Origin of the sequence: Streptomyces sp. NPDC001985 (assembly GCF_040296845.1) — a bacterium.
Lineage (GTDB): Bacteria > Actinomycetota > Actinomycetes > Streptomycetales > Streptomycetaceae > Streptomyces.
In genome coordinates, this window is record NZ_JBEOYB010000005.1 from 114060 (window position 1) to 160514 (window position 46455).

At 73.0% G+C, this 46455-nt stretch carries 35 protein-coding genes and 1 tRNA gene (1 of these 36 cut by a window edge); 19 read left to right on the forward strand and 17 right to left on the reverse strand.

Annotation, left to right across the window (positions count from 1 at the left end):
• Together ABT122_RS03655 and ABT122_RS03660 are read right to left on the reverse strand one after the other, a co-directional pair.
• Positions 1-791: the 5' portion of an ADP-ribosylglycohydrolase family protein gene (locus ABT122_RS03655; protein ID WP_351544721.1), read on the reverse strand. It extends 646 nt beyond the left edge of the window; 791 of the gene's 1437 nt are visible here — the first part of the coding sequence; the start codon lies at positions 789-791; its stop codon lies beyond the left edge, outside the window.
• Complete coding sequence (locus tag ABT122_RS03660) at positions 788-1846, reverse strand: ADP-ribosylglycohydrolase family protein (RefSeq protein ID WP_351544723.1); 1059 nt, start codon at positions 1844-1846, stop codon at positions 788-790. Before ABT122_RS03660 ends, ABT122_RS03655 begins: the two co-directional genes overlap by 4 nt.
• Positions 1847-2056: 210 nt before the next feature.
• On the opposite strand from ABT122_RS03660, the gene ABT122_RS03665 reads away from it, so the two are divergent.
• The 3 genes from ABT122_RS03665 to ABT122_RS03675 all read left to right on the forward strand — a co-directional run bounded on the left by ABT122_RS03665 (position 2057) and on the right by ABT122_RS03675 (position 9336).
• Positions 2057-2785: a VIT1/CCC1 transporter family protein gene (locus tag ABT122_RS03665; RefSeq protein WP_351544726.1), complete on the forward strand. Its 729-nt coding sequence runs from the start codon at positions 2057-2059 to the stop codon at positions 2783-2785.
• Between the two features lie 538 nt (positions 2786-3323).
• Positions 3324-7883: a glutamate synthase large subunit gene (gene gltB / locus ABT122_RS03670; protein WP_351544729.1), complete on the forward strand. Its 4560-nt coding sequence runs from the start codon at positions 3324-3326 to the stop codon at positions 7881-7883.
• Positions 7876-9336 carry a glutamate synthase subunit beta gene (locus tag ABT122_RS03675; RefSeq protein WP_351544732.1) on the forward strand — a complete coding sequence of 487 codons (1461 nt, stop codon included), beginning with the start codon at positions 7876-7878 and terminating at the stop codon, positions 9334-9336. Before gltB ends, ABT122_RS03675 begins: the two co-directional genes overlap by 8 nt.
• Positions 9337-9480: 144 nt before the next feature.
• Here ABT122_RS03675 and ABT122_RS03680 read toward each other — a convergent pair whose 3' ends face one another.
• The gene (locus ABT122_RS03680) at positions 9481-10971 is read right to left on the reverse strand and encodes an MFS transporter (protein ID WP_351544734.1); all 1491 of its coding nucleotides are present in this window, start codon (positions 10969-10971) and stop codon (positions 9481-9483) included.
• A gap of 110 nt (positions 10972-11081) precedes the next feature.
• Between ABT122_RS03680 and ABT122_RS03685 the strand changes: the two genes are divergently transcribed.
• Positions 11082-11603 carry a pyridoxamine 5'-phosphate oxidase family protein gene (locus ABT122_RS03685; RefSeq protein WP_351544736.1) on the forward strand — a complete coding sequence of 174 codons (522 nt, stop codon included), beginning with the start codon at positions 11082-11084 and terminating at the stop codon, positions 11601-11603.
• A gap of 280 nt (positions 11604-11883) precedes the next feature.
• On the opposite strand, the gene ABT122_RS03690 is transcribed toward ABT122_RS03685, so the two are convergent.
• Entirely contained in the window at positions 11884-12831 is a 948-nt protein-coding gene (locus tag ABT122_RS03690; protein ID WP_351544739.1) for an acyl-CoA dehydrogenase family protein, read from the reverse strand.
• Positions 12831-13970: an acyl-CoA dehydrogenase family protein gene (locus tag ABT122_RS03695; RefSeq protein ID WP_351544741.1), complete on the reverse strand. Its 1140-nt coding sequence runs from the start codon at positions 13968-13970 to the stop codon at positions 12831-12833. The genes ABT122_RS03690 and ABT122_RS03695 overlap by 1 nt, the downstream gene beginning before the upstream one ends.
• Before the next feature lie 50 nt (positions 13971-14020).
• On the opposite strand from ABT122_RS03695, the gene ABT122_RS03700 reads away from it, so the two are divergent.
• From ABT122_RS03700 to ABT122_RS03710, 3 genes are all read left to right on the forward strand, one after another.
• Positions 14021-14821 carry an SDR family oxidoreductase gene (locus ABT122_RS03700; protein WP_351544744.1) on the forward strand — a complete coding sequence of 267 codons (801 nt, stop codon included), beginning with the start codon at positions 14021-14023 and terminating at the stop codon, positions 14819-14821.
• Between the two features lie 129 nt (positions 14822-14950).
• Entirely contained in the window at positions 14951-15541 is a 591-nt protein-coding gene (locus ABT122_RS03705; RefSeq protein WP_351544839.1) for a TetR/AcrR family transcriptional regulator, read from the forward strand.
• A 2-nt stretch (positions 15542-15543) separates the two neighbouring features.
• A complete protein-coding gene (locus ABT122_RS03710) occupies positions 15544-16701 on the forward strand; it encodes an acetyl-CoA C-acetyltransferase (protein ID WP_351544747.1) in 1158 nt (385 codons plus the stop codon).
• A 47-nt stretch (positions 16702-16748) separates the two neighbouring features.
• On the opposite strand, the gene ABT122_RS03715 is transcribed toward ABT122_RS03710, so the two are convergent.
• The 5 genes from ABT122_RS03715 to ABT122_RS03735 form a co-directional block, all read right to left on the reverse strand.
• Complete coding sequence (locus tag ABT122_RS03715; RefSeq protein ID WP_351544750.1) at positions 16749-17612, reverse strand: SCO6745 family protein; 864 nt, start codon at positions 17610-17612, stop codon at positions 16749-16751.
• 916 nt (positions 17613-18528) lie between these two features.
• Entirely contained in the window at positions 18529-19575 is a 1047-nt protein-coding gene (locus ABT122_RS03720) for an NAD(P)H-dependent flavin oxidoreductase (protein WP_351544753.1), read from the reverse strand.
• Positions 19576-20322: a CoA-transferase subunit beta gene (locus tag ABT122_RS03725; RefSeq protein WP_351544756.1), complete on the reverse strand. Its 747-nt coding sequence runs from the start codon at positions 20320-20322 to the stop codon at positions 19576-19578.
• Positions 20319-21161 (reverse strand): CoA transferase subunit A, encoded by an 843-nt coding sequence (locus ABT122_RS03730; protein WP_351544759.1) that lies wholly within the window; start codon positions 21159-21161, stop codon positions 20319-20321. The genes ABT122_RS03725 and ABT122_RS03730 overlap by 4 nt, the downstream gene beginning before the upstream one ends.
• Positions 21158-21925, reverse strand: coding sequence for an enoyl-CoA hydratase family protein (locus ABT122_RS03735; RefSeq protein ID WP_351544762.1), 768 nt, complete (start codon positions 21923-21925; stop codon positions 21158-21160). The genes ABT122_RS03730 and ABT122_RS03735 overlap by 4 nt, the downstream gene beginning before the upstream one ends.
• Positions 21926-21981: 56 nt before the next feature.
• On the opposite strand from ABT122_RS03735, the gene ABT122_RS03740 reads away from it, so the two are divergent.
• Together ABT122_RS03740 and ABT122_RS03745 are read left to right on the forward strand one after the other, a co-directional pair.
• A complete protein-coding gene (locus ABT122_RS03740) occupies positions 21982-22734 on the forward strand; it encodes an SDR family oxidoreductase (RefSeq protein WP_351544765.1) in 753 nt (250 codons plus the stop codon).
• Position 22735: 1 nt separating this feature from the next.
• The gene (locus ABT122_RS03745) at positions 22736-23626 is read left to right on the forward strand and encodes an SDR family oxidoreductase (RefSeq protein ID WP_351544768.1); all 891 of its coding nucleotides are present in this window, start codon (positions 22736-22738) and stop codon (positions 23624-23626) included.
• A gap of 235 nt (positions 23627-23861) precedes the next feature.
• On the opposite strand, the gene ABT122_RS03750 is transcribed toward ABT122_RS03745, so the two are convergent.
• Positions 23862-24725 (reverse strand): hypothetical protein, encoded by an 864-nt coding sequence (locus ABT122_RS03750; protein WP_351544771.1) that lies wholly within the window; start codon positions 24723-24725, stop codon positions 23862-23864.
• Positions 24726-24986: 261 nt separating this feature from the next.
• Here ABT122_RS03750 and ABT122_RS03755 point away from each other — a divergent pair, with 261 nt between their 5' ends.
• Positions 24987-25742: a serine protease gene (locus ABT122_RS03755; RefSeq protein WP_451068224.1), complete on the forward strand. Its 756-nt coding sequence runs from the start codon at positions 24987-24989 to the stop codon at positions 25740-25742.
• Positions 25743-25894: 152 nt separating this feature from the next.
• Positions 25895-28957, forward strand: a complete 3063-nt coding sequence (locus tag ABT122_RS03760; protein WP_351544777.1) for an endo-alpha-N-acetylgalactosaminidase family protein — start codon at positions 25895-25897, stop codon at positions 28955-28957.
• 255 nt (positions 28958-29212) lie between these two features.
• On the opposite strand, the gene ABT122_RS03765 is transcribed toward ABT122_RS03760, so the two are convergent.
• A complete protein-coding gene (locus tag ABT122_RS03765; RefSeq protein ID WP_351544780.1) occupies positions 29213-31084 on the reverse strand; it encodes a glycoside hydrolase family 35 protein in 1872 nt (623 codons plus the stop codon).
• Between the two features lie 101 nt (positions 31085-31185).
• On the opposite strand from ABT122_RS03765, the gene ABT122_RS03770 reads away from it, so the two are divergent.
• From ABT122_RS03770 to pyk, 7 genes are all read left to right on the forward strand, one after another.
• Positions 31186-32070 (forward strand): helix-turn-helix domain-containing protein, encoded by an 885-nt coding sequence (locus ABT122_RS03770; protein WP_351544783.1) that lies wholly within the window; start codon positions 31186-31188, stop codon positions 32068-32070.
• Positions 32071-32081: 11 nt separating this feature from the next.
• Positions 32082-32417 carry a chorismate mutase gene (locus ABT122_RS03775; protein ID WP_351544786.1) on the forward strand — a complete coding sequence of 112 codons (336 nt, stop codon included), beginning with the start codon at positions 32082-32084 and terminating at the stop codon, positions 32415-32417.
• An 81-nt stretch (positions 32418-32498) separates the two neighbouring features.
• Positions 32499-35030 carry an aminopeptidase N gene (gene pepN, locus ABT122_RS03780; protein ID WP_351544788.1) on the forward strand — a complete coding sequence of 844 codons (2532 nt, stop codon included), beginning with the start codon at positions 32499-32501 and terminating at the stop codon, positions 35028-35030.
• A gap of 750 nt (positions 35031-35780) precedes the next feature.
• On the forward strand, positions 35781-37187 hold the full coding sequence (locus ABT122_RS03785; protein ID WP_351544791.1) for a pyridoxal phosphate-dependent decarboxylase family protein: 1407 nt from the start codon (positions 35781-35783) through the stop codon (positions 37185-37187).
• On the forward strand, positions 37147-38559 hold the full coding sequence (locus ABT122_RS03790; protein ID WP_351544794.1) for a lysine N(6)-hydroxylase/L-ornithine N(5)-oxygenase family protein: 1413 nt from the start codon (positions 37147-37149) through the stop codon (positions 38557-38559). Before ABT122_RS03785 ends, ABT122_RS03790 begins: the two co-directional genes overlap by 41 nt.
• A gap of 81 nt (positions 38560-38640) precedes the next feature.
• Positions 38641-39351 carry an SIMPL domain-containing protein gene (locus ABT122_RS03795; protein ID WP_351544797.1) on the forward strand — a complete coding sequence of 237 codons (711 nt, stop codon included), beginning with the start codon at positions 38641-38643 and terminating at the stop codon, positions 39349-39351.
• Positions 39352-39487: 136 nt separating this feature from the next.
• Positions 39488-40921 carry a pyruvate kinase gene (gene pyk / locus ABT122_RS03800; RefSeq protein ID WP_351544800.1) on the forward strand — a complete coding sequence of 478 codons (1434 nt, stop codon included), beginning with the start codon at positions 39488-39490 and terminating at the stop codon, positions 40919-40921.
• Between the two features lie 96 nt (positions 40922-41017).
• On the opposite strand, the gene ABT122_RS03805 is transcribed toward pyk, so the two are convergent.
• A tRNA-Leu gene (locus ABT122_RS03805) sits at positions 41018-41090 on the reverse strand.
• 99 nt (positions 41091-41189) lie between these two features.
• On the opposite strand from ABT122_RS03805, the gene ABT122_RS03810 reads away from it, so the two are divergent.
• Positions 41190-41864 (forward strand): ANTAR domain-containing response regulator, encoded by a 675-nt coding sequence (locus tag ABT122_RS03810; protein ID WP_351544842.1) that lies wholly within the window; start codon positions 41190-41192, stop codon positions 41862-41864.
• Between the two features lie 81 nt (positions 41865-41945).
• Here the strand turns inward: ABT122_RS03810 and ABT122_RS03815 are convergent, their stop codons facing one another.
• Genes ABT122_RS03815 through ABT122_RS03830 form a run of 4 tightly spaced genes read right to left on the reverse strand, consistent with a single transcriptional unit; the run spans position 41946 to position 46318 of the window.
• A complete protein-coding gene (locus ABT122_RS03815; protein WP_351544803.1) occupies positions 41946-42662 on the reverse strand; it encodes an ABC transporter ATP-binding protein in 717 nt (238 codons plus the stop codon).
• Positions 42659-43609, reverse strand: coding sequence for an ABC transporter ATP-binding protein (locus tag ABT122_RS03820; RefSeq protein ID WP_351544806.1), 951 nt, complete (start codon positions 43607-43609; stop codon positions 42659-42661). Before ABT122_RS03820 ends, ABT122_RS03815 begins: the two co-directional genes overlap by 4 nt.
• A 4-nt stretch (positions 43610-43613) precedes the next feature.
• Positions 43614-45380: a branched-chain amino acid ABC transporter permease gene (locus tag ABT122_RS03825; RefSeq protein ID WP_351544809.1), complete on the reverse strand. Its 1767-nt coding sequence runs from the start codon at positions 45378-45380 to the stop codon at positions 43614-43616.
• 5 nt (positions 45381-45385) lie between these two features.
• A complete protein-coding gene (locus ABT122_RS03830) occupies positions 45386-46318 on the reverse strand; it encodes a branched-chain amino acid ABC transporter permease (RefSeq protein ID WP_351544812.1) in 933 nt (310 codons plus the stop codon).
• Between the last annotated feature and the right edge of the window lie 137 nt (positions 46319-46455).

Consider the following 46455-nt stretch of genomic DNA (forward strand, 5'->3'; position numbering starts at 1 on the left):
GCCCGTACACAGGCGGCGTCGTCGAAGTAGTGCGGATTGTCGTGGCCGGTGGCGGGCGGGCGCAGCCCGGTGGCCAGATTGCCGAGGCCCGCGCGCACGGAGATCCGCGCCCGGAGCGGCAGGACGGCCGACTCCACCTCGGGCGCCCGGGCCGCCGCCGCCGCGACCTCGCCGGCCAGCGCGTTCCAGGCGAGATCGACGGCGGCGCGCAGCCGGTGGGCGGGGGCGAGAGCGGTGAAGAGCCGGCCGGAGGCGGCGAGGACGGTCTCGGCGGTGAAGGCGGCCCACTCCGCGTCGTCGGACGGTCCGAGCCGCAGCGGCTCGGGCGGCTGGTTCAGGGCGATGGGGACGGGGAGGGTGGTGGTGGCGTTCTGCTCGGCGAAGGTGTCCAGCTCCCGGGTGAGCCGGCGGGTCCACTCGGGCATCCGGGCCGCGCGGTGGCGGGCGGCGGGCCAGCCTGCGGCGTCCCCGGCGGCCAGCCCGAGGAGCAGCCCCTCGACGGGGCGGGTGACCGCGCCGGCGGGGCGCCCCGGGGCGGTCCGCGCCGCCCGCCGTCCGCTCTCCCGGCCTGCGTCGCCCGGTCCGGTCCGGGTGAGGTGCGAGCGGGAGTCGGTGTCGGGGCCGGACGGGGGCAGGTGTGGGCAGGAGGCGGTGTCGGGGCCGGCCGGGGGCGGGTGTGGGCAGGAGGCGGTGTCGGGGCCGGTCGGGGGCGGGCGGGTGGTGTCCGCGGGCCCGGGGTGCAGCGGCTCCCGTGGTTCCGGCGCGGGCCAGGCCTGCGTCGCGCTCGTCATGACGCCGCCTCCGGGCCGTCCTCCGGACAGAGCAGATCCGCGATGTCCAGGACATGCTGGCCGCGCATCGACGGCAGACAGCTCCCCCGCACCGGGCCGATCGCCGCCGCCCACGCGGCGGGAATCGCCGAGACACCGGAGACCGCCCCGGCCAGCGCGCCCGCCACCGCCGCCGTGGTGTCGGCGTCGCGGCCCATGTTGACGGCGGTGAGCACCGAGGTGCGGAAGTCGCCGCGCGCCGCCGTGAAGGCGCCGAACGCCAGGCCCACGGCCTCCGGCGCGAGATCCGTCCAGGGGTACCCGCCGATCACCACCGAGGAGCGGACCGCCCGCTCCATCGTCAGGGTGTCCGGGTAGTCGCGCTGGGCGGTGACCACGCCCCGGCGCAGCGACCGCGCCGTCCAGGAGTCCATCGGGATCACCGAGAGCGCGGCGCCGATCACCCCGGCGGGGCCCGCGCCCGCCATCGCCGCCGCGACGCCCGCGGCCACCGCCCGGCCGCCGTAGATGCCCTCGCCGTCGTGGCTGACCGTGCCGTCGATCGCCACCAGCCGGGCCGCCTCCAGCGGCCGTCCGGCCGCGAAGACCCCGAAGGGGGCGGCCCGCATCGCCAGACCGTCGCTCCAGGCGTGCCGGTGCTGGGCCGAGATGGGGGCGGCGAGCCCGCGCCGGAGGTTCTCCAGGGTGCCGCGCTCGCTGAATCCCGCGCCCCGGAAGGGGCCCTCGTCGAGATCGGCGATCCAGTGGTGCCAGGCCCGCTCCACATGGGCGACGGTCAGAGCGGAGCCGTGCCGGGCGAGGAGCAGGCCGGAGAAGATGGCGTACTCCGTGTCGTCGGTGCCGGCCGGGTCGTCGGTGACGAAGCCCTCGATCCTGCCCCACCGGCGGCGGATCTCCGAGGGCCGCAGATTCTCGGCGGGCGCCCCCAGCGCGTCGCCGACCGCCAGTCCGAGGAGGGCGCCCCGGGCCCGTTCGGAGAGCGCGCGGGGGAGGGGGGCCGGGGGCGCGGGGCGGAGGGGGGCGGGGTGGCGGGCGGTCACAGCGGTCAGATCCATGGGGTGGGGCCTCTCGCGCGCGATCCGGGTTGCTGGATCTGTGCCCCGGGTGCCCCCGTGCGAGTCGGAGAATCGTTTCTGTCACCCCCTCGACGTCGGGTAAGTACGGCCTGCCTTGCTGGCGCGCCCCTTACTTCGTGCGTATTTTCGACACTGTTCGAAAGGTGTGGGACGGAACGGTCCGTTCTGTGCCGGGGAAGGGGATTGACCGTGTCCATCATCGAGAGCGCGGCGCCGACGCACGAGGCGCACCGCGACAACCACACGCACCGCGATGTGAACGGCGGCTGGCTGCGGCCCGCCGTCTTCGGCGCGATGGACGGTCTCGTCTCCAATCTGGCGCTGATGACGGGGGTCGCGGGCGGGGCGGTCTCCACCCGGGTCGTGGTGGTGACGGGGCTGGCCGGGCTGGCGGCGGGGGCGTTCTCGATGGCCGCGGGGGAGTACACCTCGGTCGCCTCCCAGCGGGAGCTGGTCCAGGCGGAACTGGAGGTGGAGCGGCGCGAATTGCGCAAGCACCCGGTGGACGAGATGGAGGAGCTGGCGGCGCTGTACGTGGCGCGCGGGGTGGAGCCGGCGCTCGCGCGGGAGGTGGCGATGCAGCTCTCCCGGGACCCGGAGCAGGCGCTGGAGATCCATGCCCGGGAGGAGCTGGGGATCGACCCGGACGATCTTCCGTCGCCGGTGGTGGCGGCGGTGTCGTCCTTCGCGGCGTTCGCGCTGGGGGCGCTGCTGCCGCTGCTGCCGTATCTGCTGGGGGTGGGGGAGCTGTGGGCCGCGGTGGGGGTGGGGCTGGCGGGGTTGTTCGGGTGCGGGGCGCTGGTGGCGAGGGTGACGGCGAGGAGCTGGTGGTTCAGTGGGGTGAGGCAGCTGGGGTTGGGGGGGTTGGCGGCGGCGATCACCTTTGGGTTGGGGGCGTTGCTGGGGGCCGCGCTTTAGGGCCCGGGCGGCCTGAGCCCGTCTGGGGCTTGAGGGCGGCCCCCGCGCCGGGGCCGGTCCGGTGCCCCCGGCCCGTCCGGGAGCCCCAGAGGGGCTGGGGTGGTGCTGCTCAAACCCCGGCGGGGCCGAGGTGGCGCTCCTCGGAAATGCCGATGGAGCGGGAATTCGTGCCTGGGGTCCGCGCTGGGGCGGGGGTCTCAGGGGGATGGGGGTGCCCCGGGGCGGGGTGGGAGGGGCTTGAGGGTGAGACACTATGCGGGGGGATGCAAAAGTAGCCGTAACTCGCCGGTTTCGATTCCTTCATCTCCGGGCATGAGCCGGGGGCGCCGCGGGCAACGAAGCCCGCTCTTCGAAGGCCCTGCGGATACCGATCTGTCCGACGGTGACCCCTTCACCCGCTTAGTGCGGTGTCCGCATGCTGGAATGAGCTATCCGCTTTCCGAGAACCTCTCCATCATGTAACCTGCACGAAATTTCACGGAGGGCCAACGTCGTCCCTCGGTATCTGATACATGCCACGACGACGACGGGAGAGCCGATGCGTTCCGACGCCTGGTCGCCCATGGACGGTCGCCCCGCCCCTCAGGGGATGTACGACCCCCGTAACGAACACGATGCCTGCGGCGTCGGGTTCGTGGCCACCCTGACCGGTGTTGCCAGCCATGAGCTGGTGGAACAGGCGCTGACCGTACTGCGGAACCTTGAGCACCGCGGTGCCACCGGCTCCGAGCCCGACTCGGGAGACGGCGCCGGAATCCTGTTCCAGGTGCCCGACGCGTTTCTGCGCGAGGTCAGCCCGTTCGAGCTGCCCGATGCCGGGGCGTACGCCGTCGGCATCGCCTTCCTCCCCGAGGACGGCACCGACGAGGCCGTCTCGCGGATCGAGACCCTCGCCGCCGAGGAGGACCTCACCGTCCTCGGCTGGCGCGAGGTCCCCGTCACCCCGGGCCTCCTCGGCAACGGCGCCCGCGCCACGATGCCTGTTTTCCGCCAGCTCTTCGTGGCCGACGGCAGCAGCACCGGGATAGCCCTCGACCGCAAGGCCTTCGTGCTGCGCAAGCGCGCCGAGCGCGAGGCCGGCGTCTACTTCCCGTCCCTGTCGGCGCGCACCGTCGTCTACAAGGGCATGCTCACCACCGGCCAGCTGGAGCCGTTCTTCCCGGACCTCTCCGACCGCCGGCTCGCCTCCGCCGTCGCCCTGGTCCACTCCCGGTTCTCCACCAACACCTTCCCGAGCTGGCCGCTGGCCCACCCGTACCGCTTCGTCGCCCACAACGGCGAGATCAACACGGTCAAGGGCAACCGCAACTGGATGCGCGCCCGCGAGTCCCAGCTGGCCTCCGGCCTCTTCGGGACCGCCGCGCTGGAGCGGATCTTCCCGGTCTGCACCCCTGACGCCTCCGACTCCGCCTCCTTCGACGAGGTCCTGGAGCTGCTCCACCTCGGCGGCCGGTCCCTGCCCCACGCGGTGCTGATGATGGTCCCCGAGGCGTGGGAGAACCACGACTCCATGGACCCGGCCCGCCGCGCCTTCTACCAGTACCACTCCACGATGATGGAGCCCTGGGACGGCCCGGCCTGTGTCACCTTCACCGACGGCACCCAGGTCGGCGCGGTCCTGGACCGCAACGGTCTGCGCCCGGGCCGCTACTGGGTCACCGACGACGGCCTGGTCGTGCTCTCCTCCGAGGTCGGCGTCCTCGACATCGACCCCGCCAAGGTCGTCCGCAAGGGCCGTCTCCAGCCCGGCCGGATGTTCCTCGTCGACACTGCCGAGCACCGCATCATCGAGGACGACGAGATCAAGGCCGGTCTCGCCGCCGAGCACCCCTACGAGGAGTGGCTCGACGCGGGCACCATCGAGCTGGAGGACCTGCCCGAGCGGGAGCACATCGTGCACACCCACGCCTCGGTCACCCGCCGCCAGCAGACCTTCGGCTACACGGAGGAGGAGCTCCGCATCATCCTCGCGCCGATGGCGAGGACCGGTGGCGAGCCCCTCGGTTCCATGGGCACCGACTCCCCGATCGCGGCCATCTCCCAGCGGCCCCGGCTGCTCTTCGACTACTTCACCCAGCTCTTCGCCCAGGTCACCAACCCTCCGCTGGACGCCATCCGCGAGGAACTGGTCACCTCCCTGCTCTCCACGCTCGGCCCGGCCGGCAATCTGCTGGAGCCCAACGCGGCCTCCTGCCGCAGCGTCACCCTCCCCTTCCCGGTGATCGACAACGACGAGCTGGCCAAGCTCGTCCACATCAACGCCGACGGCGACATGCCCGGGATGAAGGCCGCCACCCTCTCCGGCCTCTACCGCGTCAGCGGCGGCGGCGACGCGCTCGCCGCCCGTATCGACGCCATCTGCGCCGAGACCGACGCGGCCATCGCCGACGGCGTCCGGCTGATCGTGCTCTCCGACCGCCACTCGGACGCCGAGCACGCGCCGATCCCGTCGCTGCTGCTCACCTCCGCCGTCCACCACCACCTCATCCGCACCAAGCAGCGCACCCAGGTGGGCCTGCTGGTCGAGGCCGGCGATGTGCGCGAGGTCCACCATGTGGCGCTGCTGATCGGCTACGGCGCCGCCGCGGTCAACCCGTATCTGGCGATGGAGACCGTCGAGGACCTCGTCCGCGCGGGCACCTTCATCGAGGGCATCGAGTCCGAGCAGGCCATCCGCAACCTGATCTACGCGCTCGGCAAGGGCGTGCTGAAGGTCATGTCCAAGATGGGCATCTCGACCGTCGCCTCCTACCGGGGCGCCCAGGTCTTCGAGGCCATCGGCCTGGACGAGGCCTTTGTCGAGCAGTACTTCAACGGCACCGCCAGCAAGATCGGCGGCGCGGGTCTCGCCGTCGTCGCCGACGAGGTCGCCGCCCGCCACGCCAAGGCGTACCCGGTCTCCGGCATCTCCTCCGCGCACCGCGCGCTGGACATCGGCGGCGAGTACCAGTGGCGCCGCGAGGGCGAGCCGCACCTGTTCGACCCGGAGACGGTCTTCCGCCTCCAGCACTCCACCCGCAACCGCCGCTACGACATCTTCAAGCAGTACACGGACCGGGTGAACGAGCAGTCCGAGCGGCTGATGACGCTCCGCGGGCTCTTCGGCTTCCGCTCCGGCCGCGAGGCCGTCCCGATCGACGAGGTCGAGCCGGTCTCCGAGATCGTCAAGCGGTTCTCGACCGGCGCCATGTCGTACGGATCGATCTCCCGCGAGGCCCACGAGACCCTCGCCATCGCCATGAACCAGCTCGGCGGCAAGTCCAACACCGGCGAGGGCGGCGAGGACCCTGAGCGGCTCTACGACCCCGCCCGCCGCTCCAGCATCAAGCAGGTCGCCTCCGGCCGCTTCGGTGTGACCAGCGAGTACCTCGTCAACGCCGACGACATCCAGATCAAAATGGCCCAGGGCGCCAAGCCCGGCGAGGGCGGCCAGCTCCCCGGCCACAAGGTCTACCCCTGGGTGGCGAAGACCCGCCACTCCACCCCCGGCGTCGGACTGATCTCCCCGCCGCCGCACCACGACATCTACTCCATCGAGGATCTCGCCCAGCTGATCCACGACCTCAAGAACGCCAACCCGAGGGCCCGTATCCACGTCAAGCTGGTCTCCGAGGTCGGTGTCGGCACGGTCGCCGCCGGTGTCTCCAAGGCCCACGCCGATGTGGTGCTGATCTCCGGACACGACGGCGGTACGGGAGCCTCCCCGCTCACCAGCCTCAAGCACGCGGGCGGCCCCTGGGAGCTGGGACTCGCCGAGACCCAGCAGACCCTGCTGCTCAACGGCCTGCGCGACCGGATCGTCGTCCAGACCGACGGCCAGCTCAAGACCGGCCGCGATGTGGTGATCGCCGCTCTGCTGGGCGCCGAGGAGTTCGGTTTCGCCACCGCCCCGCTGGTGGTCTCCGGCTGCGTCATGATGCGCGTCTGCCATCTGGACACCTGCCCGGTCGGCATCGCCACCCAGAACCCGGTGCTGCGCGACCGCTTCTCCGGCAAGGCCGAGTACGTCGTCAACTACTTCCAGTTCATCGCCGAGGAGGTCCGGGAGATCCTCGCCGAGCTGGGCTTCCGCACCGTCGAGGAGGCCGTGGGCCACGCGGAGCTGCTCGACACCGAGCGGGCCGTGGACCACTTCAAGGCCCAGGGCCTGGACCTCGCCCCGCTCTTCCACGTCCCCGAGCTGCCCGAGGGCGCGGTCCGCCACGCCCTGATCGAGCAGGACCACGGGCTGGCCAAGGCGCTCGACAACCAGCTGATCAAGCTGGCCGCCGACGCGCTGGGCGCGGAGAGCGCCGAGGCCGCCCAGCCGGTGCGCGCCCAGGTCCCCATCCGCAACATCAACCGGACCGTGGGCACCATGCTCGGCCACGAGGTGACCCGGAAGTTCGGCGGCGCCGGGCTCGCCGACGACACCATCGACATCACCTTCACCGGTTCGGCCGGCCAGTCCTTCGGCGCCTTCCTCCCGAGCGGCGTCACCCTGCGCCTGGAGGGCGACGCCAACGACTACGTCGGCAAGGGCCTCTCCGGCGGCCGGGTGATCGTCCGCCCCGACCGGGCCGCCGACCACCTCGCCGAGTACTCCACCATCGCGGGCAACACCATCGCCTACGGGGCCACCGGCGGCGAACTCTTCCTGCGCGGGCGCACCGGTGAGCGGTTCTGTGTCCGCAACTCGGGCGCCACCGTGGTCTCGGAGGGCGTGGGCGACCACGGCTGCGAGTACATGACCGGCGGTCACGCGGTGGTGCTCGGCGAGACCGGGCGCAACTTCGCCGCTGGTATGTCCGGTGGTGTCGCCTATGTCATCGACCTCGACCGGGACAACGTCAACTCCGGCAACCTCCAGGCGGTCGAGACCCCGACCGAGGCCGACAGGCAGTGGCTGCACGATGTCGTGCGCCGCCACCAGGAGGAGACGGGCTCCACCGTCGCGGAGAAGCTGCTCGCCGACTGGCCCGCCGCCGCCGAGCGCTTCAGCAAGATCATTCCGACCACGTACAAGGCAGTGCTCGCCGCCAAGGACGCCGCTGAGCTCGCCGGTCTCTCCGAGCAGGAGACCACCGAGAAGATGATGGAGGCGGCGATCAATGGCTGACCCCAAGGGCTTCCTGACCACCGGGCGCGAGACCGCGTGCACCCGCCCGGTGGGCGAGCGACTCAAGGACTGGAACGAGGTCTACGTACCCGGCTCCCTGCTGCCGATCATCAGCAAGCAGGCCGGCCGCTGCATGGACTGCGGCATCCCGTTCTGCCACAACGGCTGTCCGCTCGGGAATCTGATCCCCGAGTGGAACGACTACGCCTACCGGGAGGACTGGGCGGCGGCCTCCGAGCGGCTGCACGCCACCAACAACTTCCCGGAGTTCACCGGGCGGCTCTGCCCCGCGCCCTGTGAGTCGGCCTGTGTGCTGGGGATCAACCAGCCCGCCGTCACCATCAAGAACGTCGAGGTCTCCATCATCGACAAGGCGTGGGACTCGGGCGATGTCACCCCGCAGCCCCCGGAGCGCCTCTCCGGCAAGACCGTCGCCGTCATCGGCTCGGGACCGGCCGGTCTCGCCGCCGCCCAGCAGCTGACCCGGGCCGGCCACACCGTCGCCGTCTACGAGCGCGCGGACCGGATCGGCGGACTGCTCCGCTACGGCATCCCCGAGTTCAAGATGGAGAAGGTGCACATCAACCGCCGTATCGAGCAGATGCGCGCGGAGGGCACCAAGTTCCGCACCGAGGTGGAGATCGGCCGTGACATCGACGCGGCCAAGCTGCGCCGCCGCTACGACGCGGTCGTCATCGCCGCCGGGGCCACCGTCTCCCGCGATCTGCCCGTGCCGGGCCGTGAGCTGAGCGGTATCCACTTCGCGATGGAGTACCTGCCGCTCGCCAACAAGGTGCAGGAGGGCGACTTCATCGCCCCGCCGATCACCGCCGAGGGCAAGCATGTCGTCGTCATCGGCGGCGGCGACACGGGCGCGGACTGCGTGGGCACCGCCCACCGCCAGGGCGCGGCCTCCGTCACCCAGCTGGAGATCATGCCCCGGCCGGGCGACGAGCGCGCCGCCGGGCAGCCCTGGCCGACCTTCCCCATGCTCTACAAGGTCACCTCGGCCCACGAGGAGGGCGGCGAGCGGGTCTACTCCGTCTCCACCACCCACTTCGAAGGCGACGAGGAGGGCCGGGTGCAGGCCCTGCACCTGGTGGAGGTCGAGTTCATCGACGGCAGGCTCACCCAGAAGCCGGGGACCGAGCGCAGCATCCCGGCCCAGCTGGTCACCCTCGCGATGGGCTTCACCGGCACGGACCGGGCCAACGGGCTCGTCGAGCAGTTCGGCCTGGAGCTGGACGAGCGCGGCAACATCGCGCGGGACGCGGAGTACGCCACCGACGTCGACGGCGTGTACGTCGCGGGGGACGCGGGCCGCGGCCAGTCGCTGATCGTCTGGGCCATCGCCGAGGGCCGTTCGGCCGCCCGCGGCGTGGACCGCTATCTGACCGGTGCGAGCGATCTGCCCGCCCCGATCCGCCCCACGGACCGGGCGCTCACCGTCTGAGCCCCGGCCCGCCAGACGTCCCGTACAACGGCGTGCGGAACTGACAACGGCGCCTGCCCCGTCCCCGACCGGACCAGGGTGGGCGCTGTTGCGCGTTCACCGGCCGGCCCCCTCCGGTCACCCGCCCCCGGTCACCTGCCCCGGTCATCTGTCGGCGGGCACCCGCTCGGCGGGCCGGGGCCCGGGGGGCAGGGGGGCCTCCCGGGCGGTACGGGGGCGCAGCAGCCGGTGCGCCAGTACGGCGGCGATCAGCAGGGCCGCCCCGATGGCGCCCAGCAGGGTCTGCCAGGCGCCGGTGAACTCCCCGGCGACCTCCGCGCCCCGGCCCGTCACCACCAGATCCGCCGCGCCCCGGTCGCCCAGCTCCGTCTCCACCAGCGTCATCAGCGCCGCGCCGAAGCCCGCGAGGACCAGGGTGCCCGCGACGCTGCGGCCCGTGCTGAGCAGCCCGGACGCCATCCCCATCCGCTCGGCGGGCACCGTGCTCAGCGCCTGGGCGTCGATCTGGCCGAGCCCCAGGCCATTGGCCGCCCCGATCAGCAGCAGCGGGACGGCCAGCCGCGCGGCCCCCGCGTCCGGGGCCAGGGCCAGCGCCAGCGAGAGATTGCCCACGGCCGACAGCAGCAGCGCCGTCACCGCCAGCCGGCGCGCCGGGACCCCCCGGGCGACCAGCAGACCGCTCACCGACGGCAGGGCGAAGACCGGGACCGTCATCAGCAGCATCAGCGTCCCGGCGCCGGAGGCCGAGAGCCCGCCCGTGCCCTGGAGATACGTCGGCAGGAAGACCAGCACCCCGATCGAGCCCAGACTGATCGACATCGCCGCGAAGAGCCACCCCGAGAACAGCCGATCGCGGATCAGCGACAGATCCAGCACCGGGTGGCCGCTGCGCCGCTCCACGGCCACGAACACCACGAGCAGCGCGACACCCGCCCCCAGCGGGCCGAGCACCGCGAGGCTGCCCCAGCCGGACTGCGCGCCCTGGGTGACGGCGAACATCAGCAGGGCGAGCCCGGCGATGAAGGTGAGCACCCCCGGACGGTCCACCTTCGGCCGGTCGGCGGCCCGGGACTCCGGGATCAGCGCGGTGAGCGCGAGGACCAGCAGCGCGGCCACCCCGAAGAGCAGGAACGAGGCCCTCCAGCCGAAGGCGCCCACCAGCGCGCCCGACAGGGTCGGGCCGATCGCGATGCCGATCCCGGCGGTGGTGCCCACGGCGGCGAAGACCCGGGCGCGCGCCGGGCCCTCGTGGAGCGTCGCGAGGATCGCGACCCCGCCGGCCATCACCGCGGCGGCGCCGACACCCGCGACGGTCCGGGCGATGTCGAGCACCAGGATGCTCTGTCCGGCGGCGGCGGCGAGGGTGCCGGCGGCGTAGAGCGCGACTCCGGCGGCGAAGACCCTGCGCCGGCCGAAGAGATCGCCCAGCGAGCCGGCGACCAGCATCACCGAGGAGGCGGCGAGGACATAGCCGGTGACCACCCACTGGAGAGCCGCACCGGAGGCGCCCAGGTCCCGGCCTATCTCGGGGAGCGCGACGGAGGTGCCCGTCATGGCCATGGGGAAGGTGAAGTAGGCGAAGAGGATGGCGAGGAGGGCGAGGGTGGGGCGGGAGGGGCGGCGTGGTGAGGTCATGGCCACAGCCTTGGGGCTCAACTTTGGTTGAGGTCAAGGGGTGTGGTCTTTCCTCGCGGGGCGCGGAAATCCCGACAGGGGGTGGCGGGATTGGGTGGTTGGGTGGGTGCATGACTTCGGATACGACTTCGGATACGGGCTCGGGCTCGGGTTCGGCCCCGGCCCCGGCCTCGTGGTCCGGTTTCCGGGCGGCGGAGCCCGCCTTCGCGGACGCCGTTCAGGACCGCTTCGGGAAGCACCGCCACCATGTGCTGGCGACCCTCCGCAAGGACGGGTCGCCCCGGGTCTCCGGGATCGAGGTGATCTTCCGCGACGGAGAGCTGTGGCTCGGCATGATGCCCGGCTCGGCCAAGGCGCGGGACCTCCGCAGGGACCCCCGGCTGGCGCTGCACGCCAATCCGGGGGAGGGGGATTCGATGGACGGGGGAGATGTGAAGGTGGCGGGGTGGGGGGTGGAGGTGGTGGACGAGGGGGAGGTGGGGAGGTTCGCGGAGGCGATGGGGCAGCCGTTGCCGTTTCATCTGTTCCGGGTGGGGGTGGGGTCGGTGGTGCGCACGGGTGTGGAGGGTGCCCGCCTGGTCGTCCACACCTGGCACCCGGGCCGTGCCCTGACCCGCGCCTCCCGTGCCTGACCTCCGGCCGTTCTCTGTCCCGTGCTAGCCGCGCTTGACCTTCGGCGGTGCCCTGACCCGTGCTAGCCGCGCTTGACCTTCGGCGGTGCCCTGACCCGTGCCTCCCGCGCCTGACCTCCGGGCCCGCCCGGAGCGAATCCGCCCCCGCTGGTGTTCGAGGCGAACACTCCAGCCCCTTCGGCGGGCATCTCAGCCCCTCCGGCGAGCTGAGGCACGAAATCCAGCCTCGCTGGGGGGTGCCCCCGGACGGGCCGGGGGTGCCGGGTCCGGCGGGAAGTGGTCAGGTGCGGGGCGGGGCGGGGAGGAGCTGGGTGCGGCAGGCGGCGGGGGTGCCCCAGGCGGTGAGGAGCGGGCGGGCCTTGCGGAGCCACAGGGAGAGGTCCAGCTCATCGGTGTAGCCGATCGCCCCATGGAGCTGAAGCGCCGCCCGCGCGGCGGCATACCCCGCCTCCCCGGCCACCACCTTCGCCGCCGCCACATCCCCCGCGTCCCGCGTCACCCCCGCCCCCCACACCACCGCCCTCGCGAACTCCACCCCCACCGCCACATCCGCCAACCGGTGTTTCACCGCCTGAAACCCCCCGACCGCCGACCCGAACTGCACCCGTCCCCGCACATACCCCACCGTCCGCTCCAGCAGCGCCACCCCCACCCCCAGGCACTGCGCCGCCGTCAGCAGCCGCGCCGTCTCCCCGGCGAGCACGGCCGCGGCCCCCACCTCCGCCGACTCCACCACCACCTCCCCGCCCGCGAGCGGCACCGCCAGCCGCCGCACCGGGTCGGAGGAGACCCGCAGCGGCCCGTGCCCCGGCGCGGCCCGCACCCGCCCGGCCTCCGCGACCAGCACCGCCCCCGCCGCGTCCGGGTCCAGCGCGTACCGCCCCCCGCCCGGCAGCACCACCGCCGTCGGCACCCCCTCCGCCACCTCCCGCCACAGCCTCCCCTCCGGGGCGCCCGCGCGCCCCAGCAGCACCCCGGCGGCGACCGTCTCCGCCAGCGGCCCCGGGACCGCGTGCCGTCCCAGCTCCACGAAGGCCACCACCCGCTCCACCGCCGGCAGCTCCGGGTCGAAGACCCCCGCCCCCGCCAGTCGCCGGAACAGCTCCCGGCCGGGAGCGTGGTCCCCCGCCGCCCAGGCCCGGGCCGCCGACGGGACATCGGCGGCCGTCAGCATCGCGTCCAGCGACCGCCCGAACGCCTCCTGCTCCCCCGTCGGCAGAAACCGCATCAGCGCCGCCCCTTCGGCAGGCCGAGCAGCCGCTCGGCGATGATGTCGCGCTGGATCTCGTTGGTCCCGGCGTAGATGGGCCCCGCCAGGGCGAAGAGATGCCCCTCCGCCCACGCGGTGTCCGCGAACCCGCTCTCCTCGCCGAGGAGATCGAGCGCCGTCTCGTGGAGCGCGATGTCGTACTCCGACCAGAACACCTTGTTGAGGCTGGACTCCGCCCCGATCGTCCCGCCCCGGGCGACCCGCGCCGCGCCCGCCCAGGTGAACAGCTGGTAGGCCCGTGCCCCGATCACCGCGTCCGCCACCCGGTCCCGCAGCGCGGGGTCCCCGCCCCCCGCCTCCCACTCCCGTACCAGCCGGCGCGCCGCCGCCAGAAAGCGCCCGGGGGAGCGGAGCATCAGCCCCCGCTCGTTTCCGGTCGCCGACATCGCGATCCGCCACCCCTGTCCCGGGTCGCCGATCACATCCTCGTCGGGGACGAACACCTCATCGAGGAGGAGTTCGGCGAAGGCGGGCTTCCCGTCGAGCCGGCCGATGGGCCGGACGGTGACCCCGGGCTCGGAGAGGCCGAACATCAGATACGTCAGCCCCTGATGGGGGCGGGCGGCCCCCGGGTCCGTACGGAAGATCCCGAACGCCCGGTCCGCGAAGGCGGCCCGCGACGACCAGGTCTTGTGCCCGCTCAGCAGCCACCCCCCGGCGGTGCGCACCGCCCGCGACCGCAGCGCCGCGAGATCCGAACCGGCCCCGGGCTCCGACCACGCCTGCGCCCAGATCACCTCACCGCCGGCCATCGGCGGCAGTATCCGCGCCCGCTGCTCCTCCGTGCCGTGGTCGAAGAGGGTGGGGGCGAGCAGCTGGACGCCGTTCTGCGAGACCCTTCCGGGCGCGCCCGCCGCCCAGTACTCCTCCTCGAAGAGCAGCCAGCGGACGAGACCGGCCCCCCGGCCCCCGTACCGCTCGGGCCAGGAGACGGCGGACCAGCGGTCCGCGTACAGCTCCGCCTCCCAGGCGCGGTGGGCCGCGAACCCCTCCCGGGTCTCCAGGGACGGCAGGGCCGTCCGGGGCACATGGGCGGCCAGCCAGTCCCGGGCCCCGGCCCGGAACGCCTCGTCCTCGGGGGAGTGGTGCAGATCCATGCGCACGCCCATCCTTCCCTAACAAGTGTTTGGTAGGTTAACGTGCCCCTGTGAAGGACAACAGGGCCGGCGGCCCACCGGAGTACGTTCCCGGGCACGGCCTCCTCGCGGGCCGCACCGCCGTCGTCACCGCCGCCGCCGGCACCGGGATCGGCGGCGCGACCGCCCGCAGATTCCTGGAGGAGGGCGCCCGGGTCGTCATCGGCGACGCCCACTCCCGCCGCCTCGGTGAGACCCGGGCCGCCCTCGCCGAGGAGTTCGGCGCGCCCGCCGTCGCCGCCCAGCCCTGTGACGTCACCGACGAGACACAGGTCCTGGCCCTCTTCGAGCGGGCCGCCGAGGAGCACGGCGGGCTGGACATCGTCGTCAACAACGCGGGCCTCGGCGGTACGGCGGCCCTCGCCGACATGACCGACGAGCAGTGGGACCGGGTCCTCGACGTGACCCTGAACGGCACCTTCCGCTGCACCCGCGCCGCCCTGCGCGCCTTCCGCGCCACCGGCCGGCCCGGGGTGATCGTCAACAACTCCTCCGTGCTCGGCTGGCGGGCCCAGGCCGGCCAGGCCCACTACGCCGCCGCCAAGGCCGGGGTCATGGCCCTCACCCGGTGCGCGGCGATCGAGGCCGCCGGGTACGGCGTACGGATCAACGCCGTCGCGCCCAGCCTCGCCCTCCACCCCCATCTGGCGAAGGTGACCTCGGCCCGGCTCCTCGACGAGCTGACCGCGCGCGAGGCGTTCGGCCGGTGGGCCGAGCCCTGGGAGGTCGCCAACACCATCGTCTTCCTCGCGAGCGACTACTCCTCGTACCTCACCGGAGAGGTCCTCTCGGTCAGCGGCCAGCACCCATGAGCCCACAATGAGCGGGTGCCAGCAGACACCACCCCCGAGAACACCAGCCCCGCGAACACCGGCCCGGCGAACACCGGCCCGGCGAACACCGGCCCGGCGAACACCGGCCCCGCCGAGAAGAAGAGCCCGGTGACCTCCGCACCCGCGCGCCGCCGCGAACTCCTGGACCTCGCCGCCGAGGTCTTCGCCGCCCACGGCTACAACGCCACCACCGTCCGCCGGATCGCGGACGAGGCCGGCATGCTCGCCGGCAGCCTCTACTACCACTTCGATTCCAAGGAATCGATGCTGGACGAGATCCTCTCCACCTTCCTCGACGAGCTGTGGCAGGGGTACGACGAGGTACTGGGCGCCGGTCTCGGCCCCCGGCGGACCATCGAGGCCCTGGTCACCGAGTCGTTCCGGGAGATCGACCGGCACCGCGCCGCCGTCGCGATCTACCAGAAGGAGTCCCGGCAGCTCGCCGCCCAGCCCCGCTTCCACTACCTCGCCGAGTCCCAGCGGAAGTTCGAGAAGGCCTGGCTCGGCACCCTGGAGCGCGGTGTCGCCGACCGGGCCTTCCGCGAGGATCTCGACATCCGGCTCACCTACCGCTTCGTCCGCGACACGGTCTGGGTCGCCGCGTCCTGGTACCGGCCGGGCGGACAGCACAGCGCCGAGGAGATCGCCCGCCAGTACCTGTCGATGGTGCTGGACGGAATCGCCGTACGTGAGGAGTAGTCATGGGCGAGGCCTACATCGTCGAAGCGGTACGCACCCCTGTCGGCAGGCGCCGGGGCGGTCTCGCCGCCGCGCACCCCGCCGATCTCGGGGCGCATGTGCTCAAGGAGCTGGTCCGGCGCGCGGGGGTCGACCCGGGCGCCGTCGACGATGTCGTACTCGGATGTCTGGACGCGGTGGGCCCGCAGGCCGGTGACATCGCCCGGACCGCGTGGCTGGCCGCCGGGCTCCCGGAGGAGGTGCCCGGGGTGACCGTGGACCGGCAGTGCGGATCGTCCCAGCAGGCGGTGCACTTCGCCGCGCAGGCCGTGCTCTCCGGCACCCAGGACCTGGTGGTCGCGGGCGGCACCCAGAACATGTCCATGATCCCCATCGCCTTCGCCTCCCGGCGGGCCGCCGAGCCGCTCGGACTGGTCCAGGGACCGTTCGCGGGCAGCGAGGGCTGGCGCGCCCGCTACGGCGACCAGCCCGTGAACCAGTTCCACGGCGCCGAACTCATCGCCGCCGCGTGGGGCATCACCCGCCGCGACCAGGAGGAGTTCGCCCTGCGCTCCCACCGGCGGGCGGTCCGCGCGCTCGACGAGGGCCGGTTCGCGCGCGAGACGGTCCCGTACGGAGCGGTGACGGCCGACGAGGGGCCGCGCCGGGACACCACCCCGGAGAAGATGGCCGCCCTGCCGCCGGTCGCCGATGGCGGCACCATCACCGCCGCCTGCTCCTCGCAGGTGTCGGACGGCGCCGCCGCGCTGCTGCTCGCGAGCGAACGGGCCGTACGGGACCACGGGCTCACCCCCCGGGCCCGCGTCCACCATCTCTCGGTGCGCGGCGGCGACCCCATCCAGATGCTCTCGGCCCCGATCCCGGCGACGGCCCATGCCCTCAGGAGGACCGGGATGTCCATCGGCGACCTGGATCTGATCGAGATCAACGAGGCGTTCGCGCCGGTGGTGCTGGCCTGGCTGAAGGAGACGGGCGCCGACCCCGCGCGGGTGAATGTCAATGGCGGCGCCATCGCGCTGGGGCATCCCCTGGGCGCGACCGGGGCGCGGCTGATGACGACCCTCCTCCACGAACTGGAGCGCACCGGGGGAAGGTTCGGGCTCCAGACGATGTGCGAGGGCGGCGGCCAGGCGAATGTGACCGTCATCGAACGGCTCTGACCCGTGGGCGGGGTGGCGGAGGCGCCCCGCCACCCCGCCCCGCCGGTTCAGGCCCCGCGGATACGGTCCGGGAGGCCGATCGGGTTCGGGAAGCGCAGGGTCTTCGCGACCGTCTCCGCGAGGGGCGAGAGCACCGCGCCCAGCTCCCCGGTGTCCACCGGGGCCCAGGGGCGGGCCGCCGCCCGGTCCGTCGCCTCCTCGATCCCCGCGAGGACCCGGCGCCCCTCGTCCGTCGCCTGCCCGTCCGGGACCAGCAGCCCCCGCTCCACCAGCCGCCGCACCGAGGCGTCCCACTCGTCGTCCGTCCACCCCCGGTACGGCTGGAGCTCACTGCGCGGCAGATCGATCCCGACCCGCAGCGCGAGGATCTCGCAGCCGTCGAGGTCCTCCGCGAGCTGCGCGGCGACATGGCCGTCGCCCCGGTGCTCCCGCAGGATCGTCGCGGCGTGCCACAGCCGGTCCAAGGGGTCCCTCGGCCAGGGCAGGGCGACATTGGCGGCGGTCAGCGGGCGGCCCGTGGAGTCCGGGGCCACGGCGGCGGCCGCGAGCAGCTCGCCCGCCCGCACCACCTCGTCCTCCTGGCCCGCGAGCAGCCGCGCCAGCGCCGCGCGGGCGCCCGCCCGGCGCACCTCCAGGGCCTGCTCCGGGTGGACGGTCTCCCAGACGGACGGGAGGGACTCCGCCACCATCGACGGGGCGAACGAGCAGAAGACGGCGGCTGCCGGCTCCGGGCGCACGGCCCCCAGGGGAGCGGCCCGCCCGGCGAAGTAGCCGCGCCAGAAGCCGCGCAGACCGGCGTCCTCGAAGGCGGCGACGGCCTCGGGGGAGAAGTAGGTGACGGCGTGGATCGGCTCGAACAGGCCCCACAGATGGCGGGGGGTGACGACCGGGGTGTCGGTGATGGCTTCCATGGGCGGCATTTTGTCGGGAGGGGAGGGGGGTGGGGGCGTGCGGAGGGGGGTGGGGTGGGGGGTGGCCGTGGCCGAGACAAGCAGATAAGAACGCCGGGGGTGTTCCCCGGCTGGCCCCGGGGGTGTCCGGCTCTCGCGGGGCTCCGGGTGCCGCAGCTGTGTTCGTGGTGGTCAACCCTCCCCCGTGTACACCTGTCCGGGCTACCTCCCGGTCCCCCGCGCCTCAATCGCCACCGAGCCCGAGCCGGCCCACCCCGCCCGCCACCCGGGCACGCCCCCGCGCCACGGGTGCCCCGAGCAATCCCAGCCCGTCCGGGGGCACCTCCCAGAGGCAGCTCTGGGGGAGTTTGAGGACGGACCCTGTGCCACAGGTGCCCGCATGCTGCGGGTCCGGGTCGGGGGCCGGCCCCCGAGCCCCCGCTCCTCAATCGCCGGAGGGGCTGGGGGTGGCGGCCTAATCGCTGGCGAGGCTGGGTGGGCGTGCCCGCGCGTCACAGGTGCCCCGAGCAATCCCAGCCCGTCCGGCGTTTGAGGACGGACCCCGCGCCACGGGTGCCCCGAGCAATCCCAGCCCGTCCGGGGGCACCTCCCAGAGGCAGCTCTGGGGGAGTTTGAGGACGGACCCTGTGCCACAGGTGCCCGCGTGCTGCGGGTCCGGGTCGGGGGCCGGCCCCCGAGCCCCGCTCCTCAATCGCCGGAGGGGCTGGGGGTGGCGGCCCAATTACCGGAGGGGCTGAGGGGTGCGGCCCAATCGTCGGAGGGGCTGGCTGGGCGCGCCCCCGCGTCATGGGTGGGTCGGGCCATTTCAGCCCGTCCGGGGGCACCTCCCAGAGGCAGGCAGCTCCGGGAGGGGCGAGGACGGACCCCGCGCCGCACAGGACCGGGTCGCGCGGGTGCGCGGGGAGAGCGGGGGCGGTCAGCAGGCGGGGAGGCTTCTGATGACCGCCTCCGCGTCCGCCACCATCCCCTCCACCAGCTCCGCGCAGCTCGGCAGATCCCCGATCACCCCCGCCACCTGGCCGGAGGCCATCACCCCCAGATCCGCCCGCCCCTCCACCATCGCCGCGCGCAACAGCATCGGCGCGTTCGCTGCCATCAGCACCTGCCCCCAGCTCAGCCCCCTCCCGCGCCTCATCGCCACCCCGTCCCGCACCATCCCCGCCCAGGTCAGCCCCGAGAGCCGCCGGAACGACGCCGCGTGCCGCACCGCCCGCAACAGGGTCCTCGCGCGGCCGTGTCCCTCCAGCGAGCGCACCAGGTCGGTACGGAGCATCCGGTGCGGCAGCCCGTCCACGGCCCGGGTCACCGTCACATCCCGTACCGTCGCCGCCAGATACCGCGCCTTCACCGCGTCCGGCACCGTCGAGTCGGAGGTGAGCAGGAAACGGGTGCCCATCGCCACCCCCGCCGCGCCCAGCGCCAGTGCCGCCACCAGACCACGGCCGTCCCGGAAACCGCCGGCCGCGATCACCGGGATGGAGACCGCGTCCACCACCTGCGGCAGCAGCACCGTCGTCGCCACCTCCCCGGTGTGGCCGCCGCCCTCCCCGCCCTGCACGATCACCGCGTCCGCGCCCCACGCGGCCACCTTCTCCGCGTGCCGCCGCGCCCCGACCGACGGGATCACCACCACGCCCGCGTCCCTCAGTTCGGCGATCAGCTCCCGCGAGGGCGCCAGCGCGAACGACGCCACCCGTACGCCCTCCTCGACGACGATCCGTACCCGCTCCCGCGCGTCCGCCGCGTCCGCGCGCAGATTCACCCCGAAGGGCGCGGGAGTGCGGGACCTCACCTCGCGCACCGCGCTCCGCAGCTCCCCGGTGGTCATCGTCGCCGAGGCGAGGATGCCGAGCGCGCCCGCGTTCGCCGCGGCGGAGACCAGCCGGGGCCCGGCCACCCACCCCATTCCGGTCTGCACCACCGGATGCCGTACCCCGGTCAGCGCGGTGAGCGCCGTCTCCATCTACCGCACCGCCCCGACCTCGCGCTCGCGCACCCCGTCCGGATCGAGGACCTCACGGATCAGCCGCAGCTCACCGGCCGTGGGGTCGCGGGTGTACGGGACGTCCGCCGGCACCGTCAGCGGGAACCCGGTCGACTCCCTCACCCGCTCCGCCGTCACCCCGGGGTGGAGCGAGGCGAGGCGCATCGAGCGGTCGGGGGTGGCGAAGTCGAAGACGCCGAGGTCGGAGACGACGCGGGCGATGCGGTGGTAGCGGGTGGCGCTGGGCCCGGCCGCCGCGGCCCGGTCGTACCCCACCCCGCACACCACGTCGACCTCCGCCACGAACACCCGGGTCGAGTGCCGGGGTACCCAGTAGCTGACCGGGTTGTTGAGGGTGTTGACGGGGGCCCCGCGCACCCCGAGCAGCTGGCGGGCGGGCCGTTCCCAGTCGCCGACGCAGGAGATGTTCTGGTTGCCGTGGCGGTCGATCTGGCTCGCGCCCATCATCACGTGCCGCCGCCCGCCGCTGACCATGGTCAGATGACGGCGGTACGGAAGCCACCCCTCCACCTCCCCGTCGGCGCCGAGCAGCATCGCCTCGCCGTCGGTGAGCAGCAGATCGGGGGAGAAGGTGGCACGGGCGAGCCGTGCGGCGATCGACGGAATCGCGCCCATGGGGCTCGCCAGCACCTCACCGGCGCCGCGCCAGGCCTCGGCGCAGGCGATGACACAGTGCTCGGCCCGGGTGACGGCTTCCGCGCTCATCGGCTGTTCTCCTCGTGCCAGGTACGGACGGCCGACTGGTAGGCGTGCTCGTCCCCGGTGAGGAACCGTCCGGCGAACTCCTCCCAGGGGGTGGCCGCGTACATCCGCTGGAAGGACTCGTCCCGGCCGTGGTCGGGCGCGCCGGAGGTGAAGTGGGCGCCGTTCGGGGCCCGGACGACCCCGGTCACCGAGTGCCGGCTGACCAGCAGGGTCTGCGGCACGGCGCCCGCGAAGGAGTCCACCAGCTCCTCGCAGGAGAGATAGGCGCTCTCCGCCGCCTCGCAGAAGAGATCGTCGAAGTAGGGGTCGGGGCCCAGGTACTGGCCGTTGCCGAGCCGGTCGGCCCGGTTGAGGTGGACCAGGGCGGCGTCCATCCGCAGCGCGGGCGCCGCGACGAACTCCTCGCCGTCCTCGTACGGCGAGACCACCGTCCGCAGCTCCGGGTTGACCCGCATCACGTCCGACCCGAGCCCGGCCCGCACCGGCAGGAACGGCAGCCGGCCGGCGGCGGCCCGCAGCCCTGACAGGAACATGGCCTCGTCAATCTCCGTCAGCGCGAGGCCGCCGCGCTCGCGGGCGGCCCGGTAGTGCGGCTCCAGGGGGATGGAGTCCAGGGTGACGAAGGGGGTGACCAGCCGGCGGACGCGGCCGGCGGCGGCGAGCATGCCGACGTCCGGGCCGCCGCAGGAGACCACGGTCAGATCGGTGACCGCGGACTGCAGCAGCGCCCGGACCAGCGCCATCGGCTTGCGGCGCGAACCCCAGCCGCCGATGCCGATGGTCATGCCGCTGCGCAGCCGCCCCACGGCCGCCTCGGGCGTCATGGTCTTGTCGGTCATGCCCCCTCCCCGCGGCCGGACGGTCCGGGCGCCCCGAAGGCGGACCGGACCCGGCCGGCCGCCCCGCTGAGCGCCGCCTCGAAGGTGAACCCCTGCTCGTACCGGTAGCTGCGGCGCACATCGACCGGGTCGATGCCGTTGATGGCGGCCTTGGCCAGCCGGATCAGGGTGCCGTCCTTGGCGGCGATCTCCCCGGCCAGCGCCAGCGCCGCCCCGGCCAGGTCCTCGCGCGGAACCACCCGCCACACCGAGCCGTGGGCGCGGAGTTCGGCGGCGGTCGCGGTCCGCGAGGTGTAGTAGAGGGCGCGCATCAGATGCCCGGGGACCAGCCGGGCCAGATGGGTGGCCGCGCCCAGCGCGCCCCGGTCCAGCTCCGGCAGCCCGAAGACGGCGTCGTCGGCGGCGACGATCGCGTCCGCGTTCCCGGCGAGCCCCACCCCGCCGCCGAGGCAGAAGCCCTGGACGGCGGCGACGACCGGCACCTCGCACTCGTACACCGCGGCGAACGCCTCGGCGCAGCCCCGGTTGGCGCCCAGCAGCGCGCCCTGCCCGGGGTCGCGCCGGATCTCCTTGATATCCACGCCCGCGTTGAAGCCGCGGCCCGCCGCCGCCAGGACGACACAGCGGATCGCCGGGTCCCGGCCCGCGGCGCGGACCGCTTCCGCGAGGTCGTGCCAGCCGCTCACCGGGAGGGCGTTGACGGGCGGATAGTCGGCCGTGACGACGCGCACGCCATCGGCCGCGTCCGTGGTGGAGACACCCATGACAGGATCAGCTACCTTTCCACCAAACATTTGTTAGGTGAGGAAGGTAGCAGCCGATGGAGCTGGACGGGAGGGTCGCCGTCGTCACCGGCGGGACGCGCGGGGTCGGCGCGGGCATCGCCCGCGCCTTCCTGCGGGCGGGCGCCCGGGTGGTGGTCTGTGCCCGCAGACCGCCCGAGGAACCCCTGCCGGGCGCCGTGTTCCTCCCGCTCGATCTGCGCGACCCGGCCGCCGTGGAGTCCTTCTTCGCCACGGTCGCCGAGCGGTACGGACGGCTGGACACCCTGGTCAACAACGCCGGCGGCACCCCCCGGCGGCTGCTCGCCGACGCCGGGGCCGAGCGCCACGCCCGGGTGATCCAGCTCAACCTGGTCGCACCGCTCACCGCCTCCCTCGCCGCCCGGCCGCATCTGCGGGCGGCGCGCGGCTCGGTGGTGATGGTCGGCAGCGTCAGCGGCGGCCGGCCGTCGCCCGGGTCGGCGGCCTATGGCGCCGCCAAGGCCGGTCTGGAGAGCCTGGCCCGTTCGATGGCGGTGGAGTGGGCGCCGGAGGTGCGGGTCAACACCCTGGTGCTCGGGATGGTCCGCACCGAACGGTCCGCACGGCACTACGGCGACGGGAGCGGTGTCGCGGCGGTCGGCCGCACGGTCCCGCTGGGGCGGCTGGCCGAGCCGTCGGAGGCGGGGGACGCGGCGGTCTTCCTCGCCTCCGGACGCGCGGCCTACATCAGCGGGGCCGCACTGCATCTGCACGGCGGCGGGGAGCGCCCCGCCTTCCTCGACGCCGCGACATCCCCTCAGGAGGGCTGAGATGACGGGTATCTGCGCGAACCGGGTGGTCGTGGTGACGGGCGCGGGCCGGGGGCTCGGGCGGGCCCACGCCCTGGCGTTCGCCGCCGAGGGGGCCGCGGTCGTCGTCAACGACCTGGGCGCCGCCCTCGACGGGGCGGGGGCGTCGGACGCGCCCGCGCGCGAGGTGGTCGCGGAGATCGAGGCGGCGGGAGGACGGGCGGTCGCCCACGGCGGGGACATCGCCACCGCCGAGGGGGCGTCCTCACTGATCGCCACCGCTCTGGAGACCTATGGGCGGCTGGACACCCTGGTCAACAACGCGGGATTCCTGCGGGACCGGATGCTGGTGAATCTGACGGAGGACGACTGGGACGCGGTGGTGCGGGTGCATCTGCGGGGCCACTTCCTCCCGCTCAAGCACGCCGCCGCGCACTGGCGCGCCGAGACCCGGGCCGGGCGCCCGGCCGCGGCCCGGGTGATCGGCACGACCTCCGGGGCGGGGCTGCTGGGGAGTGTGGGGCAGGGCAACTACTCCGCCGCCAAGGCCGGGATCGTCGCCCTGACGCTGGTCGCGGCGGCGGAGCTGGGGCGGTACGGGGTCGGGGTCAACGCGATCGCCCCGGCGGCGCGGACCCGGATGACCGAGGGGGGGTTCGCGGGGTTGCGGGGGCTGCCGGAGGATGTGTCGCCGCTGGTGGTGTGGTTGGGGTCGGGGGGGAGTGAGGGGGTGACGGGGAGGGTGTTCGAGGTGGAGGGGGGGAGGGTGACGGTGATGGAGGGGTGGCGCCGGGGGGCCTCCGCCGAGGCGCCCGCGCGCTGGACGCCCGAGTCGGCCGGGGCCACCGCCCGCACCCTCCTCTCCACGACCCCTCCTCCTCTCCCCCCGTACGGCAGCACCCCCACCCCCTGACCCCGAAGACCCCGGACCCCCGCGCCTCAAACGCCGGCGGGGCTGGATGTGGTGCCTCGGCCCTCGGCGGGGCGGGGGTGTGCTCGGCCCCTCGTGGGGCTGGATGTGGTGCCTCGGGCCTCGGCGGGGCGGGGGTGTGCTCGGCCCCCAGCGAGGCAGGGGTGTGCCCGGCCCCGGCGGGGCGGCTCCGCGCGAGGCCAGGGCGCCCAGGTGCCGCAGACCCCGGCGGGGTTCTTCAGGTCTCGCAGTCGAGGATCGAGTGGCAGACCCCGCACCGCACCCTCCCCCGCACCCCCACCCCCACCCGAATCCGCTGATGGCAGGTCGGACACCCGAACAGCACCCGCCCCCGCTCGAACGCGTACCCCGCCCCCGCCGAAGCCACCCCCGCCCGCCGGTCCCTCGCGTACCGGTGCCGCGCCGCCCACCCCGCCGTCGTCAGCGGGGGGCGGCGCGCGTCCCGCAGCGCGCGGGCGCGGCCCTTCGTGTACGCGGTGTACCCCTGCGGGCTGGTGAACCACGGCGACGGGTCCTCCCCGAACACCAGCGCCCGTTCGGCCAGCACATAGCCGAACTCCTCCGGAGTGAGATACCCCAGCTTCTGGCTGGTCAGCCGGTCCTCCCGGAAGGCGTCGAGCAGCAGCCACCCCGCCCCGAGATAGGTCGTCACGGTGTCGGTGAGGATCTCGTTCTCCCGGGTCCCGGGAAAGGAGAGATCCAGCCGGTGCAGCAGCACATGGGTGATCTCGTGCGCCAGCGCCGCCCCCACATCCCGCCGATGCCCCCGGAAGCGGTCGTTCAGCTCGATGAAGTACTCCGGTCCCGCCGTCAGCTCCACGCTCGCCGCGTGCTCCATCTCCCGGAAGCTGATGATCATCCGCGCGTCCGGCAGCCGCAGATGCCGCACCAGCGCCCGCGCCACCGACTGCGCCCCGAGATGGAGATCGTCCCCGTCGGAGAAGGCGACATCGGCCGGCGGCACGCTGGGCGCGTACGAGAGCACCCCTTCCGGCGAGACGCGCCGGTAGAGCGCCGTGACCGCCGCCCGCACGGTCTCCAGGTGCGGGAAGCCGTGCTCGACCCCGCTGTCCTTCGACACCACGTTCTCCGCACCCCCTGTACGACGGTCCGCGGCCCGCTCCAACTCTACGGCGGACCCCGACGACCTTGGCCGAAATCTGATGCTTGTGGCGCGCCCCGCTCACTCCCCATAATCCCGATCACGCCTTGTCGGGCTCATGTCAGGGAGTGATGTTCCCTGTCGGGGACCGGCGCGGGCCAGACACCTCAACCCCCCACGAAGGGCAGGCCGTTGAAGCTCATCCGCACGTTCAAGAGATTCGCTGTCATCGGCGCGGCCATGGCTGCCGCCGCCGTCAGTGTCACCCCCGCCACCGCCGGCGCCGCCACCCCGGCCGACACCCCCGCCGCCACCGCGGCCGCCCCGCCCGTCGTCGGCGGCACCCGTGCCGCGCAGGGCGAGTTCCCCTTCATGGTGCGGCTCTCCATGGGCTGTGGCGGCTCTCTGCTCACGCAGCAGATCGTCCTGACCGCGGCCCACTGTGTGAGCGGCTCCGGCAACAACACCAGCATCACCGCCACCGCCGGAGTCGTGGACCTCAACAGCACCAGTGCGATACGGGTCCGCTCCACCAAGGTCCTCCAGGCCCCCGGCTACAACGGGACCGGCAAGGACTGGGCCCTGATCAAGCTCGCCACGCCGATCAACCTGCCCACCCTGAACATCGCCGAGACCACGGCCTACGACAGCGGCACCTTCACCGTCGCCGGCTGGGGAGCGGCCCGTGAGGGCGGCGCCCAGCAGCGCTACCTGCTCAAGGCCACCGTCCCGTTCGTCTCGGACGCCTCCTGCCGCAGCTCCTACCCGGGCCTGGTCGCCGCCGAGGAGATCTGCGCCGGTCTGCCCCAGGGCGGTGTCGACACCTGCCAGGGCGACTCCGGCGGCCCGATGTTCCGCCGGGACAACGCCAACGCCTGGGTCCAGGTCGGCATCGTGAGCTGGGGCCAGGGCTGCGCCCGCCCCAACTACCCCGGTGTCTACACCCAGGTCTCGCACTTCGCCGCGCAGATCAAGTCCGCGGCCGCGACCCTCTGACGGACCCGCGGTGACGCGGTGACGCCGTGACGGCGGGGGCGGGTGCGAGGGCGCTTTAGTCCAACACCTGCCCCCGCTTTGTCCATGGGCGTACTCCCCCGCCCGGCGGAGATTGTCGGTGTACGACATCCCCGTCACCGAGGAGGACGAGCGTGTACGCAAGCGATGCCGGTCCCAGCCGCAGGACCGTGGTGGCCGCGACCGCCCTGGCCGGCGCGGCCGTCGCCGCCGGCACCCCGGCGGACGCGATCGCGGCTTCCCGGGCCGAGACCGTCCTCCGCTCGCCCGAGCTGGAGGTCCGCGTCGACAGCGGCTTCCCGCGCATCGTCTCGTACACCGACCGCGACAGCGGAGCGATGCTGTACGGGCAGGAGGAGCCGATCACCTCCGTGCTGATCGACTCCACCGCCCACACCCCCGGCAGGGTCACCGCGAGAGCCCGGCGCGACCGGGTCGCGTACACCCTCTCCTTCGGGCCCACCGAGATCGATGTCGAGATCCGCGTCGACGGCCGCGCCGTCCACTGGCGTGTCACCCGGATCGCGGACACCGGGGCGCTGCGCGTGGGCACCCTCCAGATCCCGTCGCTCGCCCTGCTGTCCGTACGCCACGACCAGCCGGGCGCGACCCTGCTCGCCGCCCGCGTCCAGCTGGACAAGGCGGCCAGCGGCGACACCCTGATCCGGCTCGCCCCGGACACCCCGGCCGAGCCGGGGCCCACCGGCTGCGCCTACGCGGTCCTCTCCCACGACCGGCTCGGCGGCGCGATCGAGACCAACACCGTCTGGGACAAGCCCGACAGCGCGTCCGGCACCACCTGGGACAACGGCCGGCTGATGCGCCAGACGGTCGTCCGGGACGGCCTGGTCACGGCCCGGCTCGCCCCCGGGCAGTGGACCCACCGCGCGGCCGGCTCACCCGTCGGAGCGGTCGAGCCCCTCCCGTACGCCACCGTGGTGATCACCGGCGACCGCAACGGCGACGGGGTCGTGGACTGGCAGGACGCGGCCATCGCCTTCCGGGACATCATGACCGACCCGCTCGGCGCCGAGCAGCAGCATCTGCGGGTGGTCCCGCACATCCCCTTCAACTTCGCCTCCCAGGCCACCAACCCCCATCTCGCCACCCTCGACCAGGTGAAGCGGATCTCCCTCGCGACGGACGGCCTGCGCCAGTACACCCTGCTCAAGGGCTACCAGTCCGAGGGCCACGACTCGGCCCACCCCGACTACGCGGGCAACCACAACAAGCGCGCGGGCGGCCTCGCCGACCTGAACACCCTGCTCCGCGAGGGCCGCGCCTGGGGCAGCGACTTCGGTGTCCATGTGAACGCCACCGAGTCCTACCCGGTCGCCAACGCCTTCTCCGAGACCCTCGTCGACAAGAGGAACGAGCAGTGGGACTGGCTGGACCAGTCCTACCGCATCGACCAGCGGCGCGATCTGATCAGCGGCGACATCGTCCGCCGCTTCGCCGCTCTGCGGGCCGAGACCGACCCCGCGCTGAACATGCTCTACATCGATGTCTTCCGCGAGTCCGGCTGGACCTCGGACCGGCTCCAGCGGGCGCTGCGCGAACAGGGCTGGCAGATCACCACCGAGTGGGGCCACGGACTGGAGCGCTCCGCGCTCTGGGCGCACTGGGCCACCGAGGTCGACTACGGCCCCGACTCCTCGCGCGGGATCAACTCCCGGCTCATCCGCTTCATCCGCAACCACCAGAAGGACGTCTTCGCCGACAAGTGGCCCACCCTGCTGGGCATCCCGCGCACCGGGAACTTCGAGGGCTGGGTCGGCAAGACCGACTGGAACACCTTCTACCGGCTGATCTGGACGGACTCGCTGCCCGCGAAGTACCTCCAGGCCCATCCCATCAAGCGCTGGACCGACCACGAGATCACCTTCTTCGGCCCCGGCGCGGTCTCCGTCTCCGACACCGGCGGCGTCCGCCGGATCGAGACCGACGGGCGGCCGGTGTACGAGGGCGGCACCTATCTCCTCCCCTGGGAGCCGCGCCGGGCGGCCGACCCCTCCCGGCTCTACCACTACAACCCGGCCGGCGGCAGCAGCACCTGGCGGCTGCCGCGCGGCTGGTCGGGCGCGTCGACGGTGGTGCTCTACCGCCTCACCGACCAGGGCCGGGTGTACGAGAGGGAGCTGCGGGTCCGGTCCGGCCGGGTCACCATCGAGGCCGAGGCCGACCAGCCGTACGTCGTCCACCGCACCCGCGCCCGCGCCGTCGGCGACCCCGGCTGGGGCGAGGCGACCGGGCTCCACGACCCCGGCTTCCACTCCGGCTCCCTGGACGGCTGGCGGGTCACCGGCCCCGCGTCGGTCGAGCTGAGCGCGCTCGGCGACTACGAACTGGTGATCGCGGCCGGCGCGGCGGCCTCGGCCGGCCAGCGCCTGGACCGGCTGCGGCCCGGTACCTACGCCGCCTCCGTCCAGGTCGAGGTGGGGGAGCGGGCGGGGGAGCGGCGCCGGGCGAGTCTGGAGATCCGTACCGCCGACGGGGTACGGGCGGTGAACTGGACCGACGTCTCCACGGCGGGCAACTTCGTCGCGGCGGACCGCAAGCACGGCACCCGCTTCCAGCGGATGTTCACCCACTTCACCGTCCCGGAGGGCGGCGGCCCGGTCCATCTCGCCCTGCGCGCGGGGCCGGGCACCGCCCGGGTCCGCTTCGACAACGTACGCGTCGTCCCGGCGAAACCGGCCCGCGGGGCGGGCACCCTCGCCTACGAGGACTTCGAGAACGTTCCCCAGGGCTGGGGCGTCTTCGTCAAGGGCGACGCGGGCGGCGCGACCGACCCCCGCACCCATATCGCCCAGCGCCACGCCCCCTTCACCCAGCGCGGCTGGAACGGCAAGGCGATCGACGATGTCATCGACGGCACCGAGTCCCTCAAGTCGCGCGGCGAGAACAAGGGCCTCGTCTACCGGACCGTCCAGCACACCGTCCGGTTCGAACCGGGGAAGCGGTACCGGGTGAGCTTCCGGTACGAGAACGAGCACGCGGGCCAGTACGCCTGGATCACCGGCGCCGACGACCGCGAGCTGTCCCGGGAACCGATCCCGGTGGCGACCGCGCCGACCGTGTGGGAGTACGAGTTCACGGCGCCCGGCGAGGGCGAGACCTGGGTGGGCCTGCGCAAGACCGGGGACGCCGGGAAGTCGGAGTTCGTCCTCGACACCTTCGAGGTCCGGGAACTCTAGCCCCGGCCCTCTCCAGCCCCGGCCCTCTCCGGACCGGCCCTCTCCAGCCCCGGCCCTCTCCGGACCGGCCCTCTCCGGACCGGGCCTCTCCGGACCGGACCCCCTGGACCGGCCCTCTCCGGACCGGACCCCCTGGACCGGCCCTCTCCGGACCGGACCCCCTGGACCGGCCCGCCGCCCCTGCGGGCCGCCCCGGCCCCGCCCGTCCGCCGCTTCCCCCCTTCCGGCGGACGGGCGGGGTCCGTCACGGCCCGCTCACCCCAGCGACACCACGGCCCCGGCCTCCTCCAGCTCCAGCACCCACACCTCGTTCTCGCCCTCCCGCAGCACCGGACCCGGCACGAAGAGCGATTCCTGCGCCCCCACCCACCAGTACCGGCCCAGACAGAAGCCGTTGACCCAGACGAACCCCCGGTTCCAGCCGGGAAGGCTCAGCCGGGTGTCACCGGGCGCGTACACCGTCACCGAACCCCGGTACAGACCGGCCGCACCGCTCTCCGGCGCCCGGAAGGGCACCCGCGCCACCGCCTCGGTCCCGAAGGCCGCCAGCCGCAGCCCGCGAGCGCGTACGCCGTGCAGATACTGCCGCTCGTGGAGCAGCCCGCCGGTGATCCCCTTCGGCTCGCCGACACGGGGGCCGTAGTTCACCCGGCCCAGCGACTCCACCCACAGCTCGACCTCGGCCGGGCCCGGCACCGGCTCCGGCAGCGTCTCGTGGTCCTCGCTCAGCACCCCGGCCCGCACCCCGTCGACGTACACCACCGCCCGGTCCCGCAGACCGGCCGCCCGCAGCGGATAGGGCTGCCTCGGGCCCGGCACCCGGACGCGGTAGCGCACCAGGCCCCGGTCGACGCCCAGCTCCTCGAAGACGGGCGGCACCCGGCCCCCGGTCTCGGGGTCGCCGAGGGTGTCGATCACCGTGCCCAGCGGCGCCCACCCGGTGAGCCGGATGCCCGCCGGCTCGGCCAGCACCGGCGGGGCCGGCGGCACCTCGGGGAGCGGGCCGTCCGCGTACGCCGACAGCACCTCGCGGAACTGCCAGAACTTCTCCGTCGCCCGCCCCGCCTCGTCGATCGGCGCGTCGTAGTCGTACGAGGTCACCGTCGGCTCCAGCGCGCCGTCCTGGACGTCCCCCGCGCGGTTCGCCCCCGCCCAGCCGCCGAAGCTGGTGCCGCCGTGCGCCATGTAGATGTTCACCGAGGCACCGCACTCCAGGATCTCCCGCAGCGCGCCCGCCGCGTCCCGCGCGTCCCGCACCCCGTGCTGCTCGCCCCAGTGGTCGAACCAGCCGCACCAGAACTCCATGCACATCAGCGGACCCCCGGGCTGGTGGCGGCGGAGGATCTCGAAGGCCCCCCGCGCGCCCGAGCCGAAGTTCACCGTCGCCAGCGCCCCCGGCACCGAACCCCCGGTCAGCATGTGGTCCTCGGGCCCGTCCGAGGTGAAGAGCGGCAGCCGCACCCCGCACTCCCGCACCAGCTCCACCAGCCGCCGCAGATAGCGCTGGTCGCTGCCCCAGCTCCCGTACTCGTTCTCGATCTGCACCATGAGCACCGGACCGCCCCGGTCGATCCCCCGCTCCACCACCTGGGGCAGCAGCGCCCGGAACCAGCGCTCCACATGGCCGAGGTACTCGGCGTCCCCGGTCCGCACCCGGCGCCCCAGCGCGCCGGTCACCCAGTGCGGCAGCCCGCCGTTCTCCCACTCGGCACAGATGTACGGACCCGGCCGGACGATGGCCCACAGCCCGGCCCGCCGGGCCGCGTCCAGGAACCGGCCGAGCGCCCCCGGGTCGGAGAACTCCCCGGGCGCGGGCTCGTGGAGGTTCCAGGGGACATAGGTCTCCACGCAGTTGAGGCCCATCGCGCGCAGCATCGCCAGCCGGTGGTCCCACTGCCCCTCGTGCACCCGGAAGTAGTGCAGCGCCCCCGACAGCAGCCGCACCGGCCGCCCGTCCAGAAGGAAGTCCGACGCACCCACCCGGAAGTCCGCGCCACCGCCGGTCCCGGTCCCGGTCCCACTGCCACCGCCGGTCCCGGTGCCGGTGCCGGTGCCGGTCCCGGTCCCACCGCCCGTGCCGCTGCCCGTGCCTCTGCCGCTCTCGCTGTCCCTGCTGATTTCCGCCATCCCACCACCATCGGCCTCTGGCGGCGGACCGGTCCATGGACAAAGATCGGCGCTGTTTGGACACAACTCGGGCGGGACGACGGAGTAAGGGCAGCGAACGGATGTACCACACCTGGATGCGCTATTTCACCCCCGGACCCGTCCACCGCCGCCTCGGCCTGGTCTGTCTCGGCGTCGGGCTCCAGCACGGCGCCCTCCCCACCGTCGGCCCCCGCACCCTCGACCACCATGTCGCCGTCGTCATCAGCGCCGGGCACGGCTGGTTCCGCACCCCCGACGGACGGCGCACCGGCGTCACCGCGCCCGCCCTGATCTGGATCACCCCCGGGGTGCCCCACCACTACGGCCCCGACCCCGGCGGCTGGGACGAGAGCTTCGTCGACTTCGACGGACCCGCCACCGCCACCTACACCGAGCTGGGCTACATCGACACCGACCGCGCCGTCGTCCCGCTCTCCGACACGGCCGGGCCGCGCGCCGCCATCGGCCGGATAGCCCGCGCCGCCCGCCGGGGCAATCCGCTCCTGGAGGTCGAGACCGCCGCCGCCGTCCACGAGCTGCTGGTCGCGCTCCGCCGGGCCCGCGCCGACACCAACCCCGCCGGCGACCCCGTCCTCTCCGCGCTCGCCCGCGACGCCTTCCTCCCGCTCTCCGTCGCCGAGCACGCCGCCCGCCACCGGATGACCGCGGCCGAGCTGCGCGCCGCGGTGCGCCGGGGCGCGGGATGCAGCCCCAAGGACTATCTGCTCTCCATCCGCCTCGGCCGCGCCAAGGAACTCCTCGCCGCCACCGAGCTGCCGGTCGCCGCCGTCGCCCGGAGGGTGGGCTACGAGGACCCGGCCTACTTCTCCCGGCTCTTCACCCGCCGGGTCGGGACCGCGCCCATCCGCTTCCGCCGCCAGCAGGGGCGCGCCGTCCCCGGCGGATGGAGCGACCGCGTCCCGCATCCCGACCACCCTCCGACGATCCCCACCCGTTGCCCGTAAGCTCGGCATCCATGACCACCAGGGACATCGACACAGACGTACGGGCGGAGCTGGACCGGCTGCGCGGGAGCATCGACAACATCGACGCCGCCGTCGTCCATATGCTCGCCGAGCGTTTCAAGTGCACCCAGCAGGTCGGCCGGCTCAAGGCACACCACCAGCTGCCGCCCGCGGACCCGGAGCGCGAGGCCCGCCAGATCGAGCGGCTGCGCCAGCTCGCCGAGAGCGCCAGGCTGGACCCGGCATTCGCGGAGAAACTGCTCAATTTCATCATCGCCGAGGTCATCCGGCACCATGAGACGATCGCCGCCAATCCGGACGCACCCGATCCGGATTACCACGCCTGAGCGCCCGGCGGGTGCCCGTGCGCTCAGAGCGCAACCCCCACCCCGTGTGCTCGACGGCTCTCATCAGGCAGCATGGCCCCCATGTCCGTACTCACGCGCGACGAAGCGCAGCACCGTGCCCGGCTTCTCGACGTCCACCGGTACACGATCGACCTCGATCTGACCACAGGGGCCGAAGTTCCTCCCGATCCGTCCGCCACCGGGGCCACCGGGGAAGAGGTCTTCGGCTCCCGCAGCGTCATACACTTCACCGCCCGCGCGGACGGGGACACCTTCGTCGAGCTGAAGCCGGCCGTACTGCACTCCCTCACGCTGGACGGACAGTCCCTCGACCCCGCCCTCCTGGAGGGCAACCGCTACCCGCTCACCGCGCTGAGCGCGGGCGAGCACACCCTGAGCGTCGAGGCGGACATGCGCTACTCCCGCACGGGGGAGGGGATGCACCGCTTCACCGACCCCAGCGACGGTGAGGTCTATGTCTACACCCAGCTCTTCCTCGACGACATCCAGCGGGTCTTCGCCGCGTTCGACCAGCCCGACCTCAAGGCCGTCTTCGAGCTGACCGTGAAGGCGCCGCGGGGCTGGACCGTCCTCGGCAACGGCATCGCCACCGACCACGGCGACGGCACCTGGACCTGCGCCCCCACCCCGCCGCTCTCCACCTATCTGGTCGCCGTCGCCGCCGGGCCCTGGCACTCGGTGCGCACCGAGCACGCCGGGCTGCCCTTCGGCCTGCACTGCCGCCGCTCCCTCGCCGAGCACCTCGACGCGGACGCCGAGGAGATCCTCGACATCACCCGCCAGTGCTACGACCGCTACCACGAGAAGTTCGAGGAGCCCTACCCCTTCGACTCCTACGACCAGGCGTTCGTCCCCGAGTTCAACGCGGGCGCGATGGAGAACCCCGGGCTGGTCACCTTCCGGGACGAGTTCGTCTTCCGCTCGGCCGTCACCGACACCGAACGGCAGACCCGGGCCGTGGTCATCGCCCACGAGATGGCCCATATGTGGTTCGGCGACCTCGTCACCATGGTCTGGTGGGACGACCTCTGGCTGAACGAGTCCTTCGCCGAGTACATGGGGTTCCAGATCCTCACCGAGGCCACCCGCTTCACCGACACCTGGGTGGACTTCGCGGTCAACCGCAAGGGCTGGGGGTACGACGCCGACCAGCGGCCCTCCACCCACCCCGTCGCCCCCGACCCGGACGCCGTCCCCGACACCGCCGCCGCGCTGCTCAACTTCGACGGCATCTCCTACGCCAAGGGCGCCTCCGCGCTGCGGCAGCTCGTGACCTGGATGGGCGAGAAGGACTTCCTCGCCGGGATCAACACCCACTTCGCCCGGCACCGCTTCGGCAACGCCACCCTCGCCGACTTCATCGACTCCCTCGCCCAGTCCACCGACCGCGATGTGCACACCTGGGCGGAGAGCTGGCTGCGCACCACCTCCGCCGACACCCTGAGGCCGTCGGTCACCGAGTCCGGCGGCACCTGGCAGCTGAGCGTCGAGCGGGAGGGCAGCCGGCCGCACCGCGTCGCCGTCGGCGCCTACGACGTCGACCCGGTGGACCCCGAGCGGGTCGTCCCGCGCGACCGCTTCGAGCTGGACCTCCCGCTGACCGGCCCCGACAGCCGGCCCGGGCGCCGGCCGGCCCTCGTCGTCCTCAACGACAACGACACCACCTACGCCAAGATCCGCCTCGACGAGGGCTCCTGGACCACCGCCGTACGCATCCTCTCCCGCATCCCCGACCCGCTGACCCGCGCGGTCGTCTGGAACGCGGCCCGTGACATGGTCCGCGACGGCGAACTCGCCCCCACCGCCTATCTGGAGGCCGCGAGCGCGCATCTGCCGCGCGAGACGGATCTCGCGGTCGTGCAGGGGGTGCTGGGGTTCGCGGCGGGTCAGATCGCCGAGCGGTATGTGCCCGCCGAGGAGCGGCCCGCGGCCCTCCGCGCGATCCGGGAGATCTGCCGGGCGCTGATGCGCCGCACGGAGGACGGCAGCGACAGCGGGCTGCGGCTGATCGCCGTACGCCACTGCATCGCCGCCGCGGCCCAGCCCGAGACCATCCAGGAGTGGCTCTCCGACGGCAGTGTGACCGGCGGGCCCGAGCTGGACCCGGAGCTGCGCTGGCGCATCCTCCACCGCCTCGCCGTCCTCGGCGCGACCGACGAGCGCGCCATCGCCGCGGAGCTGGAGCTGGACCCCAGCGCCACGGGCCGCGAGGGCGCGGCCCGCTGCCGCGCCGCGCTGCCCGACCCGGAGGCGAAGGCGGCGGCCTGGGAGCTGCTGTTCGGCTCGGACACGCTCTCCAACTACCTCTTCACGGCGACGGCCCAGGGGTTCTGGCAGCCGGAGCAGGCCGAGCTGGTACGGGAGTACATCCCGCGCTTCTACCCCGCGGCCGTCGAGCTGGCGGCCCGCCGGGGCCCGGCGCTGGCGGACGCGGCGGCGCGCCACGCCTTCCCCCTCCACGCGGTGGACGCGGAGACCCTGGCCCTGGGGGAGCGGTGTCTGCGCGACACGGAGATGATCCCGGCGCTCCACCGCCGCCTCGCCGACCAACTCGACGACCTCCGCCGAGCCCTCACCATCCGCACCCCCTGACCCCCTGACCCCCTGACCCCCGAGCCGAGCCCATCCGCCCTGCGAGGCGAACCCCCGTAGCCCTCGCTCAGCCCGTCCGTCGCGTGAGGCGACCCCTCTCAGCCCTTCCGGCGCCCCGAGTCCCGAATTCCAGCCCTGCCGGCGAGCTGGGCAGCACCACCTCACCTTCGCCGGCGGGCTGAGGAGCACCACCTCACCTTCGCCGGCGGGCTGAGGAACAAGACCAGCCCCGCCGGCGAGCTGAGCCGCACCACCTCACCTTCGCGGGCGGGCCGAGGCACAAGAACCAGCCCCGCTGGCGAGCTGAGCCGCACTACCTCACCTTCGCCGGCGGGCTGAGGAGCACCACCTCAGCCCCTCCGGCGAGCTGGGCAGCACCACCTCACCTTCGCCGGCGGGCCGAGGCACAAGAACCAGCCCCTCCGGCGATTGAGGAGCGGGGGTTCGGGGGCTGGCCCCCGACCGTGGCCCGCAGCATGCGGGAACCTGTGGACCAGGGTCCGTCCTCAAACTCCCCCAGAGCTGCCTCTGGGAGGTGCCCCCAGACGGGCTGGGTTTGTCGGACGGACCGGGTGTGCCGGACGGACCGGGTGGCAGCGGGCGGGCCGGGTCCGCTGGGCGGGCCGGGGTTGCTCCGGGTCGACCGGGGCGCGGGGTCCCGCACCGCACGGGGGCGAGGGGCGGGGCCGCACCCAAAGAGGGGGGCTCCTCGTTGAACCCGGCGACCCCACCGGAGGTGAAGGACCTCGCATGCCCCCCACCCCCCTCGCCGGAGGCCCCCCCGGACCCGACGCCCTCCACCCCCTCCTCCGCACCGTCCTCCACGCCCTCCGCGACGGCGCCACCGAGCGCGCCGGCCCCCTCCCCCGGGGCGGCCCCGCCGAGACCGCCGCCCGGGTCCTCGCCGCCGCCACCCCCGTCCTCCCCGAACACGGCACCGGCCCCGCCGAGGCCCTCCACCGCCTCGTCCACACCCTCGCCCTCGGCGCCTGCGACCCCGCCCACCCCCTCTGCGCCGCCCACCTCCACACCCCGCCCCTCGCCCTCGCCGCCGCCGCCGACCTCGCCGTCTCCGCGCTCAACCCCTCCCTGGACTCCTGGGACCAGGCCCCCGCCGCCTCCGCCCTGGAGCGGCTCGTCACCGCCGCCCTCGCCGCCGAGGTCTTCCCGGCGGCACCCGCCCCGGACGCCCTGGTCACCACCGGCGGCACCGAGTCCAACCAGCTCGCCCTGCTCCTCGCCCGGGAGCGGCACGGCGCCGTCCGGGTCGTCTGCGGCTCCGGCGCCCACCACTCCGTACGCCGTGCCGCCTGGCTCCTCGGACTGCCCGAGCCCCTCACCGTCCCCGACGCCCGCGGCCTCGACCCCGCCGCCCTCGACGACACCCTGGCCCGTCTCCCCGGCCCCTGTCTGGTCGTCGCCACCGCGGGCTCCACCGACACCGGCCGCATCGACCCGCTCCCGGAGATCGCCGACCGCTGCGCCCGCCACCGCGCCGAACTCCACATCGACGCCGCCTACGGCGGCGGGCTCCTCCTCAGCCCCCGCCACCGCCCACTCCTCACCGGCCTGGACCGCGCCCACTCCGTCACGCTCGATCTGCACAAGCTCGGCTGGCAGCCCGTCCCCGCCGGGCTGTTCGCCGTCCCCGACGGCGCCCTCCTCGCCCCGCTCGCCCTCACCGCCGACTACCTCAACCCCGGCGACGACACCGAGGCCGGCCTCCCCGATCTCCTCGGCCGCTCCCTGCGCACCACCCGCCGCGCCGACATCCTCAAGGTCGCCGTCACCCTCCGCGCCCTCGGCCGGAGCGGCCTCGCCCGACTGATCGACACCGTGATGGACCACGCCCGCCGGTTCGCCGCGCTGGTCGACGCCCACCCCCGGCTGGAGCTCTTCGAACCCCCGGCCCTCACCACCGTCCTCTTCCGCCCCACCGGCGCGGACGACGCACAGATCGCCGGAATCCGCCGGCACCTGCTCACCACCGGCAGCGCCGTCCTCGGCCGGGCCCGCGCCGACGGCCGGCTGTGGCTCAAGGCGACCCTCCTCAACCCCCACGCCACCCCCGGCGACCTGGACCGCCTGATCGAACTCGTGGAAGGCAGCACCCCCGATGACCGCCATGCCCCCCGCCGAACCCGACCAGCCCCATGACCTCGTGGGAGTGGGCCTCGGCCCCTTCAACCTCTCCCTGGCGGCCCTCGCCCACGGCGTCCCCGGCGGCCTCGCCACCGCCTTCCTCGAACAGCGCCCCCGCTTCAGCTGGCACCCGGGACTGCTGATCGACGGCGCCACCCTCCAGGTCCCCTTCCTCGCCGACCTGGTGACCCTCGCCGACCCGGCGAGCCCCTGGAGCTTTCTGCGCTATCTGCGCGGACGCGAGCGCCTCTTCCCCTTCTACTTCGCCCAGAACTTCCACATCCACCGCGCCGAGTACGACGCCTACTGCCGCTGGGTCAGCGACAGCCTTCCCGGCATCCACTTCGGCCACCGGGTCGACGCGGTCCACTGGAACCCGGAACGCGAACTCTTCACGGTCGACTTCACCCACCTCGCGGCGGACGGCGGCGACGACACCATCGGCCGCACCCACGCCCGCAACATCGTCCTCGGCGTGGGCACCGAGCCGTACATCCCCGAGGCGCTCCGCCCGCTCGCCGACGCCCCCGGCGTCCCGGTCATCCACTCCGGCGACTACCTCGCGCACCGCGCCCAACTGCTCGCCGCCGGCCATGTCACGGTCATCGGCTCGGGCCAGTCGGGGGCCGAGATCTTCCTCGATCTGCTCCGGCAGCGCCCCGCCGGGGCCGAGCGCATCCACTGGCTCGCCCGGACCGAGTCCTTCGCCCCGATGGAGTACTCCAAGCTCGGCCTGGAGCACTTCACCCCCGACTACACCCGCTACTTCCACGCCCTGCCCGAGCAGACCCGCGACCGGCTCATCCCCCGGCAGTGGCAGCTCCACAAGGGCATCGACGCCCGCACCATCGCCGCCATCCACGACGAGCTGTACCGCCGCACCCTGGACGGCGGCTGGCCGGACGCCGTCCTCACCCCCGGGGTCGCCGTGCGCACCGCCGGCCGGATCGCCACCACCCGGATCGAGCTCCATCTGGAGCACCGCCAGCAGTCGATCCGCACCTGCCTCGCCACCGAGGCCGTCGTCCTCGCCACCGGCTACCGCGAGCGCCCGCCCGGCCCGATGCTCGCCGGACTCGATCCGTACATGCGCCGGGACTCCTCCGGCCGCCCCCGGATCGACAGCGAGTTCCGGCTGCTCCTCGACGCCTCGGTGGCCGGCTCGGTCTATGTGCAGAACGCCGAGACGCACACCCACGGCATCGGCGCCCCCGATCTGGGGCTCGCCGCCTGGCGCAGCGCCTCCATCCTCAACTCGCTCACCGGCAAGGAGCCGTATCCGATGCCGCGCCGTACCGCCTTCACCAGCTTCGGCGTCGACCGCCGCCCCCCGGCCACCGTGCCGAGCCAGTCCACCCCCCTGACCCGTCTCGCCCCCGGAGTCTAGGAACATCACCGCCGCCCGGATGCGAGAGTGGACGGTACGCGGCCGGTCCGGCCGCACCCGTTCCGTACGAGGGAGCCCTCCGTGACCGCCGACGCACCCGCCCCCGCCGCCCCCTACGGCACCCCCGAGACCCCCAGGGTCGCCGTGATCGGCGAGGCCCGGCTGGAGGTGGACCCGGAGATCGCCAGGATCGGGGTCGTCGTCAGCGCCCGGGGTGTCGACCGGCGGGGCGCGCTCGACGATCTCACCCGCCGCAACGCCGCCGTGCTGGAGCTGATCAAGTCCTATGGGGACGCGGTGGAGAAGCTGGAGACCGGGGCGTTCTCCATCAGCCCCCAGCTGGCCCGGCACGGGCGCGGCGAGCGGGTGCGGGCGTACCACGGCAGTGTCCATCTCACCGCCGAACTGGGCGACTTCACCGCACTCGGCGAACTGACCACCCGGCTCGCGGATCTGGAGCTGACCCAGGTGGACGGCCCCTGGTGGGCGCTGCGCCCCGATTCGCCCGCGCACGGCGAGGCCCGCCGCACGGCGGTGCGCGAGGCGGTGCAGCGCGCCCGTGAGTACGCCGGCGCGCTGGGCGCCGGTCTGGCCGCCCTGGTGGAGCTGGCCGATCTGGGGGCGGAGAGCCCGGAGCCGTACGGCAGGCCGGGCGGGGGCGTGCCGCGGATGGCGGCCTTCGCGGGGGGCGAGTCCCTGGAGTCCGCGCCCGCCCTCGATCTCGAACCGCAGCGCCAGACGGTCCACGCGCAGGTCACCGCGCGCTTCACGATGACCCCGCCGAAGCTGTGACCGCCCCCCGGTGGAATTGCTCATCAGAGCGACCCTGCGCACAATTCAACACTTGTCAATAACCTTTCACGCAACGGTTGTTGAGTAGTCATGTGCGGCCAATTCTCTACCGGTCGGTAAGGCATAGTGTCGGACCATGCGCCGAGCGAAAATCGTCTGTACCCTGGGCCCAGCCACCGACTCGTACGACCAGATCAAGGCACTGGTCGAGGCCGGAATGGACGTGGCCCGCTTCAACCTCAGCCATGGTTCGCACGCGGACCACGAGGAGCGCTACCACCGCGTCCGCAAGGCGTCGGACGAGACGGGCCGCAGTGTCGGGGTGCTCGCGGACCTTCAGGGGCCGAAGATCAGGCTCGGGCGCTTCCGCGAGGGTCCCGTACTTCTCGAACGCGGCGACGAGTTCACCATCACGGTCGAGCCGGCCGAGGGCGACCGCTCTCTCTGCGGCACCACCTACCCGGGCCTGGCCGAGGACGTCACCGCAGGTGAGCGCATTCTGGTGGACGACGGCAAGGTCACCCTGGAGGTCACGGGCGTGGACGGCCCCCGGGTGCGGACCACCGTGATCGAGGGCGGGATGGTCTCCGACCACAAGGGGCTGAACCTCCCCGGGGTCGCGGTCTCCGTCCCCGCGCTCTCGGAGAAGGATGTCGAGGATCTGCGCTGGGCGCTGCGGATCGGCGCGGACATCGTCGCCCTCTCCTTCGTCCGCAGCGGCCGGGACATCGTCGATGTGCACCGGATCATGGACGAGGAGGGCCGCCGGGTCCCGGTCATCGCCAAGGTCGAGAAACCGCAGGCGGTCGAGAACATCGACGACATCGTGGCCGCTTTCGACGGCATTATGGTGGCCCGGGGTGATCTCGGTGTCGAAATGCCGCTGGAGCAGGTGCCGATCGTCCAGAAACGAGCGGTGAAACTCGCCCGGCGCAATGCCAAACCGGTCATCGTCGCCACGCAGATGCTCGACTCGATGATCGAGAATTCCCGGCCGACCCGCGCCGAGGCGTCCGATGTGGCCAACGCCGTCCTCGACGGCACCGACGCGGTGATGCTCTCCGGCGAGACCAGCGTGGGCAAGTACCCCGTGGAGACGGTCCGGACGATGGGCCGGATCGTGGAAGCGGCGGAGGAGGATGTGCTCGCCAAGGGGCTGCCGCCGCTGACCGAGCACAACAAGCCGCGCACCCAGGGCGGCGCGGTGGCCCGCGCGGCGGCGGAGATGGGCGACTTCCTGGGGGCGAAGATCCTGGTGGCCTTCACGCAGTCCGGGGACACCGTCCAGCGGCTCTCCCGCTACCGTTCCCCGATTCCGCTGCTGGCCTTCACCCCCGACCCGGCGACCCGCTCCCGGCTCACCCTGACCTGGGGGGTGGAGACCTTCCTCGGCCCCCATGTGGAGTCCACGGACGCCATGGTCGCGCAGGTGGACGAGGAGCTGCTGAAGATCGGCCGCTGCGAGCGGGGGGACACCGTGGTGATCACCGCGGGTTCGCCGCCCGGAGTCGCGGGCTCCACGAATCTGGTCCGGGTCCACCACATCGGCGAGGGCGATCCCTCGGTGTGATTCCTCGGTGTGATCCCTCGGTGTGAACGGCCCGCCAACGCGGGGAGGCCCCTCGGAAGAGGGGCCTCGGTGGTGACCTTGGAATTGCAGGTAAAGTACCCCGGGTGGGATTCGAACCCACGCTGGATGGTGTTTGAGACCACTGCCTCTACCGCTGGGCTACCGGGGTGCCCTTGGAAAAGAAGGATGGCGGGCACCCTTCGTGCCCCAACCATACAGGAGCTGGGTAGTCTCATGGGGAGCACCCTGCCTTGGAATGAGGAGCCCCGTGATCGCCCCCGACTCGCCCCAGCCCGCCTCCGGCGACGAGCCGTCGCCCGCCGACGAGGACACGTCGCACATTCCCCCGCTGACGACCCGTGTGGTGATCGCGGAGGACGAGGCCCTCATCCGGCTCGATCTCAAGGAGATGCTGGAGGAGGAGGGATACGCGGTGGTCGGAGAGGCCGGGGACGGCCGGCGGGCCGTCGAACTGGCCCGTGAGCACCGCCCCGATCTGGTCATCCTCGATGTGAAGATGCCGGTCCTGGACGGCATCTCCGCCGCCGAGAAGATCGCCGAGGAGTCCATCGCGCCGGTGCTGATGCTGACCGCGTTCTCCCAGCGCGATCTGGTCGAGCGGGCCAGGGACGCCGGGGCGATGGCGTATCTGGTCAAGCCCTTCAGCAAGAGCGATGTGGTGCCCGCCATCGAGATGGCCGTCTCCCGCTTCACCGAGCTGAAGGCGCTGGAGAAGGAGGTCGCCGACCTCTCCCAGCGGCTGGAGACCCGCAAGCTGGTGGACCGCGCCAAGTCCGTTCTCCAGACGGAGTACGGCCTGACCGAGCCGGCCGCGTTCCGCTGGATTCAGAAGACCTCGATGGACCGCCGGCTGTCGATGCAGCAGGTCGCCGAGGCGGTCATCCAGGACGCCGAGGAGAAGAAGGCGGCCAAGGGCCAGTAGACCCCGCGTACCGCACGACCGGGCCCGCACCCCCTGGAGGGGTGCGGGCCCGGTCGTGCCGTACACGCGTCCGCGTACCGGTCAGTCCTCGCCGAGATACGCCTTGCGGACCGACTCGTCCACCAGCAGATCCCGGCCCGTGCCGGAAAGCACGATGTTCCCGACCTCCATCACATGCCCCTGATCGGCGAGCGAGAGCGCGGCCTGCGCGTTCTGCTCCACCAGCAGGATGGTGGTGCCCTGGGACTTCAGCTCGCCGATGGTGGACATGATCTTCTGCATCATGATCGGGGAGAGCCCCATGGAGGGCTCGTCCAGCATCAGCAGCTTCGGCCGGGACATCAGCGCCCGCCCCATCGCGAGCATCTGCTGCTCACCGCCGGAGAGGGTGCCCGCCGCCTGCTTGCTGCGCTCGCCCAGGATCGGGAAGAGGTCGTAGGCGCCCTGGATGTCCTTCTCGATGCCCGCCTTGTCGGACCGGAGGAACGCCCCGAGCTTGAGGTTCTCCGCGATCGTCAGCCGGGGGAAGATGTGCCGTCCCTCGGGCGAGTGGGCGAGCCCCAGCGCCACGATCTTATGGGCGGGGACGGAGGCGAGCGGCTTCCCGTCGAAGACGATCCGCCCCCCGGAGGGCTTCAGCAGCCCGGACAGGGTGCGCAGAGTGGTGGTCTTGCCCGCGCCGTTGGTGCCGATCAGGGTCACGATCTGGCCGGCCTCGACGCTGAAGGAGATCCCCTTCACGGCCTCGATCTTGCCGTAGGCGACCCGGAGGTCCTCCACCTGGAGCAGTGCGGTCACTGGGCTTCCTCCTCTGCACCGGTGCCGGCGCCGTGCTCTGTTCCCGTACCGGCGCCCTGGTCCCCGCCCGCACGGGGGCTCTGCTCCCGTCCCGGACCGGTCGCCGCGTGCGCCTCGGCCGCCTCGACCTCGGCGACCTCCGCCGCGCCCGGCGCGCCCTCGAAGGGGGTGCCGAGATAGGCGGCCACGACCCGCTCGTCCCCCTGGACCGTCTCCGGGGTGCCCTCCACCAGCTTCTCGCCCTGGACGAGGCAGGCCACCCGGTCGCAGAGGTTGAAGATGAAGCGCATATCGTGCTCGATCACCAGGATCGCGATGCCCTGGTCCCGGATGGCGAAGATCAGCTCCTCCGCCGCCCGGGTCTCCTGCGGATTCATCCCGGCGGTCGGCTCGTCGAGCAGCAGCAGACCGGGATCGCTCGCCAGCGCCCGGGCGATCTCCAGCTTGCGCTGCTCGCCGTAGGGGAGATTGCGGGCGAGGTGGTCGGCCTTGTGCGCCAGACCCGTGAACTCCAGCAGCTCCATGGCGCGTTCATGGGACGCCGCCTCGGCCCGCTTGAACCCGGGCCCGCGCAGCAGCGCCGACCAGAGCCCTTCCTTCGTCCGGGTGTGCCGGCCGACCAGCACATTCTCCAGCACCGTCATATTGGCGAAGAGCCGGATGTTCTGGAAAGTCCTCGCCACTCCGGCCTTGGTGACCAGATGGGGCTTGGGCGGCAGTACGGCTCCCTTGTAGACGACCTTGCCGCGCGTGGGGACGTACAGGCCCGTGAGGCAGTTGAAGAAGGTGGTCTTGCCCGCGCCGTTGGGGCCGATGAGACCGACGATCTCGCCCGCCCCGACCGTCAGATCGACCGAGCGGACGGCGACGAGCCCGCCGAACTCCATGGTGACCCCGCCGGCCTCCAGCACGGGCACCGAGGGTCCATCGGTGGTGGTGGTCGTCATGGCGTCACGCCCCCGCCTTGGTGATGCCGACGCCGGAGCCGGGCAGGCCCTTGTTCGGTACGTCGAGCTGATCGGTCTCGTGGTACTCCAGCTGCGCCCGGCGGTTGGCGATCAGGCCCTCGGGGCGGAACCGCATCAGCAGGATCAGCGCGATGCCGAAGCCGAGGAGCTGGTAGTCCTGGAGGAACTGGAGCTTCGCCGGGATCATGTACAGCAGCGTCGCCCCGAGCAGCGGGCCGCTGACCGTGCCCATGCCGCCGAGGATCACCGCCGCCAGCAGGAAGGCCGAGTTGGGCGGCACCGGCCCGGCGAACTGGTACATCTCCGGTACGACGGTGTGCTGCACATGCGCCTGCACGGTGCCGGCGAGGCCCGCCAGGGTGGCGCCGAGGGCGAAGGCGATCAGCTTGACCCGGAAGCCGTTGATGCCCATCGCGGTCGCGGCGGTCTCGTCCTCGCGGATGGCGACCCAGGCACGGCCGATCCGGGAGCTGCCCGCGCGGCTGAAGACGATGACGACCAGCACCATCGCCAGCAGCATCAGCAGATAGTAGTTCCCGTAGGCGCCCAGTTCACGGCCGAGGACGTTGTGGGACTCCCCGAAGTTGTACCCGAAGAACTCCAGGTCCGGGATGTTGGGAATACCGTTGGGACCATTGGTGATCTTCGGTCCCGAGACCCCGTCGAGATTGCCCATCGCGATCCGGAAGATCTCGCCGAACCCGAGGGTGACGATGGCGAGATAGTCGCCGCGCAGCCGCAGCGTCGGGGCGCCGATGACCACGCCGAAGACGAGTGAGGCGACCGCGCCGGTGAGGACCGAGGCCCAGAAGGGGAACTGCACATCGAACGCCGACGCCGTCGAACCGGAGACCAGCGCCGCCGTGTACGCGCCCACACCCAGGAAGGCGACATAGCCGAGGTCGAGCAGACCGGCCAGGCCGACGACGATGTTCAGGCCCAGCGCGACCGTCGCGAAGATCAGGATGTTGACCGCGATCAGGGTGTACATGTCGGTGTTCTGGGTGAACGGGAAGACCGCGGCGGCGGTGAAGGCCGCGATCATCGTCACCTGGCGGTACTTCGCGGTGAGCGCCGACACCCGGGCGACGACCCCGGCCTTGATGAGCGCGGCGACGGCGAAGCCCACGGTGACGAGGTAGCCGGTGAACAGCTCCGGGTCCTCGGTGTCGATGCCGTAGGTCACCACATAGAGCCCGATGCCGAAGACCGCGACGATGATCAGGATCTCGGCCCAGGAGGAACGCTCCTTGGGGCGGGCGGCCTTGCGGGTGTCGTCGGGCAGTCCCAGGGCGACCAGGGGGACCGCCGAGGCGACGGCGGCGACGAAGCCGCCGGGTTCGAGGTTGACCACCCCGCCCAGCTGCACGGCGATGGCGACGACCGTGAACCAGGTGGTGCCGAACGCGCCGAGCGCGGCCATCCGCAGCGCCTGCGAGGTGCCGGTGGGGGCGATTCGGCGGAGCCCCTTCACACCCAGTGCGGCCAGCGCGTAGAGGGTGACGAGCACCCCGGCCGCCAGGGTCAGGACCTGAAGGCCGCCCGGGTAGCCGTAGACGGTGAGATCCCCGGGGAACTCGGAGGTGTAGGTCCAGGCCAGGAAGGTGCTCGCGATGGTGGCGAGCCCTCCGGCGGCGATGATCCTGTGCAGCGTGGCGGCGCGGGCGGCGGACGCTCCGGTGTTCTTCCCGTCGGTGTGCCGGCCCGTGCCGGCGCCCGTGTTCTTGGTGGCTTCGGTGTCTTTGGTCATCGCTCTCACGCCCGATCCGCGACGCGCTCACCGAGCAGGCCCTGCGGCCTGACCAGGAGCACGACGATGAGAAGGACAAACGCCCAGACGTTGGACCAGGCGCCACCGCCGAGCTGCTGCATTCCGGGGATCTCTTCGATGTACGCGATCGACAGCGACTCGGCGAGCCCCAGCACGACCCCGCCGACCATGGCGCCGTAGATGTTGCCGATGCCCCCGAGGACCGCGGCGGTGAAGGCCTTGAGCCCGAGGATGAACCCCATCTCGAAGTTGATCTGCCCCTTGTCCAGCCCGTAGGCGACCGCCGCGACCGCCGCGAAGGCGGCGCCGATGGCGAAGGCCATCACAATGATCCGGTCGGTGTTGATGCCCATCAGCTTCGCGGTGTCCGGGTCCTGGGCGGTGGCCTGCATGGCCCGTCCGCTGCGGCTGCGGGAGACGAAGAAGCCGAGGGCGAGCATGCAGAGCGGGGCGAGGACGAAGACGAAGGCGTCGGCGCGCTGGATGGTGAGGTGATCGGTGATGTGGAAGGACTCACCGGTGAACTGCGGGAAGCTCCTGGCCTTCTTGGCGTCGGGGTAGAAGCCCCAGACCAGCTGCTGGAGGGCGATGGAGAGACCGATCGCCGTGATCAGCGGGGCGAGCCGGGGGGCGCCGCGCAGGGGCCGATAGGCGAATCGTTCCGCCGCGGTGGCGACGGCCACGGAGGCAAGGGCCCCGCCCGCGATCATCAGAGGTATCGCCACCAGGAGCGATACTCCGCTGGGGAGCCAGATGTAGACGGTGAGGGCGCCGAAGCCCCCGATCATGAATATCTCGCCGTGGGCGAAGTTGATGAGCTGGACGATGCCGTAGACCATGGTGTACCCGATGGCGATGAGACCGTAGAGGGCACCCAGGGCAAGGCCGTTCGCCAGCTGTTGCGGCAGTTCGTTCACCGCAGAGCCTCCGATGAGCGTGTCGGATATGACGACGCGGGGGGGGGGGGGGTTGGGGCGCCCCCCGCGCGGGGAGGGTGATGAGGTTAAAGTGTGCGCCCGGAAAGACAAACACGTACAGCCGATATAACTAAATA

Bases quoted from the DNA above. Each gene is read 5' to 3' on its own strand.
- gltB (WP_351544729.1), top strand. From the start codon at position 3,324: ATGCGTTCCGACGCCTGGTCGCCCATGGACGGTCGCCCCGCCCCTCAG.
- ABT122_RS03740 (WP_351544765.1), top strand. From the start codon at position 21,982: ATGGAGCTGGACGGGAGGGTCGCCGTCGTCACCGGCGGGACGCGCGGG.
- ABT122_RS03710 (WP_351544747.1), top strand. From the start codon at position 15,544: ATGGGCGAGGCCTACATCGTCGAAGCGGTACGCACCCCTGTCGGCAGG.
- pyk (WP_351544800.1), top strand. From the start codon at position 39,488: ATGCGCCGAGCGAAAATCGTCTGTACCCTGGGCCCAGCCACCGACTCG.
- ABT122_RS03715 (WP_351544750.1), bottom strand. From the start codon at position 17,612: ATGGAAGCCATCACCGACACCCCGGTCGTCACCCCCCGCCATCTGTGG.
- ABT122_RS03680 (WP_351544734.1), bottom strand. From the start codon at position 10,971: ATGACCTCACCACGCCGCCCCTCCCGCCCCACCCTCGCCCTCCTCGCC.
- ABT122_RS03720 (WP_351544753.1), bottom strand. From the start codon at position 19,575: ATGGAGACGGCGCTCACCGCGCTGACCGGGGTACGGCATCCGGTGGTG.
- ABT122_RS03730 (WP_351544759.1), bottom strand. From the start codon at position 21,161: ATGACCGACAAGACCATGACGCCCGAGGCGGCCGTGGGGCGGCTGCGC.
- ABT122_RS03785 (WP_351544791.1), top strand. From the start codon at position 35,781: ATGCCCCCCACCCCCCTCGCCGGAGGCCCCCCCGGACCCGACGCCCTC.
- ABT122_RS03735 (WP_351544762.1), bottom strand. From the start codon at position 21,925: ATGGGTGTCTCCACCACGGACGCGGCCGATGGCGTGCGCGTCGTCACG.
- ABT122_RS03695 (WP_351544741.1), bottom strand. From the start codon at position 13,970: ATGGATCTGCACCACTCCCCCGAGGACGAGGCGTTCCGGGCCGGGGCC.
- ABT122_RS03685 (WP_351544736.1), top strand. From the start codon at position 11,082: ATGACTTCGGATACGACTTCGGATACGGGCTCGGGCTCGGGTTCGGCC.
- ABT122_RS03690 (WP_351544739.1), bottom strand. From the start codon at position 12,831: ATGCGGTTTCTGCCGACGGGGGAGCAGGAGGCGTTCGGGCGGTCGCTG.
- ABT122_RS03660 (WP_351544723.1), bottom strand. From the start codon at position 1,846: ATGGATCTGACCGCTGTGACCGCCCGCCACCCCGCCCCCCTCCGCCCC.
- ABT122_RS03765 (WP_351544780.1), bottom strand. From the start codon at position 31,084: ATGGCGGAAATCAGCAGGGACAGCGAGAGCGGCAGAGGCACGGGCAGC.
- pepN (WP_351544788.1), top strand. From the start codon at position 32,499: ATGTCCGTACTCACGCGCGACGAAGCGCAGCACCGTGCCCGGCTTCTC.
- ABT122_RS03820 (WP_351544806.1), bottom strand. From the start codon at position 43,609: ATGACGACCACCACCACCGATGGACCCTCGGTGCCCGTGCTGGAGGCC.
- ABT122_RS03675 (WP_351544732.1), top strand. From the start codon at position 7,876: ATGGCTGACCCCAAGGGCTTCCTGACCACCGGGCGCGAGACCGCGTGC.
- ABT122_RS03825 (WP_351544809.1), bottom strand. From the start codon at position 45,380: ATGACCAAAGACACCGAAGCCACCAAGAACACGGGCGCCGGCACGGGC.
- ABT122_RS03770 (WP_351544783.1), top strand. From the start codon at position 31,186: ATGTACCACACCTGGATGCGCTATTTCACCCCCGGACCCGTCCACCGC.
- ABT122_RS03775 (WP_351544786.1), top strand. From the start codon at position 32,082: ATGACCACCAGGGACATCGACACAGACGTACGGGCGGAGCTGGACCGG.
- ABT122_RS03790 (WP_351544794.1), top strand. From the start codon at position 37,147: ATGACCGCCATGCCCCCCGCCGAACCCGACCAGCCCCATGACCTCGTG.
- ABT122_RS03745 (WP_351544768.1), top strand. From the start codon at position 22,736: ATGACGGGTATCTGCGCGAACCGGGTGGTCGTGGTGACGGGCGCGGGC.
- ABT122_RS03755 (WP_451068224.1), top strand. From the start codon at position 24,987: ATGGCTGCCGCCGCCGTCAGTGTCACCCCCGCCACCGCCGGCGCCGCC.
- ABT122_RS03725 (WP_351544756.1), bottom strand. From the start codon at position 20,322: ATGAGCGCGGAAGCCGTCACCCGGGCCGAGCACTGTGTCATCGCCTGC.